Origin of the sequence: Stutzerimonas sp. S1, assembly GCF_025966695.1 — a bacterium.
In the GTDB taxonomy this organism is placed as follows: Bacteria; Pseudomonadota; Gammaproteobacteria; order Pseudomonadales; family Pseudomonadaceae; genus Stutzerimonas.
Window position 1 is genome coordinate 394,195 of the sequence record NZ_JAOEIY010000005.1, and the last position, 42,638, is coordinate 436,832.

Below are 42,638 nucleotides of genomic sequence, written 5' to 3' on the forward strand. Positions count from 1 at the left end.
CGCCAAGCTCTTCAGGCGTGGGCTCGCGACCCATTTCCTGCAGCATCTGGCGAGAGATGCGGTTGAGCTTGTTGATTGTCTCGATCATGTGCACCGGGATGCGGATGGTGCGCGCCTGGTCGGCGATCGAGCGGGTGATCGCCTGGCGAATCCACCAGGTGGCGTAGGTCGAGAACTTGTAGCCGCGACGGTATTCGAACTTGTCCACCGCCTTCATCAGGCCGATGTTGCCTTCCTGGATCAGATCGAGGAACTGCAGGCCGCGGTTGGTGTACTTCTTGGCGATGGAGATCACCAGGCGCAGGTTCGCTTCGACCATTTCCTTCTTGGCGCGGCGGGCCTTGGCTTCGCCGATTGACATCCGACGGTTGATGTCCTTGATGTCGGCAATCGCCAGTTGGCACTCTTCCTCGAGCGCGAGCAGCTTCTGCTGGCAGCGCTGGATATCTTCCTTGCGCGCGCCAATGGCTTCAGCGTATTTGCTCTTGCCGCTGGCCAGCTCTTCAGCCCATGCGAGATTGGTCTCGTTGCTTGGGAACTGGCGCAGGAAGTCGGCACGCGGCATGCGCGCATCGCGTACGCACAGCTGCATGACTGCGCGTTCCTGGGCGCGGATCTGATTCAGAGCGTCGCGCACCCGCTCGACCAGGGCGTCGTACTGCTTGGGCACGAGCTTGATCGGCATGAACAGGATCGCCAGGGCCTCGAGCTCGTCGATGGCCTGTTGGCTGGCGCGCCCATGTTTCTTCAGCGCCTTCTTGGCTTTCTCCAGCTGCTCTGCCACGGCACCGAAGCGCAGGCGAGCCACTTCGGGGTCAGGTCCTCCGTCGCCTTCTTCCTCTTCGCTGTCGGATTCTTCGTCCTCTTCGTCGTCCTTGTCGTCGGCAACCGGCTTGGCTGCGACCTGCGGAGTGACGGGCTCGACTTCCTGAGTGGCGGCAGCGCCATCATCGTCAGGGTCGATGTAGCCGCTGAGAATGTCCGACAGGCGGCCGCCTTCATTGGTGACGCGCTCGTAGTCGGCAAGGATGCCGTCGACCGTGCCGGGGAAGTGGGCGATGGCGCTCATCACCTCGCGAATGCCTTCCTCGATGCGCTTGGCGATTTCGATCTCGCCTTCACGAGTCAGCAGTTCCACCGTGCCCATTTCGCGCATGTACATGCGCACCGGGTCGGTAGTGCGGCCGATGTCGGTCTCCACTGCGGCAAGTGCTGCAGCGGCTTCTTCGGCGGCGGCTTCATCGGTATCGGCTTCGGCCAACAACAGGGCATCGGCATCCGGGGCAACCTCGAATACGTTGATGCCCATGTCGTTGATCATGCGAATGATGTCTTCCACCTGTTCCGGATCGGAAATATCTTCCGGCAGGTGGTCGTTGACCTCTGCGTAAGTCAGGTAACCCTGCTCACGGCCACGCTGGATCAACTCTTTGAGGCGGGACTGCTGTTGCGCTTTTCCGGACATATAACCCTATCCACTGAAGGTTCTGGCGGGCTGAAAACAAGCTGAGCATTATAGCCGAGCTAAGACCTCACGCGCCAGTTGAGGTCGATGTTGCGGTTGGAGTGTTACGGCTCAGCAAATTACGCAGTTGATCTTTTTCCTCTGCGCTGAGTTCACCCTGGCGTGCCTTGCGCAAGAGCAGTTCGAGGCTGCGTTCACGCTGTCTGGCGGCAAGGGTATTAATGGTGTCGAAAAACTGTTGTTCAAGGTTATCGGCCGATATCAGCCATTCTTTTTCGGCCAGGGCGCGTAAAAGTCGGCCCTGGTCGGTACCGTGCCAGCGGGCGATCAGCTGCAGACTGCGCAGTTTCGGGTTCTTTTGCAGGGTGCCGAGCAGAGCTACCAACAGCTGAGCGTAGGTGTCGTCCTCTGCGGCGAAATGGCTGACATCCTCGACCTTTTGTGCAAGTTCGGGGTGGTGCAGCAGGGTGCGCAGTGTAGTTAATGCCGGTGGTTCTACCGTGGCGGGTGTGCGGGGCCCTCGTGGCTTGAAGTCTGGTCGCTGGCCGGATTTTTTCCAGTCCTTGTTCCACTCTTTCGTCGAGTTCTTCTTGCGCTGATGGGTGACGGGCTCGGGTGGCTCGAAATGCGCGGCCTCGGCGTAGTCCGTTCCGGTGTCGTAGTAAACGCTGTCGTCGTAGTGTGTGGGCGCTATGGAAGCACTGGTCGTGGGCGCTGCGCTCATCTGTTGCAGCGCTTCGCCGGTCAGGCCGGTGAGTTCCACCAGGCGTTGGCGCATGAGGGTGCGCAAGTTGGTGCCGGGAATTTTTTCGATCAGCGGCGCTGCCAGCGTCGCGAGGTGGGCCTTGCCCTCCAGCGAGCGTGGATCGGCTTCTTCGCTCAGTTGCTGGAAGAAATAGTCCGCCAGCGGTTGGGCCTGCTGATTGATGCGGGCGCGGAAGGCGTCAGTACCTTCTGCGCGTACCAGACTGTCCGGGTCCTCGCCTTCGGGAAGGAACAGGAAGCGCGCACGGCGGCCGTCCTGCAGGTTCGGCAGGGTTGCCTCCAGTGCGCGCCAGGCCGCCTTGCGCCCCGCTGAGTCGCCATCGAAACAGAACAGCACGCTGGGCACTATGCGGAATAGGCGCTTGAGGTGTTCTTCGCTGGTGGCGGTGCCTAGCGTCGCCACTGCGTTGCGTAGCCCCTGCTGGGCAAGCGCAATCACGTCCATGTAGCCCTCGACCACCATAATTTCGTCGAGATCGCGATTGCTCTGGCGTGCTTCGAATAGGCCGTAAAGCTCTTGGCCTTTGTGAAAGACCGGGGTTTCCGGCGAGTTGAGGTACTTGGGCTTGTCGTCTCCGAGCACCCGACCGCCGAAAGCGATCACCCGGCCGCGGCTGTCACGGATGGGGAACATCACGCGGTCGCGGAAGCGGTCGTAGCGCTTGCCGTTCTCGGCATTTTCGATCAATAGGCCGGCGTCGATCATGGCCTTCTGCTGCAGAGTGTCACCGCCCAGGTGCTTGAGCAGGTTGTCCCAGCCGGGCGGGGCGAAGCCAAGGCCGAAATCTCGGGCGATCACGCCAGAGAGGCCGCGGCCCTTGAGATACTCCACTGCGGCCTTGCGCGTGGGGTGGCTCTTCAGTGCCTGGCGATAGTAATCGGCGGCAGCGGCCAGCAGAGGGTAGAGTGGCGAATCGACTGGCTGGCGTTGTTTGTTTCCGCGACTGCTTTCCTCGCGTGGTACTTCCATGCCGGCGCGCTTGGCCAGATCCTCCACCGCCTGGGGGAAATCCAGGTGGTCGTGGTCCATGACGAAGCCGAGCGCGTTGCCGCCTGCGCCGCAGCCGAAGCAGTAATAGAACTGCTTGTCGGGGCTGACGCTGAAGGAGGGGGTCTTTTCCTTGTGGAAGGGGCAGAGCGCGCTGTAGTTCTTGCCTGCCTTCTTCAGCTGGATGCGCGAGCCGATCACTTCGACGATGTCGGAGCGATTGAGCAAATCGTCGATGAAGGATTGCGGGATTAGGCCGGCCATAGGGGTGTCAGGTTACGCTCGCATTGTTCGGGCCGGAAATGAAAAAAACTCCGGCCATTCGCCGGTTGGCGAAGCGGAGTCTTGGGCAATGCAAAGCCCGGCCGAGGCCGGGCTTGATGCGGCGTCAGCTGTACTGGATCAGTACAGGCGAACGCTGCGGCGCTGCTCGCGCTGCACTTTCTTAGCGTGACGCTTAACTGCGGCGGCAGCTTTGCGCTTGCGCTCTGCAGTCGGCTTCTCGTAGAACTCGCGCGAACGGACTTCGGCCAGCACGCCGGCTTTTTCGCAGGAGCGCTTGAAGCGACGCAGGGCTACGTCGAAGGGTTCATTCTCTTTAACTTTGACAGCGGGCATCCAGGACGTACCTTCACTTGATTACCGGTGGCAACGCGCTTCGGCAAATGACTCGCAAGCACGCTGGTTTTAAGGGTTGCGGATGTTAACCCCTCGACGCGGGGAATGCAAAGCCTCTGAGCGAAAAGCGCTGGTCGGTCGGCCGGCCCGACGATTAATATGCACGGCTTCATTCGCCTCCCTGGAAGGTTGAACCCATGCTGGTGCTGGGGCTGGAAACATCCTGCGACGAGACTGGTGTCGCGCTTTACGACAGCGAGCGCGGTCTGCTGGCCGACGCACTCTTCAGTCAGATCGATCTGCATCGTGTATATGGCGGAGTGGTGCCCGAGCTGGCGTCGCGTGACCACGTCAAGCGCATGTTGCCGTTGATCCGCCAGGTGCTGGCCGAATCCGGGCTTGCGGCCGGGCAGGTCGACGCCGTGGCCTATACCGCCGGACCCGGACTGGTCGGCGCCTTGTTGGTGGGTGCTTCCTGTGCTCAGGCGCTTGCGCTGGGCTGGGGTGTGCCGGCGGTGGGCGTGCACCATATGGAAGGTCATCTGCTGGCGCCGATGCTGGAAGAGCAGCCGCCGGCCTTCCCGTTCGTCGCCCTGCTGGTGTCTGGCGGGCATACGCAGCTGGTGCGGGTCGATGGTATCGGGCGCTACGAGCTGCTCGGAGAGTCGGTTGACGACGCTGCCGGTGAAGCCTTCGACAAAACGGCGAAATTGATGGGGCTGCGCTATCCGGGCGGGCCGGAGATCGCGCGGCTGGCCGAGCAGGGGGTGCCAGGCCGCTTCGTCTTCCCGCGGCCGATGACTGACCGGCCGGGGCTGGATTTCAGCTTCAGCGGACTCAAGACCTTCACCCTCAATACCTGGCAGCAATGCTGCAGCGCTGGCGATGCCTCCGAACAGACCCGGTGCGATATCGCCCTGGCCTTCCAGCAGGCCGTGGTTGAGACGCTGACCATCAAGTGCCGCCGGGCGCTGAAACAGACCGGGCTCAAGTCGCTGGTTATCGCCGGAGGGGTGAGTGCCAATCAGTCGTTGCGTCAGTCGCTCGAAGGGATGCTTGCCGAGCTGAAAGGGCAGGTGTTCTATGCGCGGCCGCGTTTTTGTACCGACAATGGGGCGATGATTGCCTATGCCGGCTGCCAGCGGCTGCTGGCTGGGCAGCACGACGGTCCCGCAATCGCAGTGCAGGCGCGTTGGCCAATGGATGCGCTCTCGCCGATATAAAGATGGCGGCGGTGACTGCCGTCTATAGTCGAATCACGTCAGAAATGCCGCTCCTGCCCCGCAAGCAATGCCCGCAGATTGCTGCGATGACGCCAGACGATCAGTACCGCGAGCAGACTCATCGGCAGCAAGGCCCCGGGCTGCTGCCAGGCCAGCAGAGGCAGGCATAGAGGCAGCGCGATCAATGCGGCCAACGAGCTGGTGCGGGTCAGGCGGAATACCGCGAGCCAGGCCACGAGCGCTAGCAGTGCGGCGAGCGGATATACGCCGAGCAGGACTCCGGCGGCAGTGGCAACGCCCTTGCCGCCGCGGAAACGGAAGTACAGTGGATAAAGATGACCGGCTACGGCGGCCAGACCAATCCAGCCTTGTTGCTGCACGGTCAGGCCCAGCCCGGCGGCGAGCATCACCGGCAGCAGGCCCTTGAGCACGTCGCCGAGCAGTGTGGCGATTGCCAGACGCTTGCCGGCCAGACGCAGCATGTTGGTCGCACCGGGATTGCCGGAACCGCCGGCGCGCGGGTCGGGGATGCCGACCAGGCGACTGAGCAGAATGGCGAATGACAGCGAACCGATGAGGTAGGCGAGCAGTGTCAGCAGCCAGAACATGAAATTCATCCGGGGCAGGAAGCTCCTGAGTCTAACGGTGCGGCCAGCACTTGTCGTGCCGCGGGAGATTGATGCGTGGATACCGTTTTCATCGAGGGTCTGGAAGTCGACACCGTAATCGGTGCCTACGACTGGGAGCGTGGGATTCGACAGTGTCTGCGCCTGGATCTGACCCTGGGCTGGGATATCCGTCCGGCGGCCGAGCATGACGAACTGGGCAAGGCGCTGGACTACGCCAAGGTCGCCGCGGCGATCGACGGCTTCGCTGCGGCGGCGCGATTCGAGCTGGTGGAGACTTTTGCCGAGCGCCTGGCGGCCAGCCTGATGCGCGAGTTCGGCATCGCCTGGTTGCGCCTGCGGGTGACCAAGCCCGGCGTCAACTCGCGAGCGGCTGCTCTGGGCGTGGAGATTGAACGCGGATGCCGCTAACTCCGGTTCTGCTCGGGCTCGGCAGCAATATCGAGCGCGAGAGCCACTTACACGCCGGCCTCGATGCGTTGGCCGAGCTGCTGGTCGACATGCGCTGCTCGCCGGTATTCGAGAGCCTGGCGGTGGGCTACAAGGGTGAGAATTTCTACAACCTGGTGGTTGCCGGCAACACTGACCTACCGCTCACCGAGCTGGACCGGCGGCTGAAGTTCATCGAGGCGGACAACGGCCGCTATGCGCCTGATCGCAAGGGACTGCCGCTGGATATCGATGTGTTGCTTTACGACGCGCTGGTCGGTGACTTCAACGGGTTGCTGTTGCCGCGCGCGGAGATTCTGCGCAATGCCTTCGTGCTCTGGCCGCTGGCCTTGCTGGCACCTGCAGTTCGTCATCCGGTGCTTGGCCTGTCGTTCGACCGGCTCTGGCGCGAGTCCCGGATCGAGCAGTCGCTCTGGCCGGTATCTTTCCGCTGGCGGGGCGTCGAGCTGACCGCGCCGGCGCTGCTGCAGGCCCATCCACGGCCTGCGCTTGGCTGAGCGGCGCGCTACTTAGTCGCCGTGCATGCCCTGTTGGTACTGAGTGACTGCCTTCAACCGTTCCCGTTTGAGCGCCTCGCCCAGCTCGGGACCCCGATAGCCCAGTTCCAGCAGCGGCTGCACTGCGACCGCGCGTGCTGCTGCGGCGGCGCCGCGTAGGTAGGCGGCCTGCGGATAGGCAGTTTGTTCGAAGCCCTTGCGCCCCCGCGCGTTCATCTCGCAGGCGGCGATGAACTGCTCGAAGCGTTCGGGGCGACGATAGATGTCGAAATGCTGCAGCAGCTCGAACAGAGTCGAGGCGGACAATTTCGGAGCGCGATGCCCGAGACCATGGAATTCGCCGACCAGCCGGGCCAGCTCCTGGCAGTCGCGCGGCACCTTGTAGCGGGTGTTGACCGCATCGATCAGGGGCAGACCCAGCTGCTCGTGGGCGACGTGCCGCGGCCACTCGCTTGGTGGCGTGCGGCCCTTACCCAGGTCGTGCAGCAGGCAGGCCCAGCGCACAGGCAGCGGCTGCCGATGCTCGGCGCACTGGCGTAGCGCACCGAGTATGTGCAGGCCGGTGTCGATTTCGGGGTGATCGGCTTCTGCTTGCGGAACGCCGAACAGTGCATCGAGCTCAGGCAACAGCTCCTTCAGCGCGCCGCAGTCGCGCAGGACCTGGATGAACACGTCCGGTCGCGGTTCCATCAGTGCGCGGGAGATTTCCTTCCAGCTGCGTTCGGGAGTGAGTGCCTGCAGTTCGCCGGATGCCGCTAACCCTGCCATCAATGCCAGGGTTTCCTCAGCGACGCGGAAACCCAGCGGCGCGTAGCGGGCGGCGAAGCGGGCGACCCGCAACACGCGCAGCGGGTCTTCGGCGAATGCGGGCGAGACATGGCGCAGCAGCCGTGCCTCAAGGTCGCGCTGGCCGCCGTAGGGGTCGTAAAGGCCGCCGTCGGCGTCCTCGGCCATGGCGTTGATGGTGAGGTCCCGGCGGATCAGATCCTGTTCGAGGGTGACATCCGGGCTGGCGTAGAAGGTGAAGCCGCCGTAGCCGCGGCCGCTCTTGCGCTCGGTACGGGCAAGCGCGTACTCCTCACCAGTCCGTGGGTGCAGAAACACCGGAAAATCGGCGCCGACGGGACGAAAGCCTTGTGCCTGCATGGCCTCGGCCGTCGCCCCGACCACGACCCAATCCACTTCTGTGACTTCCCGGCCCAACAAGCGATCACGCACCGCGCCGCCAACTTTGTAAATCTGCATGTTCACCTCCGTTGGCGCGGAGGATAAAGGATCTGCGCGGCCAAGCCACCCATCGGTGGCGGCCGGCGAAGAACGTCGCGTGCAGTGCCTGAGGTTTATACCGCTAGGCGAAGTTCATTCCCGGAAAACGGCTCTCGACCTCCGTCTCGGGGTGCGGCGGCATGTGGTGAGTGTCGACGACCTGCTCACCCTGCATCGACTGCAGATGCACGTCGAACCCCCACAGCCGGTGTAGGTGCTTGAGCACCTCGTCCGTGGAGCTACCCAGCGGCTTGCGGTCGTGCTGCTGATGACGCAGGGTCAGCGAGCGATCGCCGCGGCGATCGACGCTCCAGACCTGTACGTTGGGTTCGCGATTGCCGAGGTTGTACTGGGCGGCGAGCAGCTCGCGGATGGTGTGGTAGCCACTCTCGTCATGGATTGCCGGCACCAGCAGTTCGTCCTTGCGGTCGTCGTCGAGGATGCTGAACAGCTTGAGGTCGCGGATCACCTTGGGCGAAAGGAACTGCAGAATGAAGCTCTCGTCCTTGAAGTTCTGCATGGCGAATTTCACGGTGGTCAGCCAATCGCTGCCGGCGATATCGGGGAACCAGCGGCGATCTTCTTCGGTGGGCTGTTCGCAGATGCGGCGGATGTCCTGATACATGGCAAAGCCAAGGGTGTAGGGGTTGATGCCACTGTAGTAAGGACTGTCGAAGCCAGGCTGATAGATCACGCTGGTGTGCGACTGCAGAAACTCCATCATGAAGCCTTCGGTCACCAAGCCTTCGTCGTACAGATCGTTCATCAGCGTGTAGTGCCAGAAAGTCGCCCAGCCTTCGTTCATCACCTGGGTCTGGCGCTGTGGGTAGAAGTACTGCGCGATCTTGCGCACGATGCGCACCACCTCACGCTGCCAGGGCTCGAGCAGCGGCGCGTGCTTCTCGATGAAGTAGAGGATGTTCTCCTGTGGCTCGGCGGGGAAGCGCTTGCCGTCGTCCGGATCGTCGCCCTTGCCGGCGCTCCTGGGGATGGTGCGCCAGAGGTCGTTGATCTGCCGCTGTAAATGCTCCTCACGCTCCTTCTGCCGGCGCCGCTCCTCGTCGGCGGAGATCGGGTAGGGGCGCTTGTAGCGATCGACGCCGTAGTTCATCAGCGCGTGGCAGGAGTCGAGCAGGTCCTCGACCGCTTCGATGCCGTGGCGCTCTTCGCACTGCATGATGTACTGCTTGGCGAACACCAAGTAATCGATGATCGAGCTGGCGTCGGTCCAGGTGCGAAACAGATAGTTGCCCTTGAAGAAACTGTTGTGGCCGTAGCTGGCGTGGGCAATTACCAGCGCCTGCATGCACATGGTGTTCTCTTCCATCAGATAGGCGATGCACGGATCGGAGTTGATCACGATCTCGTAGGCCAGGCCCATCTGCCCGCGCTTGTAGCCTTTCTCGGTAGAGAGGAAATGCTTGCCGTAAGACCAGTGGTGATAGCCGATGGGCATGCCCACCGAGGCATAGGCGTCCATCATCTGCTCGGCGGTGATCACCTCGATCTGGTTCGGATAGGTGTCCAGCGCATAGCGTTCGGCAAGGCGGCCGATTTCGCGGTCATACGCCTGGATCAGCTCGAAGGTCCATTCCGAACCGGTGGAAATGGGCTGTCGTTTCATGCTGCACCTCGTCAGGCGTTGATCCGCCGCTGGAACAGTTCGCGGAACACCGGGTAGATGTCCGCGGCGCTGACCAGTTGCTGCTGGGCAAAGGACTCGGCAAAAGCTTCGGTCACCTGGTTGTACTCGTACCAGAGGGCCTGATGCTCGCGCGGGGTGATTTCAACATAGGTGAAATACTGCACGAACGGCATGATCTGGTTGATCAGGATATCCCGGCACAGCGGCGAGTCGTCGTTCCAGTTGTCGCCATCCGAAGCCTGGGCGGCATAGATGTTCCATTCGTTGGCCGGGTAACGCTCGGCCATGATCTCCTGCATCATCTTCAGCGCACTGGAGACGATGGTGCCGCCGGTTTCCCGCGAATAAAAGAACTCTTCCTCGTCGACTTCCTTGGCGCTGGTGTGGTGGCGGATGAACACCACGTCGATCTTGTCGTAGTTCCGCTTGAGGAACAGGTAAAGCAGGATGAAGAAGCGCTTGGCGATGTCCTTGGTTGCCTGGGTCATCGAGCCGGAAACGTCCATCAGGCAGAACATCACCGCCTTGGAACTGGGGTTGGGATGCTTGACCAGCAGGTTGTACTTGAGGTCGAAGGTGTCGAGGAACGGCACACGGTTGATGCGTGCGCTGAGGCGCTCGATCTCTTCCTCGGCGGCCTTGATGTCGCCGAAGTTGTCCGGCTCCTCCAGTCGCAGGCGAGCCAGTTCGGCCTTGACCTCGCGCAGCTTGCCGCGGCTGCTGCCGGATAGCGCGATGCGCCGCGCATGGGCCGAGCGCAGGGTGCGCACGATGTTGATGCGCGAGGGGTTGCCCTCGTTGCTGATGCCGGCGCGCACTGTTTTGAAGGTGTCGGTGCCGCTCAGGTGTCGCTTGACCAGATTGGGCAGCTCCAGATCCTCGAACATGAAGTCGAGGAACTCCTCCTGAGTGATCTGGAAGACGAAGTCGTCCACGCCTTCGCCGCTGTTGCTGGCCTGGCCGCTGCCGCCCCCACCGCCGCCACCCTGTGGACGCGGGATGCGCTCGCCGGCGACGAACTCCTTGTTGCCCGGATGGACGACGGTCTGGCGGCCACCGCGGCCGTGGTGCAGCACCGGCTCGTCGATGTCGCGGCCGGGAATGCTGATCTGCTCGCCGTGCTCCATGTCGGTGATAGAGCGCCGGCTGACGGCTTCCTCCACCGCTTTCTTGATATGCCCACGGTAACGCTGCAGGAAACGCTGGCGGTTCACCGTGCTCTTGTTCTTGCCGTTCAGGCGACGGTCGATGACATAGCTCATAAGGGCCCTCCGGCCAACTGCAGGCTTCTCAGGCTGCAGACCGCAAGGCTGCGCGGGCGGTCACTCCTACCGTCCGCGCAGGCTTGCGAGCTGGGGCCGCGTTACTGCGATTTGCGCACCCGCAGGTACCATTCCGACAACAGGCGTACCTGCTTCTCGGTATAGCCACGTTCCACCATCCGCACCACGAAATCGTTGTGCTTCTTCTGGTCTTCCTTGCTGGCCTTGGCGTTGAAGCTGATGACCGGCAGCAGGTCCTCGGTGTTGGAGAACATCTTCTTCTCGATCACCACACGCAGCTTCTCGTAGGACAACCACGACGGGTTCTTGCCGTTGTTGTTGGCCCGCGCGCGCAGCACGAAGTTGACGATCTCGTTGCGGAAGTCCTTCGGATTGCTGATTCCGGCCGGTTTCTCGATCTTCTCCAGCTCCTCGTTGAGCGCGGCGCGATTGAGGATCTCGCCGGTTTCCGGGTCGCGGTATTCCTGATCCTGAATCCAGAAGTCGGCGTACAGCACGTAGCGGTCGAAGATGTTCTGCCCGTACTCGCTGTAGGACTCCAGGTAGGCCGTCTGGATTTCCTTGCCGATGAACTCGATGTAGCGCGGTGCCAGGTACTCCTTGATGTAGCGCAGGTAGCGCTCGCGCACCTCGGCGGGGAATTGCTCCTGCTCGATCTGCTGTTCGAGCACGTAGAGCAGGTGGACCGGGTTCGCCGCAATCTCGTGGGGGTCGAAGTTGAACACCTTGGAGAGGATCTTGAAGGCGAAGCGGGTCGATAGACCGTTCATGCCTTCGTCGACGCCGGCGGTGTCGCGGTATTCCTGAATCGACTTGGCTTTCGGGTCGGTATCCTTGAGATTTTCGCCATCGTAGACGCGCATCTTCGAGTAGATGTTCGAGTTTTCCGGTTCCTTCAGCCGGCTGAGCACCGAGAATTGCGCGAGCATCTTGAGCGTGTCAGGCGCGCAGTGGGCCTTGGACAGCGAGCTGTTGATCAGCAGCTTGTCGTAGATCTTCACCTCGTCGGTTACGCGCAGGCAGTACGGCACCTTGACGATGTAGATGCGGTCGATGAACGCCTCGTTGTTCTTGTTGTTGCGGAAGGTGTGCCATTCCGATTCGTTGGAGTGAGCCAGCAGGATGCCGTTGAAGGGAATCGCGCCCAGGCCCTCGGTGCTGTTGTAGTTGCCTTCCTGGGTGGCGGTCAGCAACGGGTGCAGCACCTTGATCGGCGCCTTGAACATCTCGACGAATTCCATTAACCCCTGGTTGGCCCGGCACAGCGCGCCCGAATAGCTGTAGGCATCGGCGTCGTTTTGCGGGAATTCTTCCAGCTTGCGGATATCCACCTTGCCGACCAGCGCGGAGATGTCCTGGTTGTTTTCATCACCTGGCTCGGTCTTGGCTACGGCAATCTGGTTGAGAATCGACGGGTACAGTTTGACCACACGGAACTGGCTGATGTCGCCGCCGAACTCCTGCAGTCGCTTGGTCGCCCACGGCGACATGATCGAGTTCAGATAGCGTCGCGGGATGCCATAGTCCTCTTCGAGGATCTGTGCGTCTTCGGTGGGGTTGAACAGCCCCAGCGGCGATTCGAATACCGGTGAACCCTTGATCGCGTAGAACGGCACGCGCTCCATCAGTTGCTTGAGCTTCTCGGCCAGTGATGACTTGCCGCCGCCCACCGGACCAAGGAGATAAAGAATCTGTTTCTTCTCTTCCAGGCCCTGAGCGGCGTGGCGGAAGTAGGAGACGATCTGGTCGATGCAGTCTTCCATGCCGTGGAAGTCTTCGAACGCCGGATAGCGGCGGATCACCTTGTTGGAGAAGATCCGCGACAGCCGGGGGTCGGTGGAGGTGTCGACCAGTTCGGGCTCGCCGATGGCCATCAACAGCCGTTCGGCGGCAGTGGCGTAGGTACCCGGATCCTGTTTGCACAGATCGAGGTATTCCTGCAGCGAGTATTCTTCCTGGCGGGTCGCTTCGAATCGTTGTTGGAAGTGACTGAAAATGCTCATGACTTCACCTCGGTCGATGCACGGAGCCGGCGTTGTCATCAGGCATCCCGGAGTCCGGCCGAAGCGGCGGCCAGTGGAGTTCCCCCGAACACCTAATGGTCGAAACCTGAGTTCTGGAAGCCGATTGCCGGCTTCATTTTCTTGGATGGCCTGAACTCAAGGATAGTTCGGAATCGGCAGGGCGAAGGGCGCGCGCGGTATTTTCCTGTCTGCTTTTGCGCCAGGTCGTCGCAAGGCCGCGTGAGCCGCGGCGTGCGGTGTATAGAATTTTTTAGGCGGATTCGCCGCCGCGCGCGACGTCCTGTGGAAAGGTGGCATGCCAGAGTTCGAAGCCGCCGTCCAGGCTGTAGACGTCGGAGAATCCCTGGTTGACCAGATACGCCGCGGCGCTCTGGCTGGAGTGCCCGTGATAGCAGGTGACGATCAGCGGCTGATCGAGATCGGCGGCGGCGATGAAGTCCGGCAAAGAGTGGTTGTCCAGATGGGTCGAGCCGCTGATATGGCCGTTGGCGTAGCTGTGCGGGTCGCGGATATCGACCACCACGGCACCCGCGGCGCGCATCTGCTGGGCGGTTTCAGGAGCGATGCGTTTGAATTCGGTCATAGCGGTTTTCCATGGTCGCAGTCGCAGCGCAGCAATTGCTCGCTGTCGAGGTTCATCAGGGTCATGGCGTTGCCCCAGACGCAGCCGGTGTCCAGGGCGAACACGTTGGGTTCGTCGCACTTGCCTTCCAGTGCGGCCCAGTGACCGAAGATCAGCTTGACGTTGCGGGTCTTGCGCTGCGGGTGGCTGAACCAGGGGGCGAAGCCCTTGGGTGCGCTGTCCAGGCCTTCCTTGCTCTCCAGTTCGAGTGTGCCGTCGGCCTTGCAGAAGCGCATGCGCGTGAAGTAGTTGGTGATCAGACGCAGCCGCGGCACGCCATGCAGTTCCTTGCTCCACTTCGCTGGCAGATTACCGTACATGCCATCGAGGAACGGTAGCAGCAGCGCATCGTCCTGCAATGCCTGCTCGACTTCCGCGGCGCGCTTGAGCGCCTTTTCCAGAGTCCACTGTGGCGGGATGCCGGCATGGACCATGGCGGTGTGACGATCGGCGTCGTAGTGGAGCAGTCTCTGCCGGCGCAACCAGTCGATCAGGTCGGCGCGGTCGGGGGCCTCGAGGATCGGTGTGAGCGTGTCGGACTTGCGCAGGCGTTCGATGTCGTGCGCGACCGCCAGCAGGTGTAGGTCATGATTGCCCAGCACGGTGATGGCCGAGCTGCCCAGATCGCGGACGAAGCGCAGCGCTTCGAGCGACTGCGGGCCACGGTTGACCAGGTCGCCGGCTAGCCACAGGCAGTCGCGGGACGGGCTGAAATCAACCTGCTTCAGCAGGCATTGCAGGGGTTCGAGGCAACCTTGCAGATCGCCGACAGCATAGGTGGTCAATGCAGGGCTCCGGGTACGGCGAGGCGGAACGGGGCGATATGGGCGGCAAACTCATGACCATCGACCGCACGCATCCGGTAGCTACCCTGCATGCTGCCGACCTGGGTCGCCAGCAGCGTGCCGCTGGTGTAGACGTGTCGTTCGCCGGGGGCGATCAGCGGTTGCTCGCCGATGACGCCTGCACCGCGAACTTCCTGAACCTTGCCGTCGCCATCGGTGATGATCCAGTGCCGCGTCAGCAGCTGCGCCGCCACCTCGCCCGTGTTTTCGATTGTTACCGTGTAGGCAAAGGCATAGCGGTTTTGTTCCGGCTCCGATTGCGCGGCCAGGTAGCGGGGCGTGACGCTGACGTCGATGCGATAGCGGCGGTCTTCGGTCATGGCGAACTCGGTTCGGTAAGGCACGCCGCTAGCTGCGGAGCGCGAGTTGGTCGGACAGCCGGACGAAGGCCGCGAGGTCGAGTTGTTCGGGGCGCAGACTGCCGTCCACCTGTGCCGCCTCGATGGCTTCTGCATCGAGCAGGCCTTTAAGGGTGTTGCGCAGGGTCTTGCGCCGCTGGTTGAACGCCTCGCGTACTACACGTTCGAGCTGGCGATGGTCGCGTGCCGGGTGCGGCAGCTTTTCGTGCGGCACCAGGCGGACGATCGCTGAGTCGACTTTCGGCGCCGGGTTGAACGCACCCGGACCGACGTTGAACAGATGTTCGACGCGGCAGTGGTACTGCACCATGATCGACAGCCGACCCCAGTCACCGCCGCCCGGCTCGGCGGCGAGGCGCTCGACGACCTCCTTCTGCAGCATGAAATGCATGTCGCGAATAAGCCCGGCATGCTCGAGAAGGTGGAAGATCAGTGGCGTCGAGATGTTGTATGGCAGATTGCCGACGATTCGCAGGCTGGCGGGTTCTTCGCTCAGCTGGCGGAAATCGAACTTCAGCGCATCGCCCTGATGCAGGGTGAAATTGTCGCGCCCGGCGAATTTGCTCTGCAGGATGGGGATCAGGTCGAGATCCAGCTCGACCACGTCCAGATGCGCGCCGCTGTCGAGCAGGCCTTCGGTCAGTGCGCCTTGGCCGGGACCGATTTCCACCAGTCGCTCACCTTCCTTGGCATGGATGGCGCGCAGGATGCGGTGGATCACGCCGGCGTCGTGCAGGAAATTCTGGCCGAAGCGCTTGCGTGCACGGTGTTGGTAGTTCTCGGACATCTAAAGCTCCAGGCTGCAAGTTCCACGGCAGGCGGGAAGTTCGCAAGGCTAATGCAAGGGCGCAGAGTATACCGGCAAGGCCCGGCGACGGCTTCAGGCTGTCGCGGAGGCTGAGTGCCGCGGCGCCAGGATTCAGCTGCGGGCCATCTGAAAGGCGGTTTCCAAGGCCACCTGCAGGCTGCCAGTGTCGATGTTGCCGCTACCGGCCAGGTCGAGTGCAGTGCCGTGGTCCACCGAGGTGCGCACGATGGGCAGGCCAAGGGTTACGTTCACCGCAGCGCCGAAACCCTTGTACTTGAGCACCGGCAGGCCCTGGTCGTGATACATGGCCAGCACGGCGTCGCAGTGCTCGAGATTTTTGGGGGTGAACAGGGTATCGGCCGGCAATGGACCGACCAGGTTCATGCCCTCGGCGCGCAGGCGTTGCAGCGTCGGTTCGATGATCTCGAGCTCCTCCCGGCCTAGGTGACCGCCCTCGCCGGCATGCGGGTTTAGCCCGCAGACCAGGATGCGTGGTTGCGTAATGCCAAACTTGTCGACCAGATCGGCATGCAGGATGCGGGCGACGCGCTCCAGCCGCTCCGCGGTAATCGCGGCGGCGACATCCTTGAGCGGCAGGTGGGTTGTGACCAGCGCCACCCGCAGGCCGCGGGTCGCAAGCATCATCACCACCTGTTCGGTGTGGGTCAGCTCGGCGAGAAACTCGGTGTGGCCGGAAAAGGGGATCCCTGCTTCGTTGATAACGCCCTTGTGCACCGGAGCGGTAATCATGCCGGCGAAGACGCCATCGAGGCAGCCCTGGCCGGCACGGGTCAGGGTTTCCAGCACATAACGGCCGTTGCGCGCATCAAGCTGCCCGGCGACAGCAGGCGTAGCGAGCGCCGTATCCCAGACATACAGGGCGCCGGCCGGCGCGGGTTCGGTTGGCCAATGGTTCGGGCCGGCCGCGAGCAGTTCGATGCGCAGTCCCAGCTGCTTGGCGCGCTCGGCGAGCAGCGAGCGACTGGCGATGGCGACGAGCGCATGCGGCTGGGCTTGGCGAGCCTGCAACAGGCACAGGTCCGGACCTATACCGGCTGGCTCTCCGGGAGTGAGAGCGAAGGGGCGCGAAAGCATGGGCACCTCGAGAAAGCAGTGGCGAAAAAAAAGGGTGACGCACCGGTTGGTCCATCACCCTGTGTACTGTATGGCTTTGAGCTTAGAGTTTGATTTCCACGTACGCTTCGTCGCGAATCTGACGCAGCCACGCTTGCAGCTCGTCTTCGTACTTGCGGTTGCGCAGCAGATTCAGAGCCTGCTGCTCGCGGAACTCCTCGCTGGCATCCGTGGCACGGCGGCCAAGGACCTCGAGAATGTGCCAGCCATAGGGCGACTTGAACGCGGGAGACAGCTGGCCGCTGGCGGTGTTGGCCATGATCTCACGGAACTCCGGTACCAGCGAGCCCGGATCGATCCAGTTCAGGTCGCCGCCATTGAGCGCCGAGCCCGGATCCTCCGAGAAACTCTTCGCCAGTTCGGCGAAGTCCTCGCCGGCGACGATGCGCTCGCGCAGACGTTGCACCAGCAGCTGCGCCTCTTCGTCACTGCGAATGGCGCTGGGCTTGATCAGGATATGGCGGACATGCACCTCGTCGCGCACCTGGGTGTCGCCGCCGCGCTTGTCCAGCAGCTTGAGAATGATGAAGCCTGGCGGCGTGCGCACGGGGCGGGTGACGTCGCCCACCGCCAGCTCGCGGACTTCGCTATCGAATGGTGGCGGCAGTTGCGCAGCCTTGCGCCAGCCCATGTCGCCGCCCTCGAGAGCGTTCTCGCTGGCTGAGCGGGCAACCGCCAGCTGGGCGAAATCCGCCCCCTGCTGGAGCTTTTCATAGGTGTCGCTGGCGCGCCGCTCGGCGGCCTGGATAGCTGCAGAGTCAGCCGCTTCGGGTACTGCGATCAGGATGTTCGCCAGGCGATACTCCTCGGAAAGCTGGAGCTTGCCGAGGTCCGAGGCGAGGAAGTTGCGCACTTCCTGATCGGAAACCTGAACGCGCTCGGCGATCCGCCGCTGCCGCACGCGACTGATGATCATCTCCCGGCGAATCTGCTCGCGGGCTGTCTCCAGGCTCAGTCCGTCACGCGCCAGGGCGCCGCGGAACTGTTCGAGGGTCATGTTGTTGCGCTGGGCGATGGTGCCCATCGCCTGGTTGAGTTCCTCATCGGAGATGCGGATGCCCGAGCGTTCGCCGATCTGCAGCTGCAGGTTTTCGGTGATCAGACGTTCGAGCACCTGTTGCTGCAGAACGTCCATCGGTGGTGCGTCGGCGCCGCGTTTGTCGATGGTCTGCTGGACTTCGCGGATACGCTGATCCAGCTGGCTCTGCATGATGACGTCGTTGTCGACGATGGCGACCACGCGGTCCAGTGGCTGTACCTCGGCGCTGGCGAGAGAAGTGAAAGCGGCGGAGCCCAGCAGCAGGGCGCCCGCCACTAGCGGGCGTAGGTAATCAGAAAGCTTGATCTTCACGTTCACGGTAGCCTTGGATGCCTTCATCGAGGAATGTTTCGGTAGCGTTGCCGATAACGCCGCCCAGCCCCTTGAGTACGATCTGCAAGAAGATGCCGGTATCCGGCTCGTCGTTGAGATCGGGATTGAGGCTGGTTTCGTCGTAGTCGATCCAGTAGCGATTGATCAGCCGTAGCTTCCAGCAGCAGCTGTCGTACTCGAAGCCACCGAAGGCTTCCAGTGTGCGGCTGCGGCTGTAGTCGTGCTGCCAGCGCCCGATGACGCTCCATTGCGGGACGATCGGCCAGATGAACGAGAAATCATGCTGGTTGATCTTGTAATAGTCTTCGATGTACTCGGCGGTGCCAGGCGTGCCGTAGTCACCACCGTATTTCCAGGTGCCGGTGGCCTGATCGAAACGGATGGTGTCGTTGCGGTAGCGATAGCCGATGTTGACGATCTTGTTCGGGTTATCCGCGGGTTGGTAGTGCCACATTGCACTGCCCGAGCGCGTGCGGCCGGCATCTGGATCCCAGTTGAAGGTCGAGGTGAAGCGCCAGTCGCGGTTGTAGCGGTACAGGTACTCGAGCGCATAGGGCGATACGTCCGCCTGCGCATCGGGACGATCGATCATGCCGGGAAGTTGCACTTCGCGGTCGCGGAAATAGTAGATCTGGCCGATGCTGAAGCGCTGACGCTCAAACCCGTTGGGTTCGATCCAGCGGTTGGTCACGCCCAGCGACAGCTGATTGGCATCGCCGATGCGATCCTTGCCGGTGAAGCGGTTCTCGCGCCACAGTGAGGAGTAGCTGAAGCTGCTTTCGCTGGTATCGAATACCGGGATGTCGTCCTGATCCTCTTCCGGCACGTAGAGGTAGAACAGCCGCGGTTCCAGGGTTTGGCGGTAATCCTTGCCAAACCATTGGCTGGCGCGGTCAAAATACAAGCCGCTATCGACGCTGAAAATTGGCAGGCTACGGTCGGGCGAGTCCTGAAAGTTCGCCACCTCGCTGCGGCCGCGGCTGTCCAGATCCAGGTCGTATTGGGTATAGGCATATTTCAGCGAGGGTTTGACGAAGCCCCAGCTCCAGTCCAGCGGCAGGCTAACGCCCGGCTCTAGGTGCAGGCGCTCGCCCTCGGCACGGGTGAGGCCAGTTAAACGATCATCGTACCAGCGCTCCGGCAAGCCATCTTCATTGTGGAAGAAACCATCACGCAGGCTGCGCTGGAAGCTCACGAATTCCGTGTTGTAGGCGAAATTGAGTCCGCCCGGCTGGAACGGCAGGTCGCCATCCAAGGTCAGTTGCGGCAGGCGCTCATAGGGTGTGATGTCGGCGACTGTTGCACGCTCGTAGCCATGCGCGTTCAGTCGGGCGGTGTAATTATTGCCACGATAGGTCAAGGTGCCGCGCTGGTCGAGGTGGTCTGGCTGGTCGATGCCGAGGTTGGTATCCAGATCCTGGAAATAGTAAGGATCGCTGATATCGGTGTAGTCGACTTCGGCCAGCAGGCGCGAATCCAGCCCGGTACGGTTCTGCCAGCTGTACATCCAACGCTGGTCTTCATACTCCGACTGCAGCTTGCGATCGTCATTGCTGTCGTCGAGGTAGGCGGCGCCGAACTGGCCTTCGCTGCTGTGGGTCAGGTAACGGAACTCGCCTTCCATCAACAGGCCGCGATCGGTCATCAGGTGCGGGTAGAGCGTGGCGTCGAAATTCGGCGCCAGGTTGAAGTAGTAGGGCGTCTGCAGCGAAAGCCCGGTGTCGCTGGACGAGCCAATGCTCGGTGCGAGGAAGCCGGACTGACGTCGATCATCGATCGGGAAGTAGATGTACGGTGTGTAGAACACCGGAATGTCCTTGACCCGCAGTGTCACGTTGGTGGCTGAGCCGAAGCCGGTGGCCGGGTTCAGGGTGACGTTGTTGCCCTTCAGATGCCAGGTATTCTCACCGGGCTCGCAGCGGGTGTAGGTCCCGTCTTTAAGGCGGATGATGGCGGTTTCTTCACGCTTGGCGTACAGCGCACTGCCGCGAACCTTCCCGGAGTGGACGACGTACTCGGCGTTCTCCACCTTGGCTTCGCCGTTGTCGAGGAAGATCTCGGCGCGGTCGCCCACCATCAGTGCATTGCGGTCGCGCAGACGAACGTTGCCGTTCAGTTCGCCGCGGTTTTCCAGTTGGTAGAGGCTGGCTTCATCAGCTTCGGCCTGCATGCTGCCCTGGCGCAACACGACGTCGCCGGCCAGGGTGGCGATTTCCTGTTCCTGCTCGTAGCGCGTCGCCTTGGCAGAAATATAGGTAGGCGCGTCGCTCATCGGCGTGTCGTCGAACTTGCCGGGGCGGCTCGGCTCGACGTAGGTGCCGGCGCAGTAGGGGCCGGTTTCGGCGAGCTGCGCGGCGGTCAACTGATCGCGTGGCACCCAGTCCAGATGGCTGTAATCGGCGCTACGCGAGGCCAACGCACGGCCCTTGCTCTCGGTCACCAGCTTGGTGCTGGCGTCCGGCTGGGACTTCTCGGTAGTGGCAACTGCAGTTGTGTCGCCGCTCCCAGCACCTTGGCTGGGGCGTGGCGGCAGTTTGGTGGTGGGGGTGCTGGTGGCGCAGGACCAGCCACCGGTGGCGCCTGGCTGGCAAGCGAACTGTTCGGCCGCCAGAAGCAGAGGCGCCGCGATCGGCTGCATTGCAAGCAGGCCGCCAGTCATGAGAAGAGGAAATTTTCTACGAAACGCGGGATGTTTGACTGCCATCTTGTTTTTTGGTCCGTGCTTGCGGCGAGCCATCGGCCGGCTGGGCCGCACGCCTCTCGATGGGCTGAAAAAGATGCTGGATAATAAAGCATGACCCGCCTATCGGCTAGCGCCGTGGAGACCGCCTGATGCCTCACCAAGATCAACGCCTGCTGGACGTCCGTGCCTGGCTGGAACAAGAACTGCCCGCGCTGTTTGCCGAAAAAGGCTGGGGGGATGTGCCTGACGCCGGGCTGACCGCAGCCAGCAGCGATGCCAGTTTTCGGCGGTACTTTCGCTGGGAAGCGGCCGGTCGCAGTCTGATCGTCATGGATGCGCCGCCGCCCCAGGAGGATTGTCGTCCCTTCGTCAAGGTCGCCGGGATCCTGGCCGCTGCGGACGTGCACGTGCCAGAGGTGCTGGCGGCGGATCTGGAACGCGGCTTTCTGCTGCTGAGCGACCTGGGGCGGCAGACCTACCTGGACGTGATCGACGAAGGCAATGCCGATCGGCTGTTTGCCGATGCCATCGACGCACTGCTGGCCTTCCAGCGGCAGTCTGTGCAGGCACCGATGCCCATATATGACGAGACGCTGCTGCGCCGTGAGCTGCAGCTGTTCCCCGAATGGTACGTGCAGCGCCATCTCGGTCAGACATTCAGTGAAGCGCAGCAGGCCAGCTGGGAGCGCATCTGCCGACTGCTGATCGATTCCGCCTTGGCGCAGCCCCAGGTGCTGGTGCACCGAGACTACATGCCACGCAACCTGATGCTCAGTGAACCGAATCCGGGGGTGCTGGATTTCCAGGACGCCGTGCTCGGACCGGTGACCTATGACATCACTTCGTTGTTCAAGGATGCCTTTGTCAGCTGGCCGGAAGAGCGGGTGCGGGGCTGGCTGCGGGACTACTGGCACAAGGCGCGCAGCGCGGGGATTGCAGTGCCGGATACGTTCGATGAGCTCCGTCGCGCCAGTGATCTGATGGGCGTGCAACGCCATCTCAAGGTGATCGGTATCTTTGCGCGAATCTGCCATCGAGACGGCAAACCGCGCTATCTGGGCGATGTGCCGCGTTTCTTTGCCTACATCGAGACGGTGTTGGCGCGACGCCCGGAACTGGCCGAGCTGGCCGACCTGCTGCAGAGCTTGCCCGTGGAGACGCGACCATGAAAGCGATGATCCTTGCCGCCGGCAAGGGCGAGCGTCTGCGGCCGCTGACGCTGCATACACCCAAGCCGCTGGTGCGTGCCGCCGGCGTGCCGCTGATCGAGTATCACATCCGGGCGCTGGCGCAGGCGGGCTTTGCCGAGCTGGTCGTCAACCACGCCTGGCTCGGCCAGCAGATCGAGAGCTATCTGGCGGATGGCGCGCGCTATGGCGTCCAGATCCGCTATTCCGCCGAGGGCGAGCCGCTGGAGACCGGGGGCGGTATCCAGCGGGCGTTGCCGTTGCTGGGCGAGCAGCCGTTTCTGGTGGTCAATGGCGATATCTGGACCGAGTTCGATTTTGCTGGGTTGCGAGGGCCGCTGGCGGGATTGGCGCATCTGGTACTGGTCGACAATCCGGAGCACAACCCGCAAGGCGACTTCTGTTTGCACGACGGCCAGGTGCAGGAGGCGGGGCCCGGCCGGCGACTGACCTATAGCGGCATGGCGGTGCTGCATCCTGCGTTGTTTCGCGAGTGTCAGGCGGGGGCGTTCAAGCTGGCGCCACTGCTGCGTCAGGCTATGGCGGAGGGGCAGGTGACCGGCGAGCACTATGCCGGGCGCTGGGTCGACGTCGGCACCCATGAACGCCTCGCGGAAGTTGAGCGCATTCTCGGAGCGCGTGCCTGATGTTCTGGCCTGTCACCGTATTGGGCGTCCTAATCGGCTGGTTGCTTGCGAGCATTCCCGGTGCGCTGCTTGGCGGGTTGCTTGGCCAGGTACTGGATCGTCGCCTCGGGCTGACCTCTTGGGCCCGGTTGCGCGAACGGCTGAGTGGTCGCGACGAGATGCACGGCAACGAGCTGTTGTTCTTCCTGCTGGGGCGCTTGGCCAAGAGCGGCGGGCGGGTCAGTGAGGCCCACATCGATGCCGCGCGGGTGGAGATGCGCCGGCTGGGACTGGATGGGATGGCTCAGCGCGCGGCCATCGAGGCGTTCTACCGTGGCAAGGCGAGCGGCGAGGCGTTGCGCGCCCCGTTGGCTCGGCTACGGCAAAGACCCGAAGAAGGACGGCGCGTGCTGGAGGCCTGCTGGAGGATGGCGCGAGCCAATGGGCAGATGGGGACGCGCGAGCATGAACTGGTGTTGCTCTGGGGTAAATGGATGGGCTGGGACAGTGCAGCCGTGGCCGCGCTGGATCACGAGCCGGCGCGCCGTCAGGAAGCACCGGCCAGCCGTGGTGGCGCCTACGAGCAGGCCCTGCGCCTGCTCGGCGTGCGCCACGATGCGGACCCGGCGACAATCAAGCGCGCTTATCGGCGCCTGCTCAGCAAGCACCATCCCGACAAGCAGGCCGGTGCCGGCGCCAGCCCCGCCGTCGTACGCGAAGCGACGGAGCGGACGCGGGAACTGCAGAGTGCTTATGCGCTGATTCGCGAGCGCCGCGGTTTCCGCTGAAGATCAGCGCCGCGTTTGTTATGGCGCGAACTGCCGGTCGAGCCAGCCCCGGACGCGTCGATAAAGCTGCTCCTGCTCGCTGCGCCGATCCGCCGGAAGCGCCTGCAGGGCGATCTGCTGGTAGGCGGGGTGCCGCTGACGGCGGCTGACGTTGAGTCGCTCGCGGGCATCCTCGATGGTGGCGGGCTTGTCCGGGTAATAGAAGTCACCGATCGCCTGTTTCAGCTCGCCCAGCAGCGGCGCCATATCGGCATCCTCGCTCTCAGGAACCTGCGCCTGCAGGAGGATCAGGTGCTTCACGTCCTGTGGGGTATGTTCGTGCAGATAGCGGGCGGCCCAGTACGCCCCGCTGCCATGCCCGAGCAGCACGATGGTATCGACCTGTTGCATGCGAGCGAACGCCAGCGCCGCTTCGAGGTGGGCGGTGATGCGTGCGGCCTGGTCAAGTGACGCGGCGGCCGGCTTGGTTTCATTCTCGGTTACCGGCGCGTCGGCCTCGGTGGGGAGCGCCGCGGTTTCCTCCGGCAGATAACCTGCTGCGGCCGGCAAGTCCTCGGGCGGTTCGTCGGTTGAGGCCTCATCTGCTGCGCTGGCACCGTCGGCAGGTTCATCTGCGGTTGTGGCGCTCGGTCCGGCGGGCAGCAGATGGTCCGGACTCGGCAAGGACAGGCTGAGTGTTTGCCAGCCGTTGTCCGGTAGTCGTGAGCGCAGCGGGGCGACGACCCGTGGCCAGTCGGCGGTTTCGCCATCCGCTGGCAGAATCACGATCAAACCTTTCGTTCGGGCGGTGTTTGCCAGTTGATGCAGCGCCAGGAAGCGCTCCTCGCCCGCCTGCAACTCCCGCACTTGCTGCGGATACTTGCGCGCCAGTTCCAATGCCGTCTGGACATTGCGCTCGAGCAGCGGTGCGCGGGGGGCGGTACTGGTCGGTGGGGCGGCTTCGTCCTGTGGTGCGGACGCTGGGTCTTCGCCCCAGGCGGTGAGCGACAACAGCAGCGACAGGGCGCTGACGGACAGTCTGGACAGCATCGGTGAGGCTCCTTGGCAAGGTCGCCAGCCTATCCTTTGGACGTGCATCCTGGCCAGACGTCGGCCCCGTCGCAGCGCGCGTCGGGTACACTATGCGCCCCGTTTTTCTGCCGCCAGAGGTGCGTCATGCAGCCGTTCGCCATCGCTCCGTCCATCCTTTCTGCCGACTTTGCCCGTCTGGGCGAAGAGGTCGACAAGGTCCTCGCCGCCGGAGCCGATATCGTTCACTTCGATGTGATGGATAACCATTACGTGCCCAACCTGACCATCGGGCCGATGGTCTGTGCGGCGTTGCGCAAGTACGGCATCACCGCCCCGATCGACGCGCACCTGATGGTCAAGCCGGTGGATCGCATCATCGGCGATTTCCTCGAGGCGGGGGCCAGCTACATCACCTTCCACCCGGAAGCCTCCGAGCATATCGACCGCTCGCTGCAGCTGATCAGGGACGGCGGTGCCAAGGCCGGCCTGGTGTTCAATCCGGCGACGCCACTGGACTGCCTGAAGTACGTGATGGACAAGGTCGACATGATCCTCTTGATGAGCGTCAACCCCGGCTTCGGCGGGCAGAAGTTCATCCCCGGTACGCTGGCCAAGCTGCGCGAAGCGCGCGCGTTGATCGATGCCAGCGGTCGTGATATTCGCCTGGAGATCGATGGCGGCGTAAACGTGAAGAACATCCGCGAGATCGCCGAGGCAGGTGCCGACACCTTTGTCGCCGGGTCGGCGATCTTCAGTCAGCCGGATTACAAGGCGGTTATCGACGCCATGCGCAGCGAGCTGGACCAGGTTCGGACATGACGCGCATCGAGCAGCTGTTCGACGGCTGCGTGCCGCGCCTGGTGATGTTCGATCTGGACGGCACGCTGATGGACTCGGTCCCGGATCTCGCCGCCGCGGTAGACAGCATGCTGCGCCAGCTGGGCCGTGAACCGGCGGGCGTCGAGCGCGTGCGCGACTGGGTTGGCAATGGCTCGCGCGTGCTGGTGCGTCGCGCCCTGGCCGGTCATTACGAGCATGCCGGCATCGGCGATGCCGCGACGGAGCGCGCGCTGGCGCTGTTCCTGCGGGCCTATGCCGGCTCTCATGCGCTGACGACGGTTTACCCTGGCGTACGTGAATGCCTGGACTGGCTCGCCGCGCGGAAGGTCGGCCTGGCCGTGATCACCAATAAACCGTCGCAGTTCGTTGCGCCGCTGCTGGAGGAGAAGGGCCTGGGCGGCTACTTCAGCTGGCTGGTGGGTGGCGATACGTTACCGCAGCAGAAGCCTGATCCGGCAGCGCTGTTCTGGGTGATGGACAAGGCGGGCGTGAAACCGGGCGAGGCGCTGTTCATCGGCGACTCGCGCAACGATGTACAGGCGGCCAACGCGGCTGGCGTGCGCTGTGTCGGCGTGACCTATGGCTATAACCACGGTCGGCCGATCACTGAAGAGCGCCCGGCGTTGGTGCTGGATGACTTGCGGCTGCTGGTTGCTTCGGCTTCTGGGCTGCGCTAGTGTGGCCAGACTTTTATACCCCGCCGAAGAGATCAGATCGTGGTGGTTGCCCGCAAACAGTGGATGAAGGTCATCAAGGCTCTGGCCCGTTGGCGCTGGCGCGCCTGATCATTGTCCAGCCGGCCCTGCGCCGGTGTGTTTGCGAACTTATCTGTGTGACCCTCAAGCCACGAGGCTGATATGACCCGCGAAGAATTCCTGCGCCTGGCCGCCGAAGGCCACAATCGCATTCCGCTGTCGTTCGAAACGCTGGCCGATTTCGATACGCCGCTGTCGCTGTACCTCAAGCTGGCCGATGCGCCTAACTCCTACCTGCTCGAGTCGGTACAGGGCGGTGAGAAGTGGGGGCGCTACTCGATCATCGGTCTGCCGTGCCGCACGGTGCTGCGCGTGCACGATCACCGCATCAGCGTGACGGTTGACGGCGTCGAGACGGAGTCGGACGAGGTTGAAGATCCGCTACGCTTCGTCGAGGCATTTCAGCAGCGCTACCGCGTGGCACCGGTATCCGGACTGCCGCGCTTCAATGGCGGCCTGGTCGGCTACTTCGGCTACGACAGCGTGCGCTACGTCGAGCGCAAGCTGGCGCATTGTCAGCACCCTGACCCGCTGGGTACGCCGGATATCCTGCTGATGGTTTCCGACGCCGTGGTGGTATTCGACAATCTGGCCGGCAAGCTGCATTGCATCGTGCTGGTCGATCCGGCCGTTGAGGGGGCCTATGAGCAGGGGCTGGCGCATCTTTCGGCGTTGCGCGAGAAACTGCGGCAGCCGATCACGCCGCGCCTGGGGCTGGATTTCCAGGCGGCTGCCGGCAGCGAGCCGGTGTTCCGCTCCAGCTTTAGCCGCGACGACTACGAGCAGGCGGTCAACCGCATCAAGGACTACATCCTCGCTGGCGACTGCATGCAGGTGGTGATCTCCCAGCGCATGTCGATTCCGTTTTCCGCTGCGCCGATCGATCTGTACCGTGCGCTGCGCTGCTTCAATCCGACGCCCTACATGTACTTCTTCAATTTCGGCGACTTCCATGTGGTGGGCTCGTCGCCGGAGGTGCTGGTACGGGTCGAGGATGGCCTGGTCACCGTACGACCGATCGCCGGTACACGCCCGCGCGGCGCGACTGACGAAGCGGACCGGGCGCTGGAGCAGGATCTGCTATCCGATTCCAAGGAGTTGGCCGAGCACCTGATGCTGATCGATCTGGGGCGCAACGATGTTGGGCGGGTGGCCGAGACCGGTTCGGTGAAGGTGACCGAGAAGATGGTCATCGAGCGCTATTCCAATGTCATGCACATCGTCTCCAACGTTACCGGCCAGCTCAAGTCGCGGCTGAGTGCGATGGATGCGCTGCGAGCGATCCTGCCTGCGGGCACGCTATCCGGCGCGCCGAAGGTCCGCGCGATGGAAATCATCGACGAGCTGGAGCCGGTCAAGCGCGGTGTCTACGGCGGTGCGGTCGGTTACTTGGCATGGAACGGCAACATGGATACGGCGATCGCCATCCGCACGGCGGTGATCAAGGATGGCGAACTGCACGTGCAGGCTGGCGCCGGCATCGTGGCCGACTCGCAGCCGGCATTGGAGTGGGAGGAAACGCTGAACAAGCGCCGCGCCATGTTCCGCGCAGTGGCCCTGGCCGAGCAGCGCGACGAGCGCTGAGCGGATGCCTCTCCGAGTGGACCGCACTGCGCGCGTAGCGCCAGGCCGAACTCCCTGAAATGAACGGGTGACCCCATATGTTGCTGATGCTGGATAACTACGATTCCTTTACCTACAACGTCGTGCAGTACCTCGGCGAGCTGGGCGCGGACGTCAAGGTGGTGCGCAATGACGAGCTGAGTGTGGCCGAGATCGAGGCGCTTCAGCCCGAACGCATCGTGGTCTCACCCGGGCCATGCACGCCGAATGAGGCGGGCGTGTCACTCGAGCTGATCCGCCATTTCGCCGGCAAGCTGCCGATACTCGGCGTCTGTCTTGGGCACCAGAGCATCGGCCAGGCCTTCGGCGGCGAGGTGGTGCGTGCGCGCCAGGCGATGCACGGCAAGACCAGCCCGGTGTTTCACCGCAACCAGGGCGTCTTTGCCGGACTAAACAACCCGCTCACCGTCACGCGCTACCACTCGCTGGTGGTGCGCCGCGAAACCCTGCCAGAGTGCCTGGAGGTCACGGCCTGGACCCAGTTCGACGACGGCTCCGTGGATGAAATCATGGGACTGCGGCACAAGACGCTGAACGTCGAGGGGGTGCAGTTCCATCCCGAATCGATCCTGACCGAACAGGGGCATGAACTGTTCGCCAACTTTCTGAAGCAGACCGGAGGCGTGCGCTGATGGATATCAAGGAGGCCCTCAACCGCATCGTCGGCCAGCTGGACCTGACCACGGAAGAAATGAAGGGCGTCATGCGCGAAATCATGACTGGCCAGTGCACCGATGCACAGATCGGTGCCTTCCTCATGGGCATGCGCATGAAGAGCGAAACCATCGACGAGATCGTCGGTGCCGTGCAGGTCATGCGCGAGCTGGCGGCACCGGTACGGTTTGCCAGCGACCGCCTGGTGGACACCTGCGGCACCGGCGGCGACGGGATGAATATCTTCAATGTCTCCACCGCGGCGGCATTCGTCGTGGCGGCGGCCGGCGGCAAGGTGGCCAAGCACGGCAATCGCGCCGTGTCGGGCAAGAGTGGTAGTGCCGATTTGCTCGAGGCCGCCGGTGTCTATCTCGACCTCACGCCGGAGCAGGTTGCGCGTAGCGTCGACACCGTCGGTGTCGGTTTCATGTTTGCTCCGGCGCATCACGGTGCGATGCGCTTCGCCGCTGGCCCGCGTCGTGAACTGGGTCTGCGTACACTGTTCAATATCCTTGGGCCGATGGCCAATCCGGCTGGGGTGCAACATCAGGTACTCGGTGTGTTCAGCAAGGCGCTGTGCCGACCGATGGTCGAGGTGTTGGCGCGCCTGGGCAGCAAGCATGTGCTGGTGGTGCATGCCCAGGACGGACTGGACGAGATCAGTCTGGCCGCGCCGACCCATGTCGCCGAGCTGAAGAATGGTGCGATCAGCGAGTATGTCGTGCAGCCGGAGGACTTCGGGATCAAGAGCCAGAGCCTGATCGGCCTGAACGTCGAAGATGCCCAAGGGTCACTGGCGTTGATTCGTGACGCCCTCGGACGGCGCGTCAGCGAAAACGGTCAGAAAGCCGCCGACATGATTGTGCTAAACGCCGGTGCGGCGCTGTATGCGGCCGATCAGGCCTCGACCCTGAAACAGGGAGTGGAGCTGGCGCATGACGCCCTGAATAGCGGCCTTGCCCGTGACAAGCTCGAGGAACTGGTTTCCTTTACCGCCGTATTCAAGCAGGAGAACCAGAAATGAGCGTGCCGACCGTGCTGGAGAAGATCATTGCGCGCAAGTATGAGGAGGTTGCCGAGCGCCAGGCGCGGGTAAGCCTGGGCGAGCTTGAGCGCTTGGCCGCAGCGGCGGATCCAGTGCGTGGCTTTGCTGCCGCCTTGCAGCGGCGGATCAAGGCCAAGGAGGCGGCGGTGATCGCTGAAGTAAAGAAGGCCTCACCGAGCAAAGGTGTGCTGCGCGAGCACTTCGATCCTGCCGAGATCGCCCGTAGTTACGAGGCGGGCGGAGCGGCCTGTCTTTCGGTGTTGACTGACGTCGATTTCTTCCAGGGCGCTGATGTCTACCTGCGCCAGGCGCGTGCCGCCTGTAGCCTGCCGGTGATTCGCAAGGACTTCATGGTCGATCCCTATCAGGTGGTCGAGGCGCGAGCGCTGGGTGCTGACTGTATCCTGCTGATCGTTTCCGCCCTGGATGATGTCCGGATGGCCGAGCTGGCTGCCGTGGCGGCCTCGCAGGGGCTTGATGTGCTGGTGGAGGTTCACGACGGTGAAGAGCTCGAGCGGGCGCTCAAGCTGGAAACGCCGCTGCTGGGCATCAACAACCGCAACTTGCATACGTTCGAGGTCAGCCTGGAAACCACTCTGGATCTGCTGCCGCGTGTGCCGCAGGATCGAGTAGTCGTTACCGAGAGCGGGATTCTAAACCGAGCGGATGTCGAGCTGATGGAGATCAACCAGGTCTATGCGTTCCTGGTCGGCGAGGCATTCATGCGCGCCGAGCAGCCGGGGGCTGAGTTGCAGCGCCTGTTCTTTCCGGGGCGTCGTAGTCGAGCCGCGGTCACCAGCGCAGAGTAGGGGGCGGGCTTTCAGGTTCGCCAGTAAAAAGGCCGAAGCATCCGAGCTTCGGCCTTTTTCCTTACGGCATTAGTGGCGCATCAGCGAGTGCCGAATACCACCATCGTCTTGCCTTTCACGTAGACCAGGCCCTGGGCTTCCAGGCTCTTGAGTACACGGCCGACCATCTCCCGCGAGCAACCGACGATTCGGCCGATTTCCTGGCGGGTGATCTTGATCTGCATACCGTCAGGATGCGTCATCGCGTCGGGCTGCTTGCAGAGGTCGAGCAGGGTGCGCGCGACGCGGCCGGTGACATCAAGGAATGCCAGGTCACCCACCTTGCGGGTAGTGTTGCGCAGGCGATCGGCCATCTGACTGCCCAGCGCGTAAAGAATCTCCGGATCCTGCTGCGTCAATTCGCGGAATTTGGCGTAGCTCAGTTCGGCTACTTCGCACTCCGTCTTGGCGCGAACCCATGCACTGCGTTCCTTTTCGCTGCCCTCCTTCTCAAACAGCCCCATCTCGCCGAAGAAGTCGCCCGCATTGAGGTAGGCGATGATCATTTCCCGACCGTCGTCATCCTCGATGAGGATCGTTACCGAGCCTTTGACGATAAAGAAGAGCGACTCGCACCGATCACCGGCGTAAATGATGGTGCTCTTGGCTGTGTATCGCCGCCGATGGCAATGCGCCAGCAGTTTGTCAATGTTCTTGATCTTGGGCGTAAGTGTGATAGCTACCATGCTCTGGGTCCCGGAAAAGTCTTGGAATGAGGCTGGTTCTTGTTGTGTATGACAAACAGTCGTCAGTAAGCCGGCGCCAGCTTAACAGACGAAAAGTGACCATTCGAAAGGTGCGACAGAGTCAAGCAAATGGTCAACGCATCTTTGGTCGGGTCTGCCGTCCTCAGCACTCGGACCCTGCATGTTAAGCTATCTGGCAATTTTTTCTGGGAGTTAGTGAATGAAAGCGCGCATCCAATGGGCCGGCGAAGCGATGTTTCTCGGTGAGTCGGGCAGTGGCCATGTAGTGGTGATGGATGGTCCGCCGGAGAACGGCGGCCGCAACCTCGGTGTGCGCCCGATGGAGATGCTGTTGCTGGGGCTGGGTGGATGCAGCAATTTCGACGTCGTCAGCATCCTCAAAAAGTCGCGTCAGCCGGTGGAGAGCTGTGAGGCATTCATCGAGGCTGAGCGCGCTGCAGAAGATCCCAAAGTATTCACCAAGATTCACCTGCATTTCGTGGTCAAGGGACGGGGTTTGAAGGAAGCTCAGGTCAAGCGGGCCGTCGAGCTGTCGGCGGAGAAGTACTGCTCGGCGTCGATCATGTTGGGTCGTGCGGGCGTCGAGATCAGTCATGACTACGAGATCATCGAGCTGGGCTGATTTGTGATTGAGGCGCGTCGGGCTTCTACGTCGCACACCATGCTGCTGGCGGTCGAAAAAGTCCGCCAGCCTCTGGCATCGATATGGGTCACTCTGCATAATGCGCGCCCCGATTTACTCGGGCGGTTTCGTTCAGCCAAGTAAAAGCCACAATCGCCGGTGCGAAGAGGTGCTTATCGTCCTACGCAGGTACGGCCGTATCTGACGGGCATGCTCAATCACGCGGCAGAGCCGCAGCAAAGAGAGTTTCCAATGGTGAAAAGTAAACTCAAGCTCCATGGGTTCAACAATCTGACCAAGACCTTGAGCTTCAACATTTATGACATCTGCTATGCCGAAACGCCGGAAGACCAGCAGGCGTATGTGCAGTACATCGACGAAGAGTACGATGCCGAGCGGCTGACCCAGATTCTGACCGATGTTGTCGACATCATTGGTGCCAACATTCTCAATATTGCTCGCCAGGATTACGAGCCGCAGGGCGCAAGCGTCACCATTCTCATCTCCGAGCAGCCGGTTACACCCACCGACAGCCAGATCGAGGAATCGCCTGGGCCGCTGCCGGAAACCATCCTGGCGCACTTGGACAAGAGCCACATCACTGTCCATACCTACCCGGAGATTCATCCGGTGGACGGTATCGCCACCTTCCGAGTCGATATCGATGTGTCGACCTGCGGGGTCATTTCGCCGCTCAAGGCACTGAACTACCTGATCCACCAGTTCGACTCCGACATCGTCACCGTGGATTACCGTGTGCGCGGGTTCACCCGTGATGTGGAAGGCAAGAAGCACTTCATCGACCACGAGATCAACTCGATCCAGAAATACCTCTCCGAAGACACCCGTTCGGCCTATCAGATGACCGATGTGAACGTGTATCAGGAGAACCTGTTCCACACCAAGATGCTGCTCAAGGACTTCGAGCTGGAGAACTACCTGTTCGGTGACGCGACCCTCAACCTGTCGCCGGAGCAGCGCAAGCAGGTCGAGGCGCGGCTGCGACATGAGATGCTGGAAATCTTCTACGCGCGCAACATGCCGAGCTGATTCTCCCAGCAAAGAAAAAGGACGCCTAGGCGTCCTTTTTCTTTGTCTGTGACGTGGCCTAGACGCGATAGGTGGTCTTGGTCATCACCTTGGCCATCAGGCTCATGCCGAACTTGACCGGGGCCGGGAAGCGCAGGCCGCCAGCGTCGATCGCTGCGGTTGAGTGTTGCGCCTCGTCGACCCGCATCTGCTCAAGGATGGCGCGCGATTTTTCATCTTCCGCTGGAAGCTGGGCAAGGTGCTCGTCCAGGTGCTTGCACACCTGATCCTCGGTTGCCGCGACAAAGCCAAGACTGATGCGATCGCTGATCAGGCCGGCCGAGGCGCCAATGCCGAACGACAACCCGTAGAACAACGGATTCAGCACGCTGGTATGGCTGCCCAGCTGGCGAATGCGCTGCTCGCACCAGGCGAGGTGGTCGATTTCCTCGTCGGCTGCGCGCTCCATTGCTGCGCGTACCTGCGGCAAGCGGGCGGTGAGTGCTTGCCCCTGATACAACGCCTGCGCGCAGACTTCGCCGGTATGGTTGATGCGCATTAGTCCGGCGACATGGCGAGTCTCGCTGTCGCTGAGCTCTGCGTCCTGTTTCACCACCGCGGGCGATGGGCGTCCCGGTTGTCCGCTGAACGGCAGTAGGGTGCGCAGGGCGGCGTCAGCCTGCATCAGCAAGCGATCGGCGGGGGAGTAGTGGCGTTGGGTTGACATGAAACCTCCGAATTTAACGGCGCGCTAATGGCGATGCTCGTGCGGGCCGTCCGCTCAGCCTGGCGGCCAATGCATCTGGCGCTGTCCCAGTACGTGCATGTGTATGTGGTAGACAGTTTGGCCGCCAAGGTCGTTGCAGTTCATGACCACCCGGAAACCTTCGGCGCAACCCTGCTGCTCTGCCAGCCGTTGCGCCGTGAACAGAATGTGCCCGGCCAGCGCCTTGTCGTCCTTTTCGCTGAGGTCGTGGAGAGTCGGAATGTGTTTCTTCGGGATGACCAGAAAATGTATCGGCGCCTGCGGTGCAATATCGTTGAAAGCTATGACCTGGTCGTCCTCATAGAGCTTGCGCGCGGGGATCTCCCCGGCGACGATCTTGCAGAACAGACAATCCATGGCGCTTCTCCGGGACTTTCGAGCGGTTCGACAGTGTAGCAGGGCGCTCAGAAGCTGATGAACCCGTATAAGGAGATGGGGTGAAGAACGATATCCACGATCTGGGGCTGGTGCTCGACTCGCGGATCAAGCTGATAGCGATCGAGTCCTGGGACGAGCTGCGCGTACTGGAAACCCTGACTGGCCTTGCCGTTAAGCGAGGGCTGAGCCAGTACGTCTGGTCGATCACCGAAGGGGTGCGACGGCTTGGGTTCGGCGGCGAGCCGCAGGGTGACGACAGCGACGCGCCCGAGCAGGCCCTCAAGCTGGTCAAGCACGATCCGCAGCCGAACCTGTACGTGTTTTGCGATCTGCATCCGTTTCTGGAAGAGCCGAGGGTGGTGCGCCTGCTCAAGGAGATCGCCATGGGCGCGACGCCGACGCTGGTGCTGGTGTCGCATGCGCTGAAGTTGCCTGCCGAAGTGCAGCGCCTGGCTGCCCGTTTCAGTCTGGCGCTGCCCAGCGAGGAGGAGCTGCTGGCAATCGTCCGTGATGAGGCGACACGCTGGAGCGAACGCAATCGTGGTGCGCGGGTGCGTACCGATAACCGGACCTTGCAGCAGGTGGTGAAGAACCTGCGCGGCATGAGTCATGCCGAGGCGCGCAGTCTGGCACGCAATCTGATCTGCGATGATGGCGCCATCACCCAGGAGGATCTACCGGAGCTGAATCGCGGCAAGTTCCAGCTGCTCGATCTGGACGGCGTGCTGAGCTTCGAGCTCGAAACCGCGCGGTTCGCCGAGGTTGGCGGCTTGCACTATTTCAGACGCTGGTTGGGCGAGCGCCAGGGCGCATTCCTGAGCGGCACGGGCGCAGATCTGCCACGCGGGGTGATGCTGGTTGGTGTGCAAGGCGGCGGCAAGAGTCTTGCCGCCAAGGCAGTGGCGGGGCTCTGGGGCTTGCCGCTGTTGCGGCTGGATTTTGCCTGTCTGTATAACAAGTATTTCGGTGAGACGGAGCGCAACCTGCGCGAGGCGCTGCGGCTGGCCGAGCAGATGGCCCCCTGCGTGTTATGGATGGATGAGGTCGAAAAGGGATTGGCTACCGGCGAGATGGACGGCGGGGTTAGTCAGCGGGTGCTGGGAACGCTGCTGACCTGGATGGCCGAGCGCGAGGCGCCGGTATTCATGGTGGCTACGGCGAACGCGATCGATCGCCTACCCCCGGAGTTGCTGCGCAAGGGGCGTTTCGATGAGTTGTTCTTCGTCGATCTGCCTGATCGAGACACGCGTGCGGAAATATTCCGGATTCATCTGGCGCGTCGCGAGCTGGGCGAGCCGGCCTTCGATCTGGGAAGGCTTGCCGAGGCCAGCGTTGGCTTTTCCGGTGCGGAAATCGAGCAGGTAGTAGTTAGTGCTGTGTATGCCGCCCAGGCACAGCAGCGGCAAGTCGATCAGGCTGTGCTGCTGGAAAGTATCCAGGCGACTTCGCCGCTCTCAGTCGTCATGGCCGAGGATCTTGCGGCGTTGCGCGCCTGGGCAGATGGGCGGACGGTTCAGGCAGGGTAGCCGACTCAAGTATGTCCGTTGCTCGGTCAGTCCCCAGCGAGGCTCAGGTGCTGCGAGACGGTCGGGACGGTGATGGCGAGAACAATGCCGACGAGTACCAGCAGCAGCCATAGCCCCGATAGCAGCTTCACTGCGAAGCTATTGGGGGGTTGCGGAGGGCCATAGCGATTCGGGCCAGTCTTGCCCGGGATTGCGATCATCAACAATGGGACGAAGGCACCTAAGACCGGTACCAGATTGAGCAGTAGAAGCCAGGCGGAAACTCCGATATCGTGCAGCCGCTGCGCGCCGATCTGTATGTTGACGACTATGGCACCTATGCCGAGAAGCGCCATGAGCACCAGGCCGGCAGTGCTCGAGATGGCCATCACGATACTTGCTATTCCGACCAGGCCGGCGACTGCGAACATCACGGCCAACGACCAGGCCAGATAGCGCAAGCGACCGATACGGCCCTGGATGGTGAAAACGCGGAGTTCGCCCTGACTCGCCATTGGCGCGCTGACAGTTGCCTGCGGCGGCGCGTATGGCGAGTGTTCGCCTGAACCCGTGGGAGGCGTGACGCTCTGCGCAAGCTGAGCCTGCCGCGCCAAAAACTTGTCGATGATGATTCCGCAGGCAGAACATTCGCTTTGATGGCGCTGTGTGTATCCACACTTCGGGCACGTCATCTGCGCCTCATCCCCGCCGGGCGCGCCAGAGCCAGACTGCTCGTCGTTCGTGAGTGGCTCGAGGGAGAGCTGGTCGGGCTCCTTGCGCGCATAGGCGCCGGCGCGCTGGAGCACCGCAAGGTAGCGATCCGCTTCGTCGCTGCGCAGGCCGCTCTTGAGTGCGACCCGGCCGCCGCGAAACAGCTGCTCAACCCGAGTCCGATCTGTTTTGAACAGTCGCGCGAGTGCGTCTTTTACGTCGTCAGCGCTGGCACCAGGCATCAGATCGCCGCTGAAGAGGATTTTGTAATGGGTTTCGTTCATGTGGCGTCCATGTCACTAGAGGGGTGGGTTTGTAGACGGGGCTGCACGAGCGACGTGAAGGCGGCGATTCCTCGTCGATGCGGAAACGTCTTTCGTGCGTCTTCGTCCGGCGCGTGAGCGCTCAGAATGGCTTGACCACTACCAGAATAACGATCACCAGAAGGAACAGCACCGGCACTTCGTTGAACCAGCGATAGAAGACGTGTCCGCGAGTATTTTCATCGCGAGCGAAGCGCTTCAGTTGCGCGCCGCACATGTGGTGATAGCCGATTAATACCAGGACGAGGGCAAGCTTGGCATGCAGCCAACCGCCGCTGGTGAACAGCCCCGGGTTTAATATCAGCATCCATGTTCCGAACACCAAGGTAGCTACCATCGACGGCAGCATGATGCCGCGATAGAGCTTGCGCTCCATGACTTTGAAGCGCTCGCGGCTGATCGTATCTTCACTCATGGCGTGATAGACGAAGAGGCGGGGGAGATAGAAAAGGCCGGCAAACCAGCAGACGATCGAGATGATGTGAAATGCCTTGAGCCAGAGGTAGAGCATGCGCAAGCGTCCTGCAGTCAGAATGTCAGCGATAGTATTGTTTGTGGGACGATACGTCATCCCGATGGTTGGCCGGCAATCAAAGCAGCTTTATCATCGAGCCCTTTTAAGGCGTTCATTGCGAGGCAGACATGGTCAAGGTCGGTATCGTCGGCGGCACAGGCTACACCGGGGTGGAATTGTTGCGCCTGCTGGCGCAGCACCCGCAGGCCGAAGTAGTGGTGATCACCTCGCGCTCTGAAGACGGCGTGAAGGTTACCGACATGTATCCGAACCTCCGAGGTCACTATGACGGTCTCGCGTTCAGTGTGCCGGATGTGTCGACACTGGGTGCCTGTGACGTGGTCTTCTTCGCGACCCCACACGGGGTCGCGCACGCCTTGGCGGGCGAGTTGCTGGCGACCGGTACACGTGTTATCGACCTGTCGGCCGATTTCCGTCTGCAGGATGCCAATGAGTGGGCCAGATGGTACGGCCAACCCCATGGCGCGCCGCAGTTGTTGAACGAGGCCGTCTATGGTCTGCCGGAAGTCAACCGGGAACGGATCAAGACTGCTCGGTTGATCGCGGTACCCGGCTGCTACCCGACTGCTACCCAGCTGGGATTCCTTCCGTTGCTGGAAAACGGTCTGGCCGACAACCAGCGGTTAATCGCCGACTGCAAATCCGGGGTCAGTGGGGCAGGGCGCGCCGCCAAGATTGGCTCTTTGTTCACTGAGGCAGGTGAGAGCATGATGGCCTATGCGGTCAAGGGACACCGCCATCTTCCGGAAATCAGCCAGGGGCTGCGTCGCGCTGCCAATGGTGAGGTCGGGCTGACGTTCGTTCCGCATCTGACGCCGATGATCCGCGGCATTCATGCAACGCTTTATGCCTCGGTGGCCGACACTTCGGTGGATCTGCAGTCGCTCTACGAGAAACGTTACGCGAACGAGCCCTTTGTCGACGTGATGCCTGCTGGCAGTCATCCGGAGACGCGCAGCGTACGCGGTGCAAACATGTGCCGGATTGCCGTGCATCGCCCGCAAGGCGGAGACCTCGTCGTCATACTCTCGGTCATCGATAATCTGGTTAAGGGCGCATCGGGGCAGGCGATCCAGAACATGAACATCATGTTTGGGCTGGAAGAGCGCCTTGGCCTGAACAATGTGGCGTTACTGCCCTAAAACACCCGTTGGCATGCGAATAGCTCAGCGGTTTGCCCGATGGTGCGCATAGGCTTTCTCAGCCACAACTGGCTGGCTAATAGTTGACCGATTTGGTGGGGTAAGCCGATAATGCCTCGCCATAGCAGTAGGCGTTCTAGCGCCGGGAGAACTCAATGAGTGTCGAATCCTTCACACCCACCGCGATCCAGTTCAGTCAGGGTGCCGCGAGCAAGGTGAAGACCCTGGTCGAAGAAGAGGGCAACCCGCGCCTTAAATTGCGAGTGTTCGTCACTGGCGGTGGCTGCTCCGGTTTTCAGTACGGCTTTACCTTCGACGAGGAGGTGGCGGATGACGACACCATCATCGAGCGTGAGGGGGTTAGCCTGGTGGTGGATCCGATGAGCTATCAGTATCTGGCTGGCGCGGAAGTCGATTACCAGGAGGGACTTGAGGGGTCTCGCTTTGTAATCAAGAACCCGAATGCGACAACAACATGTGGCTGCGGCCAATCATTCTCGATCTGACAGTAGTTTCGTGTTGCTAAACGCCGCGCCATGCACGGCGTTTTTGATGGCGGGCATTATGTCCTTTAAGCTGGATAGATGGCGCCGAGCACCCGCAATCCGCGGGCGCCGGTCACGCTGGGGCGATTGGCAGGAATGTTTTCTAGGCAACAGTGGGCCAGCCAAGCAAACGCCATGGCTTCCACCCAGTCCGGCGGGATGCCGAAGGCGTCCGTACTGCAGACGTGACGTCCCGGCTGCAGGGCCTGCAGTCGGCGCATCAGGAAGGAGTTGTGAACGCCCCCGCCGCAAACGAGAAGCTCCTGCGCGGTGGGCTGCGCGAGTTCCAGAGCATTGCTGATGCTCCTTGCCGTCAGCTCCACCAATGTTGCCTGAACGTCTTCGGGTGAGAGGGCTGTCGCACCTGCCAAGTGGCGTTCCAACCAAGTCAGGTTGAAGAGCTCTCGTCCGGTACTTTTGGGGCCTCGCACGGCAAAGAACTCGTCGGCTAACATGGCTTGCAGCAGGCTCTGGTTCACTCTGCCGCTTGCGGCCCATTCCCCGTCACGATCGAACGGCAGATCGCACTGTCGTTGGATCCACGCATCCAGCAAGACATTTCCGGGGCCGCAATCGAAACCACGAACAGTTTGTTGTGGTTCAAGGAGGCTGAGATTGCTGAACCCGCCGATATTGAGAATTGCACGAGCTTTACTGCTGTCGCGAAAGACTGCTTCGTGAAAAGCAGGGACTAACGGAGCACCTTGCCCGCCGGCTGCGACGTCTCGACGACGAAAGTCACCAACGACGGTTATGCCTGTGAGCTCGGCAAGCAATGCAGGATTGCCAATCTGAATGCTGAAGCCTCGAGTAGGTTCGTGGCGTACGGTTTGGCCATGACTGCCGATCGCACGAATGGCTTCGGGCTTGAGCTGGTTCTCGTCCAGCAGCGCTCGTATGACTGAGGCGGCAAACTCAACCCAGCTATGCTCGGTAGTCGCAGCTCTGGCAAGTTCGTCAGGGCCCGAGGAACAGAGCTCTAGGATATTTTGGCGAAGTGTGGCTGGCAGTGGCTCGAAGCGGCTTGCGGCAAGTTTGGTCTGCACGCCCTGCTCGATCAAGGCAACATCCAGCCCATCCAGGCTGGTGCCCGACATGACGCCGATATACAGCGTCATGCTTATTGCTTATTGAGTGCAAGCATGGTGGCTCGTTCGTCATCCATGCGCGCCATCAGCGGCTGACTCAGCTGCAGGAAGCGTTGCTTCTCGTTCTTCGCTATGGGGTCGGCCATGGGCAATTTCAGACCCAGCGGGTCGACGTGTACGCCATCAACCTGGAATTCGTAATGCAGATGCGGTCCGGTAGAAAGTCCGGTGGTACCGATGTAGCCGATGATCTGACCTTGTTTGACCGAGGATCCGTTTCTTACCCCTTTGGCAAATCCCTGCATGTGCGCGTATAGCGTGCGGTAGCGCTGACCGTGCTGGATCACCACTGTATTGCCGTAGCCGCCCTTACGCCCGGCAAGTAGCACCTTGCCGTCACCGGCACTCTTAATCGGGGTGCCATGCGGTGCGGCATAGTCAACGCCCTTGTGGGCGCGGATCTTGTTCAGAATGGGATGTTTACGTCCATTAGAGAAGCGAGAGCTGATGCGCGCGAAGTCGACAGGCGTGCGAATGAAGGCTTTACGCATGCTGGTGCCGTCTGCATTGTAATAACTGGTGGTGCCGCCCTTGTTGGTGTAGCGCACCGCGGTAAAGGCTTTGCCTCGATTGACAAAGCGGGCAGCGAGGATATTGCCAGTTCCGACGCGACGGCCTTCGACGATCTTTTCTTCGTATATCAGTTCGAATGAGTCGCCTTTGCGGATGTCTAGTGCGAAATCGATGTCGTAGCCGAACACGTTCGCTAGATCCATGGTGAGGTTATGAGAGAGGCCGGCTCGTTTAGCTGCGACAAACAGGCTGCTATCAATCTCGCCGTGTGCGTACACGGATCTGACTTCCGGTTTAATCTGCTCCTTCTTAAAGGAGTAGCCCTTTGAGGTTCTTTCAAGATGCAGGCTCTCGAGAGCGTTGATCCTGCTTTTTAGTCCGGCCAGTTCGCCTTGTTCGGTCAGCTGGAACTCGATTACCTGGCCAATCTTCAGCTGAGTCAGCTGTTTCGCCTCTTTGCTGCTGGTGAGCACGCTGTGGACCGTACTCGTGCCAAGGCCCGCCTTGGCGAATAGCGTTGATAGCGTATCGCCATTGGCAACCACGAGCGTTTTGGCAAGGGGATTCACCTCGGGCTCAGGCAATTCAGCGGTTTCATCGCGTTCATTATCAATGGTGGCGAAAGGTGCCTCAGCCCGACTACCGGGGGCCTCGCCTTCAGCCTGCGGCGAGACTGCCTGCTCGGTGGCGTAGTCCAGCCGCAGATCAATGAAGCTCTTTTTGGCTTCTACCTCGCGAGACGGAAATACAAGCAATGCCAGGCTTAGGAGCGCAGCGACGCCGCTAGCTGCCAGCAGGTGGCTCTTCGGGTAGATAGGGGCTTTGGGATAAGTCATTAGATATCTGGCATGTTTTTGCACAGGAAATAACTGTCTAAAATATAAGCAAACCCCGCTCGAGGCAACCCTTGCAGGCGTTCCATCTGTCGATCAGCCCACAGGTCACGAACTTGTATTTTGCGCGTGATCTTGTAAGGCTTGCGGCTTTTATTTCTAGGTGCGGAGCCCCCCATGAAGTCGATTGAAGAGCAGTTGTCGGTCATTAAGCGGGGTGCTGATGAGGTGCTCGTTGAGTCGGAATTGATTGCCAAACTGAAGCGCGGACAGCCGCTGCGCGTCAAGGCAGGGTTCGATCCGACGGCCCCTGACCTTCACCTGGGGCACACGGTGCTGATCAACAAAATGCGCCAGCTGCAGGAGCTGGGGCATCAGGTGATTTTCCTCATAGGCGACTTCACGGGCATGATCGGTGATCCCAGTGGGAAAAGTGCGACCCGGCCCCCATTGACGAGGGATCAGGTTCTGGAGAATGCGGAAACCTATAAGGCACAAGTGTTCAAAATTCTGGACCCTGCGAAAACCGAGGTTGCGTTCAATTCGACGTGGATGGATCAGCTGAAGCCTTCCGATTTCATCAGGCTTGCCTCGCAGTACACCGTGGCGCGCATGCTTGAGCGCGACGACTTCAGCAAGCGGTATGCCAGTAACCAGTCCATCGCGATTCATGAATTCCTGTATCCGCTGGTTCAGGGTTATGACTCGGTGGCATTGAAGGCGGACATCGAGCTCGGGGGGACTGACCAGAAGTTCAATCTGCTCATGGGGCGTGAGCTGCAGCGGGCCTATGGTCAGGAGTCGCAGTGTGTGATCACGATGCCGCTGCTGGAGGGCTTGGATGGCGTCAAGAAGATGTCCAAATCGCTGGGTAACTATGTTGGTATCCAAGAGTTGCCTGGTGTCATGTACAGCAAGCTAGTCTCGATTCCTGATGGTTTGATGTGGCGATACTTCGAATTGCTCAGTTTCCGTTCTGTAGATGAGATTGAAGCATTTCGCTCCGACGTAGAGCGCGGCGCGAATCCGCGGGATATAAAGATCAAGCTGGCAGAAGAGATCGTGGCGCGCTTTCATGGTGAAGAGGCCGCAGCAGTGGCGCATCGCTCGGCAGGTAACAGGATGAGGGGTGGCGAGCTGCCGGATGATTTGCCGGAAGTCGAGTTGATGTCCGATCAGGATATGCCGATCGCATCCGTGCTTAATAAGGCTGGGCTTGTCAAAAACGCGGCGATGGCGCGTGACCTTTTGGGGGCTGGAGGGGTCCGGGTGGATGGGGGGGTTGTTGACCGGGGCTTTGTATTTCAATGTGGGGCGGTCCATATTTGCCAGGCGGGTAAGAAGTCAGCTGCGCGGATTACTCTGAAATTGAGCAAAACTGAAATAAGCGGTTGACGCCAGTTTTGAGGCCCCTATAATGCGCACCACTTCCGGCGCAGTCCTTAAGTAAAACCTCTTGTAAATCAAAAGGTTAGCTAAATAAAAGGGTTGCGTCGGTGGCGGATTCGAGTAGAATGCGCCGGGCTGACAGGGCGGTGGTTGAGTTCTGTTGGTGGCTTCGGTCGGATTGATCGGAGGCGGTTGAAAGAGGTGGTTGACAGCGGTTTTGAACGCTGTATGATTCGCCTCCCGCTGATGAGAGATGCAGATTGATCGGGGCGGCAAGCGGTTGAGTAGAAAAGAAATTTTCGAAAAAACAGCTTGACAGTGAGAAGGGCTGCTGTAAAATGCGCGGCCTCGGTTGAGACGAAAGGCTTGATCGAAACGCTCTTTAACAACTGAATCAAGCAATTCGTGTGGGTGCTTGTGGATGTAAGACTGGTAGTCGCAA

41 protein-coding genes and 1 pseudogene (1 of these 42 running past the window's edge) are annotated in these 42,638 nt (G+C 61.6%); 18 read left to right on the top strand and 24 right to left on the bottom strand.

Annotated elements, in window-relative coordinates:
- The 3 genes from rpoD to rpsU all read right to left on the bottom strand — a co-directional run.
- Positions 1–1,465, bottom strand: partial view of an RNA polymerase sigma factor RpoD gene (gene rpoD, locus N8H22_RS13280; protein WP_264590987.1) — the 5' portion only. 389 nt of this gene lie to the left of the window's left edge; the window shows 1,465 of its 1,854 coding nt (coding positions 1–1,465); the start codon lies at positions 1,463–1,465; the stop codon falls past the left edge of the window.
- Positions 1,466–1,532: 67 nt separating this feature from the next.
- Positions 1,533–3,482 carry a DNA primase gene (gene dnaG, locus N8H22_RS13285; RefSeq protein ID WP_264590988.1) on the bottom strand — a complete coding sequence of 650 codons (1,950 nt, stop codon included), beginning with the start codon at positions 3,480–3,482 and terminating at the stop codon, positions 1,533–1,535.
- Positions 3,483–3,620: 138 nt separating this feature from the next.
- Entirely contained in the window at positions 3,621–3,836 is a 216-nt protein-coding gene (gene rpsU, locus N8H22_RS13290) for a 30S ribosomal protein S21 (protein WP_003290642.1), read from the bottom strand.
- 197 nt (positions 3,837–4,033) lie between these two features.
- On the opposite strand from rpsU, the gene tsaD reads away from it, so the two are divergent.
- Positions 4,034–5,059, top strand: a complete 1,026-nt coding sequence (gene tsaD, locus N8H22_RS13295) for a tRNA (adenosine(37)-N6)-threonylcarbamoyltransferase complex transferase subunit TsaD (protein WP_264590989.1) — start codon at positions 4,034–4,036, stop codon at positions 5,057–5,059.
- Between the two features lie 38 nt (positions 5,060–5,097).
- Here tsaD and plsY read toward each other — a convergent pair whose 3' ends face one another.
- Complete coding sequence (plsY, locus tag N8H22_RS13300) at positions 5,098–5,667, bottom strand: glycerol-3-phosphate 1-O-acyltransferase PlsY (protein ID WP_264590990.1); 570 nt, start codon at positions 5,665–5,667, stop codon at positions 5,098–5,100.
- A 75-nt stretch (positions 5,668–5,742) separates the two neighbouring features.
- On the opposite strand from plsY, the gene folB reads away from it, so the two are divergent.
- Together folB and folK are read left to right on the top strand one after the other, a co-directional pair.
- Positions 5,743–6,096: a dihydroneopterin aldolase gene (folB, locus tag N8H22_RS13305; RefSeq protein ID WP_264590991.1), complete on the top strand. Its 354-nt coding sequence runs from the start codon at positions 5,743–5,745 to the stop codon at positions 6,094–6,096.
- Complete coding sequence (folK, locus tag N8H22_RS13310) at positions 6,087–6,632, top strand: 2-amino-4-hydroxy-6-hydroxymethyldihydropteridine diphosphokinase (RefSeq protein ID WP_264590992.1); 546 nt, start codon at positions 6,087–6,089, stop codon at positions 6,630–6,632. The genes folB and folK overlap by 10 nt, the downstream gene beginning before the upstream one ends.
- 12 nt (positions 6,633–6,644) lie before the next feature.
- Here folK and N8H22_RS13315 read toward each other — a convergent pair whose 3' ends face one another.
- The 11 genes from N8H22_RS13315 to N8H22_RS13365 all read right to left on the bottom strand — a co-directional run bounded on the left by N8H22_RS13315 (position 6,645) and on the right by N8H22_RS13365 (position 20,694).
- Positions 6,645–7,877 (bottom strand): multifunctional CCA addition/repair protein, encoded by a 1,233-nt coding sequence (locus N8H22_RS13315; protein ID WP_264590993.1) that lies wholly within the window; start codon positions 7,875–7,877, stop codon positions 6,645–6,647.
- Between the two features lie 103 nt (positions 7,878–7,980).
- Positions 7,981–9,522, bottom strand: coding sequence for a SpoVR family protein (locus N8H22_RS13320; protein WP_264590994.1), 1,542 nt, complete (start codon positions 9,520–9,522; stop codon positions 7,981–7,983).
- Positions 9,523–9,533: 11 nt separating this feature from the next.
- Positions 9,534–10,805, bottom strand: coding sequence for a YeaH/YhbH family protein (locus N8H22_RS13325; RefSeq protein ID WP_264590995.1), 1,272 nt, complete (start codon positions 10,803–10,805; stop codon positions 9,534–9,536).
- 101 nt (positions 10,806–10,906) lie between these two features.
- Complete coding sequence (locus N8H22_RS13330; protein ID WP_264590996.1) at positions 10,907–12,829, bottom strand: PrkA family serine protein kinase; 1,923 nt, start codon at positions 12,827–12,829, stop codon at positions 10,907–10,909.
- Positions 12,830–13,100: 271 nt separating this feature from the next.
- Positions 13,101–13,433, bottom strand: coding sequence for a thiosulfate sulfurtransferase GlpE (glpE, locus tag N8H22_RS13335; protein WP_264590997.1), 333 nt, complete (start codon positions 13,431–13,433; stop codon positions 13,101–13,103).
- Positions 13,430–14,257, bottom strand: coding sequence for a symmetrical bis(5'-nucleosyl)-tetraphosphatase (locus N8H22_RS13340; RefSeq protein ID WP_264590998.1), 828 nt, complete (start codon positions 14,255–14,257; stop codon positions 13,430–13,432). The genes glpE and N8H22_RS13340 overlap by 4 nt, the downstream gene beginning before the upstream one ends.
- Entirely contained in the window at positions 14,254–14,637 is a 384-nt protein-coding gene (gene apaG / locus N8H22_RS13345) for a Co2+/Mg2+ efflux protein ApaG (protein ID WP_264590999.1), read from the bottom strand. Before apaG ends, N8H22_RS13340 begins: the two co-directional genes overlap by 4 nt.
- 28 nt (positions 14,638–14,665) lie before the next feature.
- Positions 14,666–15,463, bottom strand: a complete 798-nt coding sequence (gene rsmA, locus N8H22_RS13350; RefSeq protein ID WP_264591000.1) for a 16S rRNA (adenine(1518)-N(6)/adenine(1519)-N(6))-dimethyltransferase RsmA — start codon at positions 15,461–15,463, stop codon at positions 14,666–14,668.
- Positions 15,464–15,595: 132 nt separating this feature from the next.
- Positions 15,596–16,585 carry a 4-hydroxythreonine-4-phosphate dehydrogenase PdxA gene (gene pdxA, locus N8H22_RS13355; RefSeq protein WP_264591001.1) on the bottom strand — a complete coding sequence of 330 codons (990 nt, stop codon included), beginning with the start codon at positions 16,583–16,585 and terminating at the stop codon, positions 15,596–15,598.
- 76 nt (positions 16,586–16,661) lie between these two features.
- Positions 16,662–17,969 carry a peptidylprolyl isomerase gene (locus N8H22_RS13360; protein ID WP_264591035.1) on the bottom strand — a complete coding sequence of 436 codons (1,308 nt, stop codon included), beginning with the start codon at positions 17,967–17,969 and terminating at the stop codon, positions 16,662–16,664.
- The gene (locus tag N8H22_RS13365; RefSeq protein ID WP_264591002.1) at positions 17,950–20,694 is read right to left on the bottom strand and encodes an LPS-assembly protein LptD; all 2,745 of its coding nucleotides are present in this window, start codon (positions 20,692–20,694) and stop codon (positions 17,950–17,952) included. The genes N8H22_RS13360 and N8H22_RS13365 overlap by 20 nt, the downstream gene beginning before the upstream one ends.
- Before the next feature lie 128 nt (positions 20,695–20,822).
- On the opposite strand from N8H22_RS13365, the gene N8H22_RS13370 reads away from it, so the two are divergent.
- From N8H22_RS13370 to N8H22_RS13380, 3 genes are read left to right on the top strand one after another with little or no spacing between them, the layout of a single operon-like run.
- Positions 20,823–21,842 carry a phosphotransferase gene (locus N8H22_RS13370; RefSeq protein WP_264591003.1) on the top strand — a complete coding sequence of 340 codons (1,020 nt, stop codon included), beginning with the start codon at positions 20,823–20,825 and terminating at the stop codon, positions 21,840–21,842.
- Complete coding sequence (murU, locus tag N8H22_RS13375; protein ID WP_264591004.1) at positions 21,839–22,507, top strand: N-acetylmuramate alpha-1-phosphate uridylyltransferase MurU; 669 nt, start codon at positions 21,839–21,841, stop codon at positions 22,505–22,507. Before N8H22_RS13370 ends, murU begins: the two co-directional genes overlap by 4 nt.
- Entirely contained in the window at positions 22,507–23,274 is a 768-nt protein-coding gene (locus N8H22_RS13380) for a DnaJ domain-containing protein (RefSeq protein ID WP_264591005.1), read from the top strand. The genes murU and N8H22_RS13380 overlap by 1 nt, the downstream gene beginning before the upstream one ends.
- Before the next feature lie 18 nt (positions 23,275–23,292).
- Here the strand turns inward: N8H22_RS13380 and N8H22_RS13385 are convergent, their stop codons facing one another.
- The gene (locus N8H22_RS13385) at positions 23,293–24,303 is read right to left on the bottom strand and encodes an alpha/beta hydrolase family protein (RefSeq protein ID WP_264591006.1); all 1,011 of its coding nucleotides are present in this window, start codon (positions 24,301–24,303) and stop codon (positions 23,293–23,295) included.
- Between the two features lie 126 nt (positions 24,304–24,429).
- Between N8H22_RS13385 and rpe the strand changes: the two genes are divergently transcribed.
- The 6 genes from rpe (at position 24,430) to trpC (ending at position 30,011) form a co-directional block, all read left to right on the top strand.
- Complete coding sequence (gene rpe / locus N8H22_RS13390) at positions 24,430–25,104, top strand: ribulose-phosphate 3-epimerase (RefSeq protein WP_264591007.1); 675 nt, start codon at positions 24,430–24,432, stop codon at positions 25,102–25,104.
- Entirely contained in the window at positions 25,101–25,802 is a 702-nt protein-coding gene (locus tag N8H22_RS13395; protein ID WP_264591008.1) for a phosphoglycolate phosphatase, read from the top strand. Before rpe ends, N8H22_RS13395 begins: the two co-directional genes overlap by 4 nt.
- A gap of 180 nt (positions 25,803–25,982) precedes the next feature.
- A complete protein-coding gene (gene trpE / locus N8H22_RS13400; protein ID WP_264591009.1) occupies positions 25,983–27,464 on the top strand; it encodes an anthranilate synthase component I in 1,482 nt (493 codons plus the stop codon).
- A 77-nt stretch (positions 27,465–27,541) separates the two neighbouring features.
- Positions 27,542–28,135: an aminodeoxychorismate/anthranilate synthase component II gene (locus tag N8H22_RS13405; RefSeq protein ID WP_264591010.1), complete on the top strand. Its 594-nt coding sequence runs from the start codon at positions 27,542–27,544 to the stop codon at positions 28,133–28,135.
- Positions 28,135–29,181 carry an anthranilate phosphoribosyltransferase gene (gene trpD, locus N8H22_RS13410; RefSeq protein ID WP_264591011.1) on the top strand — a complete coding sequence of 349 codons (1,047 nt, stop codon included), beginning with the start codon at positions 28,135–28,137 and terminating at the stop codon, positions 29,179–29,181. The genes N8H22_RS13405 and trpD overlap by 1 nt, the downstream gene beginning before the upstream one ends.
- A complete protein-coding gene (gene trpC / locus N8H22_RS13415) occupies positions 29,178–30,011 on the top strand; it encodes an indole-3-glycerol phosphate synthase TrpC (protein WP_264591012.1) in 834 nt (277 codons plus the stop codon). The genes trpD and trpC overlap by 4 nt, the downstream gene beginning before the upstream one ends.
- A gap of 80 nt (positions 30,012–30,091) precedes the next feature.
- Here trpC and crp read toward each other — a convergent pair whose 3' ends face one another.
- Positions 30,092–30,736 carry a cAMP-activated global transcriptional regulator CRP gene (crp, locus tag N8H22_RS13420; RefSeq protein WP_003290155.1) on the bottom strand — a complete coding sequence of 215 codons (645 nt, stop codon included), beginning with the start codon at positions 30,734–30,736 and terminating at the stop codon, positions 30,092–30,094.
- Positions 30,737–30,956: 220 nt separating this feature from the next.
- Here crp and N8H22_RS13425 point away from each other — a divergent pair, with 220 nt between their 5' ends.
- Both N8H22_RS13425 and speD read left to right on the top strand, forming a co-directional pair.
- Entirely contained in the window at positions 30,957–31,379 is a 423-nt protein-coding gene (locus N8H22_RS13425) for an OsmC family protein (protein ID WP_264591013.1), read from the top strand.
- Positions 31,380–31,634: 255 nt separating this feature from the next.
- The gene (speD, locus tag N8H22_RS13430) at positions 31,635–32,429 is read left to right on the top strand and encodes an adenosylmethionine decarboxylase (RefSeq protein ID WP_264591036.1); all 795 of its coding nucleotides are present in this window, start codon (positions 31,635–31,637) and stop codon (positions 32,427–32,429) included.
- A 58-nt stretch (positions 32,430–32,487) separates the two neighbouring features.
- On the opposite strand, the gene coq7 is transcribed toward speD, so the two are convergent.
- Together coq7 and N8H22_RS13440 are read right to left on the bottom strand one after the other, a co-directional pair.
- Positions 32,488–33,135, bottom strand: coding sequence for a 2-polyprenyl-3-methyl-6-methoxy-1,4-benzoquinone monooxygenase (coq7, locus tag N8H22_RS13435; RefSeq protein ID WP_264591014.1), 648 nt, complete (start codon positions 33,133–33,135; stop codon positions 32,488–32,490).
- 54 nt (positions 33,136–33,189) lie between these two features.
- The gene (locus N8H22_RS13440) at positions 33,190–33,531 is read right to left on the bottom strand and encodes a histidine triad nucleotide-binding protein (RefSeq protein ID WP_264591015.1); all 342 of its coding nucleotides are present in this window, start codon (positions 33,529–33,531) and stop codon (positions 33,190–33,192) included.
- An 80-nt stretch (positions 33,532–33,611) separates the two neighbouring features.
- Between N8H22_RS13440 and N8H22_RS13445 the strand changes: the two genes are divergently transcribed.
- Positions 33,612–35,078, top strand: coding sequence for an AAA family ATPase (locus N8H22_RS13445; protein ID WP_264591016.1), 1,467 nt, complete (start codon positions 33,612–33,614; stop codon positions 35,076–35,078).
- Positions 35,079–35,104: 26 nt separating this feature from the next.
- Here N8H22_RS13445 and N8H22_RS13450 read toward each other — a convergent pair whose 3' ends face one another.
- Both N8H22_RS13450 and hemJ read right to left on the bottom strand, forming a co-directional pair.
- Positions 35,105–36,052 (bottom strand): DUF805 domain-containing protein, encoded by a 948-nt coding sequence (locus tag N8H22_RS13450; RefSeq protein ID WP_264591017.1) that lies wholly within the window; start codon positions 36,050–36,052, stop codon positions 35,105–35,107.
- A gap of 121 nt (positions 36,053–36,173) precedes the next feature.
- The gene (hemJ, locus tag N8H22_RS13455) at positions 36,174–36,602 is read right to left on the bottom strand and encodes a protoporphyrinogen oxidase HemJ (RefSeq protein ID WP_264591018.1); all 429 of its coding nucleotides are present in this window, start codon (positions 36,600–36,602) and stop codon (positions 36,174–36,176) included.
- Between the two features lie 131 nt (positions 36,603–36,733).
- Between hemJ and argC the strand changes: the two genes are divergently transcribed.
- Both argC and erpA read left to right on the top strand, forming a co-directional pair.
- Entirely contained in the window at positions 36,734–37,768 is a 1,035-nt protein-coding gene (gene argC, locus N8H22_RS13460) for an N-acetyl-gamma-glutamyl-phosphate reductase (RefSeq protein WP_264591019.1), read from the top strand.
- Between the two features lie 155 nt (positions 37,769–37,923).
- Entirely contained in the window at positions 37,924–38,274 is a 351-nt protein-coding gene (erpA, locus tag N8H22_RS13465) for an iron-sulfur cluster insertion protein ErpA (RefSeq protein WP_264591020.1), read from the top strand.
- A gap of 65 nt (positions 38,275–38,339) precedes the next feature.
- Here the strand turns inward: erpA and N8H22_RS13470 are convergent, their stop codons facing one another.
- The gene (locus N8H22_RS13470; RefSeq protein WP_264591021.1) at positions 38,340–39,431 is read right to left on the bottom strand and encodes an anhydro-N-acetylmuramic acid kinase; all 1,092 of its coding nucleotides are present in this window, start codon (positions 39,429–39,431) and stop codon (positions 38,340–38,342) included.
- Between the two features lie 2 nt (positions 39,432–39,433).
- A complete protein-coding gene (locus tag N8H22_RS13475; protein WP_264591022.1) occupies positions 39,434–40,810 on the bottom strand; it encodes a peptidoglycan DD-metalloendopeptidase family protein in 1,377 nt (458 codons plus the stop codon).
- Between the two features lie 174 nt (positions 40,811–40,984).
- Here N8H22_RS13475 and tyrS point away from each other — a divergent pair, with 174 nt between their 5' ends.
- Positions 40,985–42,202, top strand: coding sequence for a tyrosine--tRNA ligase (tyrS, locus tag N8H22_RS13480; protein WP_264591023.1), 1,218 nt, complete (start codon positions 40,985–40,987; stop codon positions 42,200–42,202).
- On the opposite strand, the pseudogene N8H22_RS13485 reads toward tyrS, so the two are convergent.
- Positions 42,152–42,638: pseudogene (locus N8H22_RS13485) on the bottom strand (hypothetical protein); the annotation flags it as partial. The gene tyrS and the pseudogene N8H22_RS13485 sit on opposite strands and share 51 nt — an antisense overlap.

Excerpts from the sequence above, each read along its gene's own strand:
- dnaG (WP_264590988.1), bottom strand. The coding sequence starts at position 3,482 with ATGGCCGGCCTAATCCCGCAATCCTTCATCGACGATTTGCTCAATCGC.
- coq7 (WP_264591014.1), bottom strand. The coding sequence starts at position 33,135 with ATGTCAACCCAACGCCACTACTCCCCCGCCGATCGCTTGCTGATGCAG.
- N8H22_RS13450 (WP_264591017.1), bottom strand. The coding sequence starts at position 36,052 with ATGAACGAAACCCATTACAAAATCCTCTTCAGCGGCGATCTGATGCCT.
- hemJ (WP_264591018.1), bottom strand. The coding sequence starts at position 36,602 with ATGCTCTACCTCTGGCTCAAGGCATTTCACATCATCTCGATCGTCTGC.
- trpD (WP_264591011.1), top strand. The coding sequence starts at position 28,135 with ATGGATATCAAGGAGGCCCTCAACCGCATCGTCGGCCAGCTGGACCTG.
- glpE (WP_264590997.1), bottom strand. The coding sequence starts at position 13,433 with ATGACCGAATTCAAACGCATCGCTCCTGAAACCGCCCAGCAGATGCGC.
- N8H22_RS13470 (WP_264591021.1), bottom strand. The coding sequence starts at position 39,431 with ATGACGCTGTATATCGGCGTCATGTCGGGCACCAGCCTGGATGGGCTG.
- N8H22_RS13475 (WP_264591022.1), bottom strand. The coding sequence starts at position 40,810 with ATGACTTATCCCAAAGCCCCTATCTACCCGAAGAGCCACCTGCTGGCA.
- rpe (WP_264591007.1), top strand. The coding sequence starts at position 24,430 with ATGCAGCCGTTCGCCATCGCTCCGTCCATCCTTTCTGCCGACTTTGCC.
- N8H22_RS13325 (WP_264590995.1), bottom strand. The coding sequence starts at position 10,805 with ATGAGCTATGTCATCGACCGTCGCCTGAACGGCAAGAACAAGAGCACG.
- N8H22_RS13380 (WP_264591005.1), top strand. The coding sequence starts at position 22,507 with ATGTTCTGGCCTGTCACCGTATTGGGCGTCCTAATCGGCTGGTTGCTT.
- rpsU (WP_003290642.1), bottom strand. The coding sequence starts at position 3,836 with ATGCCCGCTGTCAAAGTTAAAGAGAATGAACCCTTCGACGTAGCCCTG.
- N8H22_RS13330 (WP_264590996.1), bottom strand. The coding sequence starts at position 12,829 with ATGAGCATTTTCAGTCACTTCCAACAACGATTCGAAGCGACCCGCCAG.
- plsY (WP_264590990.1), bottom strand. The coding sequence starts at position 5,667 with ATGTTCTGGCTGCTGACACTGCTCGCCTACCTCATCGGTTCGCTGTCA.
- murU (WP_264591004.1), top strand. The coding sequence starts at position 21,839 with ATGAAAGCGATGATCCTTGCCGCCGGCAAGGGCGAGCGTCTGCGGCCG.
- apaG (WP_264590999.1), bottom strand. The coding sequence starts at position 14,637 with ATGACCGAAGACCGCCGCTATCGCATCGACGTCAGCGTCACGCCCCGC.
- tsaD (WP_264590989.1), top strand. The coding sequence starts at position 4,034 with ATGCTGGTGCTGGGGCTGGAAACATCCTGCGACGAGACTGGTGTCGCG.
- N8H22_RS13315 (WP_264590993.1), bottom strand. The coding sequence starts at position 7,877 with ATGCAGATTTACAAAGTTGGCGGCGCGGTGCGTGATCGCTTGTTGGGC.
- trpC (WP_264591012.1), top strand. The coding sequence starts at position 29,178 with ATGAGCGTGCCGACCGTGCTGGAGAAGATCATTGCGCGCAAGTATGAG.
- tyrS (WP_264591023.1), top strand. The coding sequence starts at position 40,985 with ATGAAGTCGATTGAAGAGCAGTTGTCGGTCATTAAGCGGGGTGCTGAT.
- N8H22_RS13370 (WP_264591003.1), top strand. The coding sequence starts at position 20,823 with ATGCCTCACCAAGATCAACGCCTGCTGGACGTCCGTGCCTGGCTGGAA.
- crp (WP_003290155.1), bottom strand. The coding sequence starts at position 30,736 with ATGGTAGCTATCACACTTACGCCCAAGATCAAGAACATTGACAAACTG.
- rsmA (WP_264591000.1), bottom strand. The coding sequence starts at position 15,463 with ATGTCCGAGAACTACCAACACCGTGCACGCAAGCGCTTCGGCCAGAAT.
- N8H22_RS13425 (WP_264591013.1), top strand. The coding sequence starts at position 30,957 with ATGAAAGCGCGCATCCAATGGGCCGGCGAAGCGATGTTTCTCGGTGAG.
- argC (WP_264591019.1), top strand. The coding sequence starts at position 36,734 with ATGGTCAAGGTCGGTATCGTCGGCGGCACAGGCTACACCGGGGTGGAA.
- N8H22_RS13385 (WP_264591006.1), bottom strand. The coding sequence starts at position 24,303 with ATGCTGTCCAGACTGTCCGTCAGCGCCCTGTCGCTGCTGTTGTCGCTC.
- N8H22_RS13440 (WP_264591015.1), bottom strand. The coding sequence starts at position 33,531 with ATGGATTGTCTGTTCTGCAAGATCGTCGCCGGGGAGATCCCCGCGCGC.
- erpA (WP_264591020.1), top strand. The coding sequence starts at position 37,924 with ATGAGTGTCGAATCCTTCACACCCACCGCGATCCAGTTCAGTCAGGGT.
- N8H22_RS13365 (WP_264591002.1), bottom strand. The coding sequence starts at position 20,694 with ATGGCAGTCAAACATCCCGCGTTTCGTAGAAAATTTCCTCTTCTCATG.
- folK (WP_264590992.1), top strand. The coding sequence starts at position 6,087 with ATGCCGCTAACTCCGGTTCTGCTCGGGCTCGGCAGCAATATCGAGCGC.
- N8H22_RS13320 (WP_264590994.1), bottom strand. The coding sequence starts at position 9,522 with ATGAAACGACAGCCCATTTCCACCGGTTCGGAATGGACCTTCGAGCTG.
- trpE (WP_264591009.1), top strand. The coding sequence starts at position 25,983 with ATGACCCGCGAAGAATTCCTGCGCCTGGCCGCCGAAGGCCACAATCGC.
- N8H22_RS13405 (WP_264591010.1), top strand. The coding sequence starts at position 27,542 with ATGTTGCTGATGCTGGATAACTACGATTCCTTTACCTACAACGTCGTG.
- N8H22_RS13395 (WP_264591008.1), top strand. The coding sequence starts at position 25,101 with ATGACGCGCATCGAGCAGCTGTTCGACGGCTGCGTGCCGCGCCTGGTG.